Annotated in this window: 46 protein-coding genes (1 of these 46 running past the window's edge); 31 read left to right on the top strand and 15 right to left on the bottom strand. The window is 60.3% G+C overall.

What is annotated here, in order from left to right; translation table 11 throughout:
* The 4 genes from FY528_RS17865 to FY528_RS17850 form a co-directional block, all read left to right on the top strand.
* Positions 1-655, top strand: the 3' portion of a protein-coding gene (locus tag FY528_RS17865; RefSeq protein WP_149072391.1) for a cation:proton antiporter. It extends 623 nt beyond the left edge of the window; the window shows 655 of its 1278 coding nt (coding positions 624-1278); the start codon falls outside the window, past its left edge; the stop codon is at positions 653-655.
* A 155-nt stretch (positions 656-810) separates the two neighbouring features.
* A complete protein-coding gene (locus FY528_RS17860) occupies positions 811-2277 on the top strand; it encodes a M48 family metalloprotease (protein WP_149072390.1) in 1467 nt (488 codons plus the stop codon).
* Between the two features lie 103 nt (positions 2278-2380).
* Complete coding sequence (locus FY528_RS17855) at positions 2381-3811, top strand: M48 family metalloprotease (protein ID WP_149072389.1); 1431 nt, start codon at positions 2381-2383, stop codon at positions 3809-3811.
* A 179-nt stretch (positions 3812-3990) separates the two neighbouring features.
* A complete protein-coding gene (locus tag FY528_RS17850) occupies positions 3991-4389 on the top strand; it encodes a GxxExxY protein (RefSeq protein WP_149072388.1) in 399 nt (132 codons plus the stop codon).
* A 119-nt stretch (positions 4390-4508) separates the two neighbouring features.
* Here FY528_RS17850 and ychF read toward each other — a convergent pair whose 3' ends face one another.
* Positions 4509-5609 (bottom strand): redox-regulated ATPase YchF, encoded by a 1101-nt coding sequence (gene ychF / locus FY528_RS17845; protein ID WP_149072387.1) that lies wholly within the window; start codon positions 5607-5609, stop codon positions 4509-4511.
* A gap of 229 nt (positions 5610-5838) precedes the next feature.
* The gene (locus tag FY528_RS17840; protein ID WP_232066367.1) at positions 5839-6201 is read right to left on the bottom strand and encodes a DUF3276 family protein; all 363 of its coding nucleotides are present in this window, start codon (positions 6199-6201) and stop codon (positions 5839-5841) included.
* Positions 6202-6476: 275 nt separating this feature from the next.
* Here FY528_RS17840 and FY528_RS17835 point away from each other — a divergent pair, with 275 nt between their 5' ends.
* A complete protein-coding gene (locus FY528_RS17835; protein WP_149072386.1) occupies positions 6477-7391 on the top strand; it encodes a DUF58 domain-containing protein in 915 nt (304 codons plus the stop codon).
* 11 nt (positions 7392-7402) lie between these two features.
* On the top strand, positions 7403-7630 hold the full coding sequence (locus tag FY528_RS17830; protein ID WP_149072385.1) for a hypothetical protein: 228 nt from the start codon (positions 7403-7405) through the stop codon (positions 7628-7630).
* Positions 7631-7641: 11 nt separating this feature from the next.
* Here FY528_RS17830 and FY528_RS17825 read toward each other — a convergent pair whose 3' ends face one another.
* The gene (locus tag FY528_RS17825) at positions 7642-8259 is read right to left on the bottom strand and encodes a DNA-3-methyladenine glycosylase family protein (RefSeq protein ID WP_149072384.1); all 618 of its coding nucleotides are present in this window, start codon (positions 8257-8259) and stop codon (positions 7642-7644) included.
* Between the two features lie 107 nt (positions 8260-8366).
* Between FY528_RS17825 and nhaA the strand changes: the two genes are divergently transcribed.
* On the top strand, positions 8367-9506 hold the full coding sequence (gene nhaA / locus FY528_RS17820) for a Na+/H+ antiporter NhaA (RefSeq protein ID WP_149072383.1): 1140 nt from the start codon (positions 8367-8369) through the stop codon (positions 9504-9506).
* A gap of 84 nt (positions 9507-9590) precedes the next feature.
* Here the strand turns inward: nhaA and FY528_RS17815 are convergent, their stop codons facing one another.
* Positions 9591-10622 carry a threonine aldolase family protein gene (locus FY528_RS17815; protein ID WP_149072382.1) on the bottom strand — a complete coding sequence of 344 codons (1032 nt, stop codon included), beginning with the start codon at positions 10620-10622 and terminating at the stop codon, positions 9591-9593.
* Between the two features lie 83 nt (positions 10623-10705).
* Here FY528_RS17815 and FY528_RS17810 point away from each other — a divergent pair, with 83 nt between their 5' ends.
* Entirely contained in the window at positions 10706-11041 is a 336-nt protein-coding gene (locus FY528_RS17810) for a hypothetical protein (RefSeq protein WP_149072381.1), read from the top strand.
* An 83-nt stretch (positions 11042-11124) separates the two neighbouring features.
* Here FY528_RS17810 and FY528_RS17805 read toward each other — a convergent pair whose 3' ends face one another.
* Positions 11125-11634 (bottom strand): metallophosphoesterase family protein, encoded by a 510-nt coding sequence (locus FY528_RS17805; protein ID WP_149072380.1) that lies wholly within the window; start codon positions 11632-11634, stop codon positions 11125-11127.
* 165 nt (positions 11635-11799) lie between these two features.
* Between FY528_RS17805 and FY528_RS17800 the strand changes: the two genes are divergently transcribed.
* The gene (locus FY528_RS17800) at positions 11800-12507 is read left to right on the top strand and encodes an NUDIX hydrolase (protein ID WP_149072379.1); all 708 of its coding nucleotides are present in this window, start codon (positions 11800-11802) and stop codon (positions 12505-12507) included.
* Between the two features lie 25 nt (positions 12508-12532).
* Positions 12533-13042, top strand: coding sequence for a hypothetical protein (locus FY528_RS17795; RefSeq protein ID WP_149072378.1), 510 nt, complete (start codon positions 12533-12535; stop codon positions 13040-13042).
* 71 nt (positions 13043-13113) lie between these two features.
* Here the strand turns inward: FY528_RS17795 and coaD are convergent, their stop codons facing one another.
* The 4 genes from coaD to FY528_RS17775 all read right to left on the bottom strand — a co-directional run bounded on the left by coaD (position 13114) and on the right by FY528_RS17775 (position 15802).
* Complete coding sequence (gene coaD, locus FY528_RS17790; protein WP_149072377.1) at positions 13114-13581, bottom strand: pantetheine-phosphate adenylyltransferase; 468 nt, start codon at positions 13579-13581, stop codon at positions 13114-13116.
* A gap of 74 nt (positions 13582-13655) precedes the next feature.
* Entirely contained in the window at positions 13656-14537 is an 882-nt protein-coding gene (locus FY528_RS17785) for a DUF3822 family protein (protein ID WP_187632181.1), read from the bottom strand.
* Between the two features lie 123 nt (positions 14538-14660).
* Positions 14661-15182, bottom strand: a complete 522-nt coding sequence (locus FY528_RS17780) for an NUDIX domain-containing protein (protein ID WP_149072375.1) — start codon at positions 15180-15182, stop codon at positions 14661-14663.
* 26 nt (positions 15183-15208) lie between these two features.
* Complete coding sequence (locus FY528_RS17775) at positions 15209-15802, bottom strand: DUF4126 domain-containing protein (RefSeq protein WP_149072374.1); 594 nt, start codon at positions 15800-15802, stop codon at positions 15209-15211.
* 76 nt (positions 15803-15878) lie between these two features.
* Between FY528_RS17775 and FY528_RS17770 the strand changes: the two genes are divergently transcribed.
* The 4 genes from FY528_RS17770 (at position 15879) to FY528_RS17755 (ending at position 19613) form a co-directional block, all read left to right on the top strand.
* A complete protein-coding gene (locus tag FY528_RS17770; protein WP_149072373.1) occupies positions 15879-16322 on the top strand; it encodes a PaaI family thioesterase in 444 nt (147 codons plus the stop codon).
* A 112-nt stretch (positions 16323-16434) separates the two neighbouring features.
* On the top strand, positions 16435-17847 hold the full coding sequence (locus FY528_RS17765; RefSeq protein WP_149072372.1) for an ATP-dependent DNA helicase: 1413 nt from the start codon (positions 16435-16437) through the stop codon (positions 17845-17847).
* 139 nt (positions 17848-17986) lie between these two features.
* A complete protein-coding gene (locus FY528_RS17760) occupies positions 17987-18520 on the top strand; it encodes a DUF1573 domain-containing protein (protein WP_149072371.1) in 534 nt (177 codons plus the stop codon).
* 388 nt (positions 18521-18908) lie between these two features.
* Entirely contained in the window at positions 18909-19613 is a 705-nt protein-coding gene (locus FY528_RS17755) for a hypothetical protein (protein WP_149072370.1), read from the top strand.
* 280 nt (positions 19614-19893) lie between these two features.
* Here FY528_RS17755 and FY528_RS17750 read toward each other — a convergent pair whose 3' ends face one another.
* Both FY528_RS17750 and FY528_RS17745 read right to left on the bottom strand, forming a co-directional pair.
* Complete coding sequence (locus FY528_RS17750; protein WP_149072369.1) at positions 19894-20172, bottom strand: hypothetical protein; 279 nt, start codon at positions 20170-20172, stop codon at positions 19894-19896.
* A gap of 198 nt (positions 20173-20370) precedes the next feature.
* Positions 20371-20775 (bottom strand): hypothetical protein, encoded by a 405-nt coding sequence (locus FY528_RS17745; protein ID WP_149072368.1) that lies wholly within the window; start codon positions 20773-20775, stop codon positions 20371-20373.
* A gap of 164 nt (positions 20776-20939) precedes the next feature.
* Between FY528_RS17745 and FY528_RS17740 the strand changes: the two genes are divergently transcribed.
* The 3 genes from FY528_RS17740 (at position 20940) to FY528_RS17730 (ending at position 24797) form a co-directional block, all read left to right on the top strand.
* Complete coding sequence (locus tag FY528_RS17740; protein WP_149072367.1) at positions 20940-23483, top strand: type IA DNA topoisomerase; 2544 nt, start codon at positions 20940-20942, stop codon at positions 23481-23483.
* Positions 23484-23623: 140 nt separating this feature from the next.
* On the top strand, positions 23624-24559 hold the full coding sequence (locus FY528_RS17735) for a hypothetical protein (RefSeq protein WP_149072366.1): 936 nt from the start codon (positions 23624-23626) through the stop codon (positions 24557-24559).
* Between the two features lie 7 nt (positions 24560-24566).
* A complete protein-coding gene (locus FY528_RS17730) occupies positions 24567-24797 on the top strand; it encodes a DUF2905 domain-containing protein (protein WP_149072365.1) in 231 nt (76 codons plus the stop codon).
* Here the strand turns inward: FY528_RS17730 and FY528_RS17725 are convergent.
* A complete protein-coding gene (locus FY528_RS17725; protein ID WP_149072364.1) occupies positions 24756-26261 on the bottom strand; it encodes an SDR family oxidoreductase in 1506 nt (501 codons plus the stop codon). The genes FY528_RS17730 and FY528_RS17725 overlap by 42 nt on opposite strands.
* 506 nt (positions 26262-26767) lie before the next feature.
* Between FY528_RS17725 and FY528_RS17720 the strand changes: the two genes are divergently transcribed.
* The 11 genes from FY528_RS17720 to FY528_RS17670 all read left to right on the top strand — a co-directional run bounded on the left by FY528_RS17720 (position 26768) and on the right by FY528_RS17670 (position 47430).
* Entirely contained in the window at positions 26768-29953 is a 3186-nt protein-coding gene (locus tag FY528_RS17720; protein ID WP_149072363.1) for a SusC/RagA family TonB-linked outer membrane protein, read from the top strand.
* Positions 29954-30010: 57 nt separating this feature from the next.
* Entirely contained in the window at positions 30011-31537 is a 1527-nt protein-coding gene (locus tag FY528_RS17715; RefSeq protein WP_149072362.1) for a RagB/SusD family nutrient uptake outer membrane protein, read from the top strand.
* A gap of 47 nt (positions 31538-31584) precedes the next feature.
* Positions 31585-32673 (top strand): glycoside hydrolase family 43 protein, encoded by a 1089-nt coding sequence (locus FY528_RS17710; RefSeq protein ID WP_222931836.1) that lies wholly within the window; start codon positions 31585-31587, stop codon positions 32671-32673.
* A 45-nt stretch (positions 32674-32718) separates the two neighbouring features.
* On the top strand, positions 32719-34407 hold the full coding sequence (locus FY528_RS17705; protein WP_149072361.1) for a family 43 glycosylhydrolase: 1689 nt from the start codon (positions 32719-32721) through the stop codon (positions 34405-34407).
* 327 nt (positions 34408-34734) lie between these two features.
* Positions 34735-35934 (top strand): aldose epimerase family protein, encoded by a 1200-nt coding sequence (locus tag FY528_RS17700; RefSeq protein ID WP_149072360.1) that lies wholly within the window; start codon positions 34735-34737, stop codon positions 35932-35934.
* 121 nt (positions 35935-36055) lie between these two features.
* Positions 36056-37789: a ribulokinase gene (locus FY528_RS17695; RefSeq protein ID WP_149072359.1), complete on the top strand. Its 1734-nt coding sequence runs from the start codon at positions 36056-36058 to the stop codon at positions 37787-37789.
* Positions 37786-38487, top strand: coding sequence for an L-ribulose-5-phosphate 4-epimerase (locus FY528_RS17690; protein WP_149072358.1), 702 nt, complete (start codon positions 37786-37788; stop codon positions 38485-38487). Before FY528_RS17695 ends, FY528_RS17690 begins: the two co-directional genes overlap by 4 nt.
* 137 nt (positions 38488-38624) lie before the next feature.
* Positions 38625-40115, top strand: coding sequence for an L-arabinose isomerase (gene araA / locus FY528_RS17685; protein ID WP_149072357.1), 1491 nt, complete (start codon positions 38625-38627; stop codon positions 40113-40115).
* Positions 40116-40244: 129 nt separating this feature from the next.
* Positions 40245-41945, top strand: coding sequence for a sodium:solute symporter family transporter (locus FY528_RS17680; protein ID WP_149072356.1), 1701 nt, complete (start codon positions 40245-40247; stop codon positions 41943-41945).
* A 12-nt stretch (positions 41946-41957) separates the two neighbouring features.
* Positions 41958-44009, top strand: a complete 2052-nt coding sequence (locus FY528_RS17675) for an alpha-L-arabinofuranosidase family protein (protein ID WP_149072355.1) — start codon at positions 41958-41960, stop codon at positions 44007-44009.
* Between the two features lie 610 nt (positions 44010-44619).
* Positions 44620-47430, top strand: a complete 2811-nt coding sequence (locus tag FY528_RS17670; protein ID WP_187632180.1) for a T9SS type B sorting domain-containing protein — start codon at positions 44620-44622, stop codon at positions 47428-47430.
* Positions 47431-48345: 915 nt separating this feature from the next.
* Here FY528_RS17670 and FY528_RS17665 read toward each other — a convergent pair.
* Positions 48346-49191 (bottom strand): RICIN domain-containing protein, encoded by an 846-nt coding sequence (locus tag FY528_RS17665; RefSeq protein WP_149072353.1) that lies wholly within the window; start codon positions 49189-49191, stop codon positions 48346-48348.
* Positions 49192-49692: 501 nt separating this feature from the next.
* Between FY528_RS17665 and FY528_RS21445 the strand changes: the two genes are divergently transcribed.
* From FY528_RS21445 to FY528_RS17650, 3 genes are all read left to right on the top strand, one after another.
* Positions 49693-51540, top strand: coding sequence for an NPCBM/NEW2 domain-containing protein (locus FY528_RS21445; RefSeq protein ID WP_149072352.1), 1848 nt, complete (start codon positions 49693-49695; stop codon positions 51538-51540).
* A gap of 230 nt (positions 51541-51770) precedes the next feature.
* Entirely contained in the window at positions 51771-52763 is a 993-nt protein-coding gene (locus FY528_RS17655) for a glycoside hydrolase family 43 protein (protein ID WP_149072351.1), read from the top strand.
* 218 nt (positions 52764-52981) lie between these two features.
* Entirely contained in the window at positions 52982-55357 is a 2376-nt protein-coding gene (locus FY528_RS17650; RefSeq protein WP_149072350.1) for a glycoside hydrolase family 127 protein, read from the top strand.
* A gap of 161 nt (positions 55358-55518) precedes the next feature.
* Here the strand turns inward: FY528_RS17650 and FY528_RS17645 are convergent, their stop codons facing one another.
* A complete protein-coding gene (locus tag FY528_RS17645; RefSeq protein ID WP_149072412.1) occupies positions 55519-56523 on the bottom strand; it encodes a glycoside hydrolase family 43 protein in 1005 nt (334 codons plus the stop codon).
* Between the two features lie 61 nt (positions 56524-56584).
* The coding region (gene tal / locus FY528_RS17640; protein WP_149072349.1) for a transaldolase at positions 56585-57671 on the bottom strand (1087 nt) is incomplete at its 5' end.

The following is a 57671-nucleotide window of genomic DNA, read 5'->3' as shown; positions in this document are numbered from 1 at the left end:
GGGCTGGCTGGCGGGTAAGGTGCTTTCATTCCTGATTTTTGACTTGCCCCACCGCATCCGTATTAATCCTGAAGCCTACGGGTTTGTGGCCCTGGCCGTCACGCTCACGGCCTACGGCATCACGGAGCTGGCGCACGGCTACGGCTTCCTAGCCGTGTTCATTGCGGCGGTTACGCTGCGGGCGCATGAGCGCAGCCACGAGTACCACACCGAAATGCACGAGTTCACGGACCAGCTGGAGCGCCTGCTCATTGTGGTGATTCTGCTATTGTTTGGGGGCGCGCTGGTGCGGGGGCTGCTGGAGCCGCTCACGTGGCGCGGGGTAGGGCTGGGGCTGTTTCTGCTGTTTCTGCTACGGCCCATGGGCGGCATGCTCACGCTCTGGCGCAGCCGCCTGAGCTGGCCCGAGCAGTTGGTCATTTCGTTTTTCGGCATTCGCGGCATCGGCTCGTTTTTCTACCTGGCCTACGCTCTCAACAAGCAGGCATTTCCCGATAGCCGGGAGTTGTGGGCCATTACGGGCTTCACGGTGCTTACCTCCATTATCCTGCACGGGGTGTTGGCCACGCCCGTGATGAACTGGCTGGACCGCTGGCACGGCCGCCCCACCACCCTGGAACTGGACGAGCGGGCCGAGGCTGAAATTTCCCGCTGAGCCCCGACATTTGAGCTGGTGTAACCTCCGCGCCGGTGCTGCGTTGCTGGCAGTATCCGTAACAATACCTGCCGCCTGCAGCGGCTACGGACTCTTCCTCTTCCCACCTGGCGCGGGTGGTCATCGGCTTTCCTGCGCTTTACTCTCTCCGTTCTATGAAGTCCCGTATTCTCTTTCTCAGCGGCAGCCTGGCCGCCGCGCTACTGTTCAACTCCTGCGCGACCAACCCCGTTACCGGCAAAAAAGAAGTCATGCTGGTGTCGGAAGGGCAGGAGCTGGCCATGGGCCAGCAGTCGGACCCGGCCGTAACGGCCCAGTTTGGCCTCTACCCCGACCAGAAGTTGCAGAACTTCATCAATGAAAAGGGCAAGCAGATGGGCGCCATCTCGCACCGCCCCGAGCTGGCCTACAACTTCCGCATCGTCGATTCGCCCGTTATCAATGCCTTTGCCGTGCCCGGAGGCTACGTATACTTCACGCGCGGCATCATGGCCCACTTCAACAACGAGGCCCAGTTTGCGGGCGTGTTGGGCCACGAAATCGGCCACGTCACGGCCCGCCACTCGGCCAAGCAGCAAACCAATGCCATCATCGGGCAAGTAGGGCTGGTGGGCGCCATGATTGCCTCGCCCAAGCTGGCGCAGTTTGGCGACCAAGCCATGCAGGGCATGCAGCTGCTGTTTCTGAAATTCGGGCGCGACGACGAAAGCCAGTCCGACGAGCTGGGCGTGCAGTACTCCAGTAAAATCGGGTACGACGCGGCCCAGATGGCCGACTTCTTCCAGACCCTGCAGCGCGAGCAGGAAGCCAGCGGCGCCGACCCTATTCCCGACTTCCTCTCCACCCACCCCAACCCCGCCGACCGCTATAACCGCGTGCACCAGCTGGCCGACCAGTGGAAAGCCAGCAACGGTAACCCCACCAACCTGAAGATCAACCGGGACCAGTACCTGCGTATGATTGACGGCATTGTGTACGGCGAGGACCCCAAGCAGGGCTTCGTGGAAAACAACGTGTTTTACCACCCTGAGCTGAAGTTTCGCTTTCCGGTGCCAGCCGGCTGGAAGCACCAGAACACGCCCCAGCAGTTTCAAATGGCCGACCCCGGCGGCAAGGCCCTGCAAATGCTGATGCTGGCGCCCGGCAACTCCCTGGAAGAGGCCGCCCAGGCTCTGGCCAAGCAGTTCAGCCTCCAGCCCACCGACTCGAAGAAAACCACCATCAACAACTTCCCGGCCCTGGCCTTCGTGGCCGACCAGGTGCAGCAGGACCAGCAAACCGGCCAGCAAGTAGCGGGCGTGCGCGCCCTCACGTACCTGATTCAGGACGGAAAAACCATTTTCGCACTGATTGGCGTTTCGGCGCCGACTGACTTTGATGGGTTTGCGCCGCAGTTTACCAGCGTGGCCCAGGGATTCCAGCGCCTCACCGACTCCGAGAAGCTGAACCGCCAGCCTGAGCGGGTGCGCATCAAAAAGCTGACGCTGCGCAGCAACCTCGAAACCGCCCTGCGCCGCTATAACGTGCCCGAAAAGCGCCTCAACGAAATGGCTATTCTGAACGGTATGCAGCTGAACGACCAGGTAGATGCCGGCTCCCTCATCAAGGTAGTGGAAAAATAAGCTGACCGGTTTGGCACGATGCCTGCCTACTATGGCCTGCGCCTGGGTGTGCAGCGCTCGTGCCCGGCCTTGGTTTTGTCTTCCCGTACTTCATTCTCTCCCGATGAAAATTTCCCTGTCCCGTCCCGTTCGCGCCGCCGCCCTCCTGGGGTTGCTGCTGCCGATGGGAAGTCTGGTGGGCCCCACCACGCCCGCCAGCGCCGTTGCCCCCGTGCAAGGTGCCCAGCCCGATCCGCAGGTAGTGGCCCAGTTCGGTCTGCTCGATAACTCGGCCCTGCAGCAGTTTATGGATCAGAAAGGCGGTGCCATGGGCCGCATTTCCGACCGCCCCAACGATGTAAAAGGCTTCACGGTGCTTGACTCGCCCATTATCAACGCCTTTGCCACGCCCGATGGCCACGTGTACTTCACGCGCGGCATCCTGGCTTACTTCAATGATGAAGCCCAGTTCTCGGGCGTGCTTGGCCACGAGATTGGCCACATTACGGCCCGCCACGGTCAGAAGCAGCAAACCCGCTCCACCATTGCCAACGGGGCCCTGATCCTGGGGTCTCTGCTTTCCAAGCGCGTAGCCCAGCTAGCCCAGCCGGCCTCGCAGGTAGTGGGCCTGGGCTTGCTGAAGTACGGCCGCGACGACGAAAGTGAATCGGACCAGCTGGGAGTGAAGTACTCTACCAAAATTGGGTACGACGCCTCGCGCATGGCCGACTTCTTCCAGACGCTGCAGCGCACGGAGCAGGCGAGTGGGGCGGCCAGCGTTCCTACCTTCCTCTCGTCGCACCCCAACTCGGCCAACCGCTACACTACGGTGAAAAAGCTGGCCGCCAACGCCAAGCAGGATGCTGGCGGCCGGGCCCTGGCCGTAAACCGCAACTCCTACCTGCAGCGCCTCAACGGCCTTGTGTATGGCGACGACCCGCGCCAGGGCTATGTGCAAAGCGGCTACTTCTATCACCCCGATCTGAAGATTCAATTTCCAGTGCCTACCGGCTGGAAGTCTCAGAACTCACCCCAGCAGTTTCAGATGGCCGAGCCCAGCGGTAAGGCTGTACAGATTCTGACGGCGGCCCCCGGCAACTCCCTGGAAGAAGCGGCCCAGTCACTGGCCAAGCAGTTGAACCTACAGTCGCCAAAGGCTTCGCGCACCACGCTCAACGGCTTCCAGGCCCTGGCCATCCAGGGCAACCAGGTGGGGGAGCAGGGCGTAACAGCCGCCACGCTGAGCTACATCATTCAGGACGGCAAAACCCTGTATGCTCTCATCGGTATGTGCGGCCCGCAGACGCTGGGCACTTACGGCCCCACGTTTCAGCGAGTGGCTCAGGGCTTCAAGCGCCTCACCGACGCAGCTAAAATCAACAAAGCCCCGGAACGCATTCGCCTGCGCACCGCCAAAGCCGGTCAAACGCTGGCCTCGGCCCTGGCCGCCAACGGTATTCCCTCGAAGCGTTATGAGGAACTGGCCATCCTAAACGGGATGCAGACCTCCACCAAGCTCACTGCCGGACAGCTGTATAAAGTGGTGGGTAAGTAAACCACGGATTCGTGCGGATTTATCGGATTTCGCGGATTTTGTAGACGGCGCATTGCACCCACCTATAACACAAAAAAGACCAGCCCATAGGCTGGTCTTTTTTGTGCGTCGTTTCGGTGGTTTTATTAGATTTAGCTTATAGGCAACGCACCTTGCAACCCATTTTATAAATGCTTGTTATGTTGTTGGACAACCGTTACAATGAATTGACGCATGCTATTATTGGGTGTTCTATGGCCGTGCATCGTATGCTGGGTAGTGGGTTTCAGGAGGCAGTGTACCAGCGAAGCCTAGCAATAGAAATGGAGCAAGCCAAGCTGCTTTTTGCGCGTGAGGTAGAAGTACCTATTTACTACAAGGGTATTGACGTAGGCTCGAGCCGGATAGATTTTCTGGTGCAAAACACCGTGCTGGTCGAGTTGAAAGCGCTGCACGAGCTAAACCAGAACCATTTTGCACAAACTATCAACTACTTGGAAGCCTTTCAACTGGAAGTAGGTCTGCTCATCAATTTTGGAGAGCCAAGCCTACGCTATAAACGATTTCTCAAAAACCAGCCCCGCTCACTTTCCTTGTAATTGTTCTGGTCCCAACAAAAAAGACCAGCCCATAGGCTGGTCTTTTTTGTGTTATAGGTGGGTGCAATGCGCCGTCTACAAAATCCGCGAAATCCGATAAATCCGCGCGAATCCGTGGTTCAGACGTTAAACCGGAAGTGCATAATGTCGCCGTCCTGCACCACGTAGTCTTTGCCTTCCACGGCCATTTTGCCGGCTTCCTTGATTTTTACTTCGGTTTTGTATTCCTGGTAATCGGCCAGCTTGATAACCTCGGCGCGGATAAAGCCTTTCTCGAAGTCGGAGTGGATGACGCCGGCAGCGGCGGGAGCTTTGTCGCCGCGGTGAATGGTCCAGGCGCGCACTTCCTGCACGCCGGCCGTGAAGTAGGTAATCAGGTTCAGCAGCTCGTAGGAGGCGCGAATCAGCTTGTTTAGGCCCGACTCCGTGAGGCCGTACTCGGCCAGGAACATTTCCTTTTCCTCGGGGTCTTCCATGTCGGCAATCTGCTCCTCAATGGCCGCCGATACCAGCACCACTTGGGCGTTTTCGGCCTTTACATGCTCCCGCAGGGCCGCTACGTGCTTGTTGCCGTCGGTGGCAATGCTGGCCTCGTCCACGTTGGCCACGTAAATCACGGGCTTGATGGTGAGCAGCTGCAGGTCGGCCACAGCTTCCAGCTCGGTGTCGTCGGCCGGCACGGCGCGTGCGTTCTGCCCGGCTTCCAGGGCCGCCTTGAAGCGCTGGAGCACGGCTACTTCCTTTTTGGCCGCGGCGTCGCCGGCTTTAGCGGAGCGCTCCGACTTCACCAGCTTTTTATCAATGCTTTCCAGGTCTTTCAGCTGCAGCTCGGTGTCGATGACATCCTTGTCGAACACTGGGTCGACGCCGCCGGCCACGTGCACGATGTTAGGGTCCTCAAAGCAGCGCACCACGTGAATAATGGCGTCTACCTCGCGGATGTTGGCCAGGAACTTGTTGCCCAGACCTTCGCCCTTGGAAGCCCCTTTTACCAGACCGGCAATGTCCACAAACTCGATGATGGTGGGCAGCACGCGCTTGGGGTTCACCAGCTTTTCCAGAATCTGTAACCGCTCATCGGGCACGGTAATCACGCCCACGTTGGGCTCGATGGTGCAGAACGGATAGTTGGCCGACTCGGCCTTGGCGTTGGAAAGAGCGTTGAACAGCGTGGATTTGCCCACGTTCGGCAAGCCGACGATACCGCAGCGGAGACCCATATGACGGTGAAATAGTGAGTTAGTGAGATGGTGAGCTGCACCGCCGGTGCAATTCGTGCCGCAAAGGTAGGGCGTTTTGGGCGGGTTTGCAGCTTGCCGGTTCCGTTGACTTACCGTCCCGGGGCCAGCCGCTAACGCAACGACGCGCCACTGCCTTCGGGAAAGCAGGGCGCGCCGGGGTAGTCGGGGAGAAGGTGTGTAGAGCTTGTTTCGCTAGGCGTGGGGCTGGTTAGTAGGTGTCGTCGGCGCGGTTGGGGTTGTAGCCAGCGTCGCCCGGGCGGCTGTCGTAGCCGTCGTAGGCAGGGCGGGGGCGGTCCAGCTCGGCTACTTCCTCTTCCGTCAGCAGCTCTTCGCGCACATAGTCCACCGCATCCTGCAGGGCATCCACGAATTTGGCGAAGTCTTCTTTGTACAAGAAGATTTTGTGTTTTTCGTAGGAGAATGTGTCGTCATCGCGCAGGCGACGCTTGCTTTCGGTGATGGTGAGGTAGAAATCCTGCCCGCGCGTTGCCTTCACGTCAAAGAAGTAAGTGCGCTTACCAGCCTTGACGCGTTGGGAGTAGATTTCTTCCTGATCGTGACGGTCTTCCACAGTTAAATGAGTAGAGTTGAGGTATTCCAAGATGACTAAATTGTTGCCCAAAATAAGGACTTCCCCCATGATATAAAAATAGGGAAGCCTGGGTTTCGGCCATTACACCCGAAAACTCGCTAAAAGGGAAATTGCACACTGTAAAGACGCCCGGATCGGAGTGCAGCTTTTTGCGGATATTGAGAATCTTTTTACGCCCGGCATTTCGTGCCGTGGTTTCAGCAAGGAGGCCCGCCCCAGACGGCGCGCAACCCGTTTACCTGCTTCTACCCTATATGGCAAAACCACTGGACCTGGCGGCCGTGCGCTCCTTCGAGAACCTGGAATTCCTGGCCCGTCAGCTGGTAGAGGGGTTTATTACGGGCCTGCACCAGTCGCCCTACCACGGGTTTTCGGTGGAGTTTTCCGAGCACCGGCTTTACAACCCCGGCGAAAGCACCCGGCACCTCGACTGGAAAGTGCTGGCCCGCACCGATAAGCTGTTTGTGAAGCGCTACGAGGAGGAAACCAACCTGCGCTGCCACCTCCTGTTGGACGTAAGCCCCAGCATGTACTACCCCGTGCCCGACTTCGACAAGCTGCGCTTCAGCATCCTGAGTGCGGCGGCCCTGTGCACCCTCCTGCAAAAGCAGCGCGATGCCGTGGGCCTCGTCACGTTTGCCGACCAAGTGGAGCTGCAAACGCCGGTGCGCTCCACCAGCACCCACCGCCACACCCTGCTGCTCACCCTGCAGCAACTGCTGCAGCGCCCCGTGGTGCGCCGCCCCACCGACGTGGCCCACGTAATTCACCAGATAGCCCAGCAAATCCCGAAACGCTCGTTGGTGATACTGTTCAGCGACATGCTGGGCCGGGCCCCCGAGGAGCAAACCGCCGCGCTGGCGGCCTTGCAGCACCTGCGCCACCAGCAGCACGAGGTGCTCCTGTTTCACGTAATGGACCGGGCCACGGAGTCGGACTTCACCTTCCAGGAGCGGCCCTACTTGTTTGAGGACGTAGAAACCGGCCAGACGCTCAAGCTCCAGCCCAACCAGGTGCGCGAGCAGTACCGCGCCGCTATGCAGCGCTACGAGCACGAGTTGGCCCTCCGCTGCGGGCAGTACAAAATTGACTTCGTGCCGGTTGATATCCGGGAGCCATTCGACAAGGTGCTCTATGCCTACTTGGTCAAGCGCAATAAAGGCCGGTAAATCTGCATTGTATGGACTTTTTTAGTTTTCTGGGCTACCTGTTTGCTCTAGTGATTCCCAGCGTGATAACCGTGTATGTAGCCCGCATGTACGGCCGCTCCGGGTGGCGCTGGCTGCTGATTTCCCTGGTGCTGCCCTTCCTGTCGGTGTTTCTGATTATGCTGCTCGTGAGCCGGGAAAGCCTGCGGCGGGAGCAGGAAGAAGACGAGCGGCAGCGGGCAGAGCGCGCCCGGCGCTAAATCAGCTTTGCCTAGGTTGGGGCGTTGTCCAACGACTGCCACAGGTATTTACTGGCCAGGGTACGGTGCGGCCGCCAGGCTTCGGCAATTTCCGTCATGCGGCGGAGCAGGGCCCGGCCGGTTTCTTCCAGTTTATAGTGGCGGCGCATGGCATTCTGAATGCCCAGGTCGCCTTCCGGAAAGACATCGGGCTGGTCCAGGGCAAACATCTGCAGCATTTGAGCCGTCCAGCGCCCAACGCCTTTTATTTGGGTGAGATGCAGCGTGAAGGCCTCCGCATCCAGCTGCGAGAGGTGAGCGTGGTCGAGCTGGCCCCGCTGGGCATAGTCGGCAATGGCGCGCAGGTAGCCGGCCTTCTGGCGGGAGATGCCCGCCGCCCGCAGGTCCTCATCCGACAAAGCCAGGACGGCTGCCGGCTCCGGGTAGCCATCGGGTGGGAAAAGGGCCTGCACCTTGCGCCAGATGGCCGCCGCCGCTTTCGTGGATATCTGCTGCGAGACAATGGCCTTCAACAAAGCCAGATACAAATCCTCGTGGGCACTGGGCTGAATAGGCCGCCCCTGGCGGATAATGGTAGCCAGAATGGGGTCGGCTTGCGCAAGGTGCGCGAGGGCGGCAGTAGATGTCATACGCGGGAAAAATGGCGGGCAGGAGGCCAGCAGCAAGGTAAGTACCCGCCGCTAGATATAAGTGCCATTCGGCCGCGGTATGGTCAGTCCGTGTACCTTTACTGCCGATGCCCTTACGTAGAATTATTACGCCTATTCGGGAATTGTCGGAGAGCGGGAAGCTTTCGGGGCTGCTGCTGCTGCTGGCTACCGTGGTTTCCCTGGTCCTTAGCAACTCGCCCTGGGGGGCGCGCTACCTACATTTCTGGCATACAGAGGTAGGGGCGGGGCCGCTCGTCAAAAGCCTGGCCCACTGGGTGGATGATGGGCTGATGGTCGTCTTCTTTTTTCTGGTAGGGCTGGAAATCAAGCGGGAGGTGCTATACGGCGAGCTAACCGACGTGCGCCACGCCTTGCTGCCGGTGCTGGCAGCTGTTGGCGGAGTGGCCGTGCCGGCGGGCATCTACCTGCTGTGCACGGCCGGCACACCCGCTGCGCACGGCTGGGCTATTCCCACGGCCACCGACATTGCTTTTTCGCTGGGAATTCTGTCGTTGCTCGGCGACAAAGTGCCCCCCGGCCTGCGCGTCTTTCTCACCGCCCTGGCCATCATCGACGATTTGCTGGCTGTGCTCATCATTGCCGTGTTTTATACAGACGAGCTGCATATGGGCTATCTGCTGGCAGCTGGCGGCATCCTGGCGGCGTTGGTGGTGGCCAACCGCCTGCGGGTGAAGTGGCTGCCGCTGTATTTTCTGCTGGGGCTGGGCTTGTGGTTTGTGGTGTTGCAGTCGGGCATACACGCTACCATTGCGGGGGTGGTGCTGGCCCTCACCATACCTACTACTGCCATCGAGCAGATTGAGCACGCCTTGCAAAAGCCGGTGAGCTACCTCATTTTACCCGTTTTTGCTTTGGCCAACACCGCTATTGTGTTGTCTGGCGAGGCCGTAAGTGGGCTGCTCTCACCCCTGGGGATGGGGGTGGGGCTGGGGCTGCTGCTGGGCAAGCCAGTGGGTATCTTTTCGGCTACATGGCTGGCTGTAAAAGCCGGGGTGGCCGAACTGCCCGCCAATGTCACCTGGCTGAAGCTCCTGGGCCTCGCCTTCACGGCGGGCATTGGCTTCACCATGGCCATTTTTATTGCCAATCTATCCTTCTCAGATCCGGCCCTTATCGATGTGGCCAAGCTGGCCGTCATTGCCGGCTCCGTGCTGGCGGCCTTGCTTGGCATTCTGGTGCTTCGGCTGGGACACTCCCGGGAGTAAAGCAGCGGCCAGACTTTTTATAGTTCTGCCCAGTTGGTCAGCAACTAGGCAGAACTATAAAACCGGTAAACTACTGCGGGCTACTTACTGGGCAAGGGCGTGCAGGGCGGTCAGTGTTTTCTCCAGCATCGAGTCGTCAATGTCTAGGTGGGTAACGAAGCGAATCATTTGCGGGCCGAAGGAAGAAGCCAGGATGCCTTGCTCCTGCAGGCGGGCCAGGAAGGTTTCGGCGGGCATCGTGTCCTGCAGGCGGAAGATGACGAGGTTGGTTTCTACGAGCAAAACCTCCGCCACATAGGCTTGAGCCTCCAGTGCCTCGGCCAACTGCCGGGCCCGGCGGTGGTCGTCGGCCAGCCGCTCCACGTTATTTTCGAGGGCATAGAGGCCGGCCGCTGCCAGGAAGCCGGCCTGGCGCATGCCCCCGCCCATCACCTTGCGGATACGCTTGCATTTCTGAATAAACGCCCGGCTGCCCAGCAACACCGAGCCCACCGGGGCGCCCAAGCCCTTGCTCAGGCACACGGAAATAGTATCGAAGTAGCGGCCATATTCCAGGGCCGACTGTCCCGTAGCTACCAGGGCATTGAAAATGCGGGCTCCGTCGAGGTGCAGCGGAATCTGGTAGCGGCGCGCCACCTCCGCAATGGAGGCAATTTCTTCCAGCGAGTAGCAGCTACCGCCGCCGCGGTTGTGGGTGTTTTCGAGGGAAATGAGGCTGGTTGTCGGGTAGTGCACATTCACGGGCCGGATGGCGGCTTCTACCTGCGCCGCCGTTACGCGGCCCCGGTTGCCGGGCAGCAATGCCACCGAAGCGCCGGAGTGAAAGGCAATGCCGCCTACTTCCCAAAGGTAAATGTGCGACGTCTGCTCACAGATGACCTCCGACAGAGGCTCGGTGTGGGCTTTGATGGCAATTTGGTTGGTCATGGTGCCGGAGGGGCAGAACAGCCCGGCTTCCAGCCCAAAGCGGGCGGCAGTGGCTTCTTCCAGGGCCCGCACGGTGGGGTCTTCCTCGTACACATCGTCGCCTACGCGGGCCTGGAACATGGCGTCCAGCATAGCCGGGGTAGGACGGGTAACGGTGTCGGAACGGAAATCAATGAGGGATACGGTCATGGAGTTAGCAATCAGGTTTCAGGATTCAAAAATAAGACTTACTTTTGCCCCTCCTTTACTAAATTGACTAAACCGACCCGGATATGAGCGTCACCCGACTGAAGCGGAAGCACCGCAAGAACATTGCGCGCGCCAATAACAAGCAGCGCATCATCAAGCAATTGCTCCTCACCCCCGTTCTGAAGAACGTGGACATTGAAGAGCTGAAAGCCAGCTTCAACGGCGGTGCTGCCCCCGCCCAATCCGAAACCAAGGCTGAGAAGGCTGCTGCCCGCTCCAAAAAGCAGGCCGATGCCAATGCCGAAGCCAGCGTAGCCAAAGACAACGCCGCTGCTTTCGACGATGCCGAAGCAGTAACCAAGCCCGTGAACGAAGACGGCCAGGAAGGTGAGCACCCCAAGCCGGAAATTGCTCTCTAACTAGCCTGCCACCCGCGTCGGTTGGCTCCCATACAGTACGAAAGCGCCTCTACCAGTTGGTAGAGGCGCTTTTTTGCGTTTGGCTACTCCCCGCTGGTGGTTCGTGGGCCCAGCTCTATCACCTGGAGCTGCTGCACCTTGCCGCCCGTTACCTGAAACTTCAGCAGGGTGCGCACTTTGTGAAAGCCATGCCGCCCCGCCGCTCCAGGGTTCAGGTGCAGAAGTTGGTATTTAGGGTCAGGCATCACCTTCAGGATATGCGAATGACCGGAAATAAAAAGCCCCGGGCGACGCTCCTGCACAAGCTGGCGTCCGGCGGGGCTGTAGTGGCCGGGGTAGCCGCCAATGTGCGTCATCAGCACGCGGAGACCTTCCAGGGTAAAGTCCTGCACCAGGGGCTGGGTGAGGCGCACGTCCCGGCCGTCAATGTTGCCATATACGCCCCGCACGGGAGCCAGGGCTTCCAGTTGCGTAATAACTTCGGCAGTGCCAAAGTCACCGGCGTGCCAGATTTCGTGGCACCCAATCAGGTGATGGAGAATACGTTCGTCCAGGTAGCCGTGGGTATCGGAGAGAAGGCCAATCTGTTGCATGCTGCAAGGTACAACTGAACGGTAGGCTGGTGGCAACGTTACCGGGTACTTCTCGTATCTTGCCCGGTCTGCTGGGTATTTCCGTTTGCCGATATTTATGCACTGCTTTGCAAAGGACCCCGGCGCTAAAACTGAATTTCTTGCCTTCTTTCCTCTCATCCCGCGATGAACGTTTTCATCAACGACATTCCGCTGATCATTAAAAAGACCAGCGACAAGGTGTATAAGCACCGCTACGACCTGATTCTGAACGCCGAGGATGAATTCATCTCCAAGGACCTGGTCGGCGACGTGCTCGTGCGCGACGCCACCCCGGCGTTTATCGACCGTCTGCTGCGGCTGATGGAAGTGAAGAAGCTCAAAAAGCTGACCTCGCTGACTTTGCTGGCCCGCAAGAAAAAGTCGCTGATTCTGCACCTGAAAGACCAGTTCCGGATTGCCAAGGCCGCCGGAGGACTTGTGGTGAAGGATGGGCTGATTTTAATGATTTACCGCTTAGGCAAGTGGGATTTGCCCAAAGGCAAGCTCAAAAAGGACGAAGACCCCATGCAGGGCGCTTTGCGCGAAGTAGAGGAGGAAACCAACGTGCAGCTCGCGCTAGGCGAAGAGCTGCCCAGCACCTGGCACTCCTACGCCTACAACGGCAACAAGATCCTCAAGAAAACCAACTGGTACATCATGCAGTGCCTCGACGACTCGCTGATGAAGCCCCAGGCCGAGGAGTACATCGAAGAGGTGCGGTGGATGTCGCCCCAGGAGGCGCTGGCCGTGCTGCCCGATACTTATGCTTCCATTGCCTTGGTGGTTCGCCACTATTTAAGCGAGGTAGCCGGCAACTCTACGGAACCCGCCGTACCGGAACCCGTTAAATAGGGGGTTCTCACTTTTTCCCTGCGTTATGCTCGCTTCATCTACTTCTTCTTCGCGCCGACTGCTGGTCCCGGTTTTTGCCGGCTTACTGGGTCTGGCTGGCTGCATGAATTCCCAGAATGCCTCGGAGACGGAGCGGCCGGCGGCCGAGCGCGGTACGGCTGTCACGCCGGGTAAGCTCGACGTAGCCAGCCTGCTGAAGCGTAACATTGACCAGCTCCGCCGCCAGCTGGGCCAGCCGCAGGAAGCCAGCGACGAGCTGGTGGGTGCAGACCCAAACGCCGATCAAATGAAATCTACCAACGGGGAAGGCTGGATTAATACCTTTCAAACCGAAGGCAACACGCTGGTGGTCACCTTCAACGCCCGCAACCGCCGCGTGAGTGACATTGTGCTGGTGGGTAGCAACGAGGATGACCTGATGCTGCGCGGCGGCCTGATGATGACCAGCCCCGACTACATTGTTATGCCGATTTCGGATGGGGGGCCGGAAAGCAATAAAGTAAAAGGCATACGGGTAATACCTCGTCGCAAATAGCAGGTAATCTGCGGCCAACACGCAACCGGGCGGCTCTTGCTAGGGCCGCCCGGTTGCGTGTTGGCGCTACCTCATTGCTGGGCGGGGGCCGGTAGCTGGAAGGGTACGAAATCGTCGATGTTACCGCCAAAGCGGTGGATTTCGCGGATGATAGTGCTGCTAATGGCGGCCAGGGTAGGAGAGGTGATAAGGAACACGGTTTCCAGGGCCGGATTTACATGGCGGTTGGCCTGCGCAATGGTATTCTCATATTCAAAATCGGTGGTGTTGCGCAAGCCCCGTAGCAAGTAGCGGGCCCCAACCTCCCGGGCGAAGTCGGCGGTGAGGCCTTTGTAGGACTGCACCGACACGCGCGGCTCATCCGCAAATACCTGTTCAATGAGCGTTACCATTTGCTCCACGGGCAGGTAGCGCGTTTTGCTGCTGTTGTTGCCGATGGCAATGATAATCTGGTCGAACAAGTCAGCGCCCCGCCGTACCACGTCAAGATGACCATTGGTGAAGGGGTCGAAAGAGCCGGGAAACAGGGCAATGCGCATACGGTTACTATGTGAAGGAACGAATGAATGAGTGCGTGAATAAGTCAGGCAGCATTAGTGACTCGTGCACCCAATCATCCACAGAGGTGTAGGCTGAACAAATCGAAATAACGGTACTCGAACACGTCGTTGAGGCGGTAGCTGTAGCCCAGGTCGTAGGGGCGGTTGCCGAAGCGAATGTTGCGAACGTACTTGCGCAGGATGGTGAACAGAGCCGAGTCGTGCAGCAAGTCGCCCCACACAATCACCGGATCCTGGTCGGGGTTGAGTTGCAACTCCTGCATCACCAGGATGATGTAGTAGATGAGGTCCTCCGGGGTGGCAAACGTGAACACGTTGCAGAACTCCGGCTTCTTGTCGCGAATAACGATAAGGGTAACCTGGTGCGCGCTGATGCTCACGTAGAGCCGGCGCGGGGCACCCCGGTCACTCTGGTGTACCAAGCCTTCGAGCAGGGCACTGGTATGATGGAGCAGCTTACCCGTTGGATACATTTGGGCAAACCACTCGGCTACCTGACGGTCGGCCGCGAATACGTTCACCATATCCCGGGCCGGGTGGGGATAATAGCGCACCACCTCCTGCAGGGCATCGGGGGTATGATGCAGCTGCAGGTAAGTAGCCTCGTCGCCCTCCCGAAACAAGGGCGCGGGCAGGAGAGTGAAGTGCCGGTTCTGCACGGCCAGGCGCACCTGGTTCCACCCGGCCTGCCCTACCAGATCATGTTGCCCGGCCAGCCCCTGCAACTGCTCGGCCAGCGGCCTGTCTGGCTGGGGCGCGTAATCTTCGAGAAGCACAAACTTGTTGCGCCGCACATCGGCGACGCCCACGCGCAGGCCCGCGGCGCCCACCGAAAGGTAGAGGTTATAGGCAGCTAACTGGTCCGGGTCCAGCGTCTCATCACGCAGGCGCGGCAGGGCGGCGTGGGCGGAGGCGGTGTACAGAGAATCGGGCACGGGCAAAAGGTGAGGCGGAAAGAAAAGGGGCCCCTAAAGGTACAAACCCCTCGGAGTTCTAGCCGCCAGCAGACACACCCAAGCAGCACATCTTTATTCAGCCAGTGAAAAACTGCCGGGCTCTTAGCGCCGATGTGCTTTATCGAAGATTACCTGGGGGATGAACACGTCGTCGGGGCTGAGGATGTGGCGCAGCAGGGGATGCAGTTGCTGCGGGTCGAAGGCGCCCAGCTGGCGCGGGGTGAAGTAGGCCAGCTTGGTGAGCAGCTGGGCGTCGCGGGCGTGCTCGGGGTCGAGGCCCAGCTTGGCTTCGGCGGTATCATCAGCCGGGGTAACTTCAAAGAACAACTCCAGGGCCTGTAGCTCCCCGCGGCGGAACTCGTGCACGTGCAGAAAGCGTCCCACCGTCACCTCTAAGCCCGTTTCTTCCCGAAACTCCCGCCGCAGCGCCTCGTGGATGGACTCCCCAAACTGCCAGCCCCCCCCGGGCGGCGACCAGAACGGAATACCATCGGGCAGCAAGCCCCGATGCGCAGCCAGCAGTACGGCATTTTGGCGCAGCAGCAGGCCGCCCACCCGCACACGCACCTGGCCGGCGTAGGGTTGCAGCAAGGCCGCCGCGAAGTCAGGGGAAAGATCAGCCATAGGTGGTTTGGGAAAGAAGGCAGAAATCAGGGTTGGGCGGGGCAGCGGGGAGCCAGCAGGCGGCGCCCCCGGCGCAACAGCCGCACCGCAAGGTACACTACGAAGCCGAGGGCGGCCACGGCTACCAGCACCGGCAGCAGCAGGCCCAGCACCGAGCCTACCACGGCCAGCAGGTTTTCGGCGGTGGCCAGCACGGGGTTGCCCAGGCCGCCGGTGGTGACGGTAGAGCCCGCCCGCAGCAGGGAAGTGCCCGTCTGGATGAGGCCCGCCGTGCCCCCACCTACTAAAATACCCAGCCCCCAGCGCAGCATAGGGTCCAGCTCGGGCAAGGCCGAGGTCATGAGCAAGGTGCCGGCAATGAAGGAAGCCGGGGTAGTGAGGGTATCCAGGAAATTATCTACGACGGGTACGTAGTAAGCCAGCATTTCGGCCACTGTGGCCGTAGCCAGTACGCCAAACGCCGCCCAGGTGCCCAACCACGCGAAGCCCGGCGACGGTGCCAGGAAGCCCGTGAGGTAAGCCAGGTTGGCGGCCAGCAGCGGGACAAACACCCGGAAGCCGCTGCACGCGGCCAGGGCCAGCCCGAGGGCGCCGGAGAGAATGTAAAGCTTGGGTTCCATAGCAGTAGGGCGGTAGTCGGGTTTAAGGTACGCAACTCTGCGGTTCAGGACTATTTGGGCGGTACCTTTGCCCTCCATGACACCTCCCGAACCTTCCCAGGCAACCACGGCCGACGCGCTGGAAACCCGCATCCGTCGTCGGCTGAAGCGCCAGCATTTCATGCACCACATCGGCGCCAACCTCACGCGCATTGAGCTAGGCCGGGTGGAGGCAGAGGTAGTGATGGAGCAGCACCACCAGCAGCACGGCGGCTTTGCGCACGGGGGCCTGGTGGCTACGCTGGCCGATCTGGTAGCAGGCTTTGCCGCCGTTACCCTGGCTCCGGAAAACCAGAGTCTGGTAACGGCCGAGTTGAAAACCACTTACATGCGCCCCGGCGTGGGTGAAAAGCTCCGCGCCGTGGGGTGGGTCCTCAAGCCTGGTCGCCGCCTGTACTTCTGCGAGGCCGAAGTGTGGGCCGATGAGAAGCTGATTGCCAAAGCCTCGGCTACTATGGCCGTGGTGGAAGCACAAGGGTAGGTTTCACCGGAAGCAACTACCGACCGACGCTGGAAGCAGTGCCGCTGCCGCCACAACATCAGGCAAGCTAGGGACCTGAAACGGGCTTAGCTTTGTTACTGGAATCCTCCTTATGCTCTCACTCCGCCTTCCTTCCGTCCGCGACTTTTTCCCCTACGAGCCCACGCCCGACCAGGCCCAGCTGTTTCAGCAGCTCGACGCCTTTCTGCGCGACGAGCTGCCGGGGCGCAAAGCCTTTGTGCTGCGCGGCTACGCGGGTACGGGCAAAACCACCGTGGTTAGCGCCCTGGTGCAGTGGCTGCACCACCGCCAGCGCAAGTATACCCTCATGGCGCCCACTGGCCGCGCCGCCAAGGTGATGAGTACCTACTCGGGCGTGCCGGCCAGCACCATTCACAAGAAAATCTACCGGCAAACCAGCGGCACGCCCTCCGAGCGGCTGTCGTTTCAGCGGCAGGTAAACCGCACGGCCGACATGCTCTACATCGTGGATGAGGCCTCCATGATTTCCGACGAAAAGGCCTTCGGCGAAAACGGCTTGCTGGATGATCTGATGGGCTACGTGTTTGAGAAGCAAACCAACCGCCTGCTGCTCATCGGCGACACGGCCCAGCTGCCGCCCGTGGGCCAGCTGCTCAGCCCCGCCCTCGACCCCGAGCTGCTGGCTCACCGCTTCCGGGCCCACGTGCAGTCGGTGGAGCTGCGCCAGGTGATGCGTCAGGCCGAGTCCTCGGGCATTCTGATGAACGCCACAGTGCTGCGCGAAGAGCTACGCGAGGAGCAGCCCAAAATCACCTTCTTCACCAAAGGCTACCCCGACATTTTCTCCATGGGCGGCGACAAGCTGGAAGACGGGCTGCGCTGGGCCTACAAAAACTTCGGGCACGAGAATACCACCATCATCTGCCGCTCCAACAAGAACGCCAACCAGTACAACCAGTTTATCCGGCGCATTCTCTTCGATGCCGAGGACGAAATTGAGTCGGGCGACTACCTGATGGTGGTGCGCAACAACTACTTCTGGCTGCCCAAGGACTCGGAAATCGGGTTTCTGGCCAACGGCGACTTTGTGCAGGTCGTCAAGATCATCCGGCGCACCGAGGAGTTCGGCTTCCGCTTTGCCGATGCCCGTGTCCGCCTCGTCGACTACCCCGACGAGCCCGACCTAGAAGTAAAGCTCCTGCTCGACACCCTGTACACCGAAAGCCCCGCCCTGCCCGCCGACCGCAGCAAGGCCCTCTACGACGCCGTGAGCGAGGATTACGCCGATATTGCCCTGAAGAAAGACCGCTCGGCCGCGTTGCGCAAAGACCCGTTCCTGAATGCCCTGCAGGTGAAGTTTGCCTACGCCCTCACCTGCCACAAGGCCCAGGGCGGGCAGTGGCAGGCCGTCTTCGTCGACCATGGCTTCCTGAAGGATGAGATGGTGAACTCCGAGTTTGCGCGCTGGCTTTACACGGCCATCACGCGGGCGGCAGAGCGGTTGTTCCTGCTGAACTTCAACCAAAAGTTGCTGGCCGAGTAGCACGTAGCTGCAACCTATCCAGCGAATTGTGGGTTTCTCACCAAACGCTCATGTCGGTATTCTTAAACTGGCAGGATAATTGGCGCGGGCCGCAAAACGCTTACTTTTGAATAATACCTACCTTCTCAACTTCCCAGTCATGAAAAAAGTCCTTGTTCTGGCCCTGTCGCTGATGCTGGGCGGTGCCGCCGCCCAGGCCCAATCTACTCCCGCTGCCGCCACGCAGGCCGCCGGCCCGCAGATTCAGTTTGCCGAAATGAAGTACGACTTCGGCGTGATTAAGCCCGGCGACGTGGTCGACCACACCTTCACGTTCAAAAACATCGGCACGGCGCCGCTGGTCATTTCCAACATCCAGGCTAGCTGCGGCTGCACCACCCCCGAGTGGACGCGGGAGCCCGTGATGCCCGGCAAGACCGGCACTATCACCGCCAAATTCAACTCGGCCGGCAAAATGGGCATGCAGAACAAGGTCCTGACCATTGACTCCAACTCGGCCTCCGGTCAGGTGATGGTATCCTTGGTAGGCGAAATCCGGGAAGGCGGCGCTACTACGGCTGCCGCCGCCAATCCCGCCAAAACTGAGGTAACCGCCCCCGCCGACGCCAACGTGAAGCAGAAAACCAAAATGGGCGACGCCAAAATCAAGGCCAAGCACAAGAAGAACTCGTAGGTCGGTTTTGACCTCCAATAAAGAAGGCGCCTCGTGGATACGGGGCGCCTTTTTTGTGTTCTGTTCGCACGTTATTTGGGCGCCTTGGTAAAGCAATCAGCGGGGTGGTACTAGCCAGCAGAAGCCCACCCGGCTGCGCCTGATGGGCCACCACCTCCCAGGCTACGCTCAATGCCATATGCTTCGCGCCACCTTGGAAAGAGTCACTACTACGGGCGCCCGCAACGAGAAAAGCCACCCCCTACACCCCCAGGTTCAGAACTATGGCTGCGTGCACATAGTCGGGGAGCCGGGCGGGTAGTATTTTATTATGAGAATACGGCTATATTTCTTTCCCGGCTCCAACGCCCGGACCCCGGTTATTTATTCACTCCTTTATGCCTGCCCAATGGCCAAATACCAATCCCGATTCGATAATTTCTTTCTCAACCTGCGGCTGAACCGCGCCGAGTTTGGCGACATGGCGGCCTTCACGCTGGCCGCCCTGCGCAAAGCCCCCGAGGCCGCCACCACCTTCAAAGACCTTATCACGGCCCTTGAGGCCGCCCTCACCGCTTACCAAGCCGCCCACAGCGGGCAGCTTTCCGGGGCTGGCAAGGAAGCCACCCTAACGGTGGCTCAGGCCCTTACCGATTTCAAGGGCTACGTGAAGCGCGTGGAGCGTAAGTACGTGAACCCCGCCTACGACGAAGGATCGGCCGACCTGGAAGCCATTTTCCCCCGGGGCCGCAGCGGCCTCACCGGCAGCAGCCAGGCCACCGTGCTCGAGGCCTTTACCGCGTTTCTGAATGCCCTGGCGGCCCGCGCCGCCGTGTTTCCGGTAGCCTTGCGCGAGGAGGGCGCCGCCCTGCACAAGGCCCTCAAAGGCGCCCTCCAGCGCGCCGACGGTGCCCAGAAGGACACCAAGACCGGCCGCACTGACCTCCACGACGGTCGCGAGGCCACCTGCCGCCAGCTGTTCCGCGCCTACGCCCTGCTGCTGCTCACCTACTATGAAAACCCCAGGCGCGCCGCCGCCTTTTTCGATTTAAGCCGGGCGTTGATTTCAAAGTCGGGAGGCAAGCCGCCTAAGGAGTTGCTACCACCTCAGTAGCGGGGAAAGCCACTCTGTAGCAAAGAGGCCGTGGTACGCGCGTACCACGGCCTCTTTGCTGCTGAAACGGCCGCCGTACGCGCGTACCATTAGCATTTTGCTGCTGAAACGGGCATGGTACGCGCGTACAGCGGGCATCTTGGTCCTGAAATAGGCTTGGTACGCGCGTACTATGGCATTTTGGGGCCTGGACGGTCATAGTACGCGCGTACCAAGCCCTCCTGGCTGCCGAAATGCCAATGGTACGCGCGTACAGGCCGAAATAACTTACCTAATGGCTTTAGTCGAAGGGGGCGTAGGCTGCAATGCGCCAGTGGCCGGGCGACTTAAGCACCAGGCTCAGCTTGTAATCGACGGTGAAGCAGAGGTCGGCTGTGCGGACGTAGCCGAGCGGGCGGTTGCGCATATCGGAGACGCGCACCCAACTCGCGCAGCTGGAATTAGGCTTGTTCGGACAATACAGCTCTGCCCAGTTTCTACCCGCATCCTGTTCCTCATCCACGTTCACCACGCTGTAGGGTAAATGCGCCCGCACTGCTGATGCGGCCGAGGCTTGCACGTGTACTTCCGTGGCGGGCTTCAGGCATACGGCCGCGGTATACCAGTCAGCGCCATTTGCGCAACTGATGCGCTCAGTGGCTTGGGCGTAAGGCAGGCGGAACTCGCGACCTTCGTCGCCCTGCGTGAATACACCGCCTAGCGCCAGAATCCGCCGAAGCTTGGGCCAGATGGGCGAAGCCGTGCCCCGGTGCAGCTCTCAGGTACGAGCAAAATCGCGGGACCCGTATTCGCCCCCTCCGTAGCTCGAAACGGTATTGGTGTCGACTAAGGCCAGTAGCCCCTGCGCATCCCGCGCCTCAACAATGCGGTTGAGGTTTGCCAGATAGATCCGGAGGGAAGAATCCTGCCGGCTTTCATCGGCGGGCAAAAGCTGGCAGGCACGCAGTCCCGCCGAATCGATAGGCTGCGTGAGGTCGTACGGCTTTTTGACGGTTTTCTCATCAGCCTCGGCGGCTACTGGCGCTGGTGGTGCTGCCGAGGGCGTTGTCGCCAGTGTATCGGAGGAGCTTGGGGCGGCAGTCGAATTTTCTGGGGTCCGGGCACCATCCTGGCTGCAAGCGGTACCAATAAGCAAAACAGCGAATAGCCAGCGAAACGACATAGTCATACAAGTAGGGGCCACTAAGCTAGACGTTTTGTTTAGCAATACATCGGAGTAGCTTGGTGACGTTGGGGCAGTCCAAACGACCTTTTCGCGGCGTATCTTTGTTGATTCCCTGCCGGCCTGGTGCCGGTGCTATCATCCACGAGAGAGAACCCCGAGAGTTGAAAGTCTGCATTGCCGAAAAGCCCAGCGTAGCCCGCGAAATTGCCCACGTGCTGGGCGCCAGCCGCAAAATGGATGGCTACTTCGAGGGCAACGGTTACCAGGTTACCTGGACGTTTGGGCACTTCTGCCAGCTGCGCGAGCCCGAAGACTACCGCCCCGAGTGGAAGCGTTGGAGCATCCACGACCTGCCCATGCTGCCCGAGAACTTCGGCATTAAGCTTATGCGCCGCGACGACGGGGTGGTGCGCCAGTTCAACGTCATCAAGAACCTGCTGGCCTCGGCCGAGGAAGTTATCAACTGCGGCGACGCCGGGCAGGAAGGGGAGGTCATCCAGCGCTGGGTACTGCTGGAGGCCAAGTACCGCAAGCCCATCAAGCGCCTCTGGATATCGTCGCTCACCGAGGAAGCCATCCGCCAGGGCTTTGCCAACCTGCGCGACGGGGCCGAGTTCGAGAAGCTCTACCAGGCCGGCAAAAGCCGCGCCGTGGGCGACTGGCTCCTGGGGCTGAACGCCACGCGCCTGTTCACGCTCAAGTACGCGCCCGGGCAGCGCCAGGTGCTCAGCATCGGGCGGGTGCAAACGCCCACGCTGGCCTTGCTGGTGGACCGCTACCACGAAATCCAGAACTTCCGGCCCGAGCCTTACTGGGTGCTGCGCACCGAGTACCGGGGCACGATGTTCAGCCACGTAGCGCCCGTAAAGAAAGGCAAGGACGATGATGAGCCCGACGAAAAGGCCCGCCTGAAAGCCCGCGGCTACTTTGTAACCCAGGAGGAAGCCGATGCCGCCATGGCCGCCGTGAAGGACGTGCCCCTGATGGTAACCAACGTCGAAATCAAGAAGGCCCTGGAAAGCCCGCCTGCCCTGTTTGACCTGACCTCCCTGCAGGTGCAGTGCAACAACCAGCTGGGTCTCTCGGCCGAAGACACGCTCAAAACCGTGCAGGGCCTCTACGAAAAGAAAGTGGTGAGCTACCCCCGCGTGGATACCACCTTTCTGCCCGACGACCAGTACCCCAAAATTGCGGGCATCATGCGCGGACTGGGGGCCTACGCGGGCCTCACCGCCCCGCTGCTGGCCGCCAAAATCAAGAAGAGTCCCAAGGTCTTCAACAACAACAAAGTCACCGACCACCACGCCATCATTCCCACCGGGGCCAGCGCGGGTGGCCTGGGCCACCACGAGCAAAGTGTGTACGACATCATCGTGCGCCGCTTCTTGGCCGCTTTCTACCCCGACTGCGAAGTCTCCAACACGACAGTAACCGCCGACGCGGCCGGCCGCACCTTCCGGGTGCGGGGCCGCCAGATCCTCAATCCCGGCTGGCGCATCGTCTACGGCGACCCGGAAAAGCAGCAGGCGCCCTCGGCCCCCAAAGCCGCCGGCGAGGGCGACGATGACGTGGTAAACACCGTGCTGCCCAGCTTCGAGAAAGGCGAAAGTGGCCCCCACAAGCCCCGCCTGGACTCCAAGATGACCCAGCCCCCGCGCGAGTATTCCGAGGCCATGCTTCTGCGCGGCATGGAAACCGCCGGCCGCAACGTAGACGACGAGGAGCTGCGCCAGGCCATGAAGGAAAACGGCATCGGCCGCCCTTCTACGCGGGCAGCCATCATCGAAACCCTGTTCAAGCGCGGCTACATCCGCCGCGACAAAAAGAAGGTGGTGCCCACTGCCACCGGCGTGGAGCTGATTGGCCTGATCCGCAACCCCACGCTCAAATCGGCGGAGCTGACGGGGCAGTGGGAGCGGAAGCTGCGCCAGATTGAAGGCGGCCAGCTGGAGCCCGAGCAGTTTCTGAACGAGCTGAAGGGGCTGGTGCGCGAAATGGTGCAGGAAGTAAAGCAAGACGGCTCCGGCCGCGGCATCAGCATCCACAAGCCCGAGCTGGCCGACCTCACCGGCCAGAAAGCCGCTGTGGGCGCCAAGGCCAGTGCGCCCAAGGCCGCGCCTACGCCCGCCGTTCCGGGGGCGCTGGGGCCGTGCCCGGCTTGCGGAGGCGGCCACGTGCTGCGCGGCAAAACGGCCCTGGGCTGCTCGCGCTGGAAGGAAGGCTGCCAGTTTCGCCTGCCTCCGGAGTTCGAGGGCAAAAAGCTCACCGACAAGCAAGTAGGCGACCTGCTCAAAAAAGGCCGCACGCCCGTGATGAAGGGTTTCCTGAACGATGCGGGCGAGAAGTTCGACGCGGCTATCCGCCTCACGCCCCAGCGCACCCTGGAGCTGGTGCGCGCCGCCGAGAGCAAGCCCACCACGCCCACCGACCCCGGCCAGATACCGTGCCCGGTGTGCCGTCTGGGCCAGATGCTAAAGGGCAAAGGTGCCTGGGGCTGCTCCCGCTTCCGCGAAGACTGCCAGTTCCGCGTGCCCTTCGAGTGGGGTGGCAAAACCCTCACTGACGCCCAGATGAACCAGCTCCTGCGCAAAGGCAAAACCGGCGTCATCCGCGGCTTCGTGTCCAGCAAAACCGGCAACCGCTACGAAGCCGTGCTGCAAGTAACCCCCGAAGGCCGCATCGAGCCGATTTTCGGGCAGAGCTAACCCCGTCTGTCATGCTGAGCGGAGCGAAGGACCTTAGCATGTTAGGATAGATTCTAACATGCTAAGGTCCTTCGCTCCGCTCAGCATGACAGTAAACGTACTTTTTATAGATTCCAGAGGAGCAATAGTTAGTCAAAACAATGAAAGTTAATAGTATCCTGTTCTTACTGTTCGTGTGGGTTCCGTCAGCATTGGCTCAGCCAGCGGGTCAATTAGGTGCGCTAAATACAGACGCTGCTGTTCAGCAGATGGTCCGATCGTTGGATGACTATTACAAGAATTTCGTTGTGGATTCCCGGCTTCGTTTTGCCGACAAGCGCGTACAGCAGCTGTACAAGCGCGAGAAAGTGAAGGCATGGGAGAAGGCAGATATTGACGGGAATGGTTTGATAGACATGCTCATTACTGGTACACATTATGATGAGAAAAGTAAAGTCATCTGCGTGTTGAATATGGGCGACAGTCTGGTCCTGGAAGATTTCGGCCGACAGTTTTACCGTTATTGTCCGGTAGCGCGCATTGTCTATCAAGGAGTCCAACCGCTGATTGCGTATGCGGATTACGGTAGGCCCTTCCTGATCACGGAACCGTTAGAGAAAGATGGCCGCCAAGAATTCCTGCTGTCATACCGTTTTGGGGGATTGATAGAATATAATCCTGCTCCAACAAGCGCCCGAGTTGATAGTCTTCTGTATACCTCTCACTTCGCCTATCATGAGGTTGAGGAAATATCAATACGTATTGGACCTCAGGACAGCGTTATCTATAAATCTTGCGAGTATCCAGTGCTGGATGAGGCAAAAAAGAAGTGTGAGGACTTGGCTACTAAGCTCACCAGTCGTGCACAACAACAAGTGGGCGAACTTTTGAATTACCTGCAACCAGACAAGCTGAACCGTACCTATCGGATCGGCCACAATCACGTGCCATACATTGTGCTGCACGTGGTGTACGCAGATGGTCGTCAGGTGCAAGTGGACGATAAGGGGGGAATAGGCTCGTTTGGCTTGACTCGCTTATACACATTGCTGCATTCTCTTCGCAAGACTCAGAGTTGGATACCAACTAAAAAATGATAATTCCATGTCTCCCCAACTCGGAAAAACCCTTATTTTCCTTGGCCTCGCCATTGTGCTGCTGGGCGCGTTTCTATGGCTGGGTGGGGGCCGACTGCTGGGCTGGTTTGGCCACCTGCCTGGTGATATTCGGGTGGAGCGGCCGGGGGTTCGATTCTACGCGCCTATAGTGTCTATGCTGCTGGTGAGCCTGCTGCTAAGTGCTGTGCTCTGGCTGTGGCGGCGGTGGGGTGGGTAAGGCGCGGGCCGTCGGGCCGTCGTACTCGACGATATTCTCCACCATTCCCCGAAAAATGACGGCGTGGAAAGGCACCAGGGAGTACCAGTAGAGGCGACCTGCCAGACCCCGGGGCCGGAATACGGCCAGCTGCTCCAGGGTGTGGGTGCCGTCGTCGTTGGGCAAAATCTGGAACTGCAGCCAGGCCTCGCCGGGTAATTTCATTTCGGCATAGAGCAGCAGGCGGCGGGCGGCACGGTCGGCTACCAGCACGCGCCAGAAGTCGAGTGGGTCGCCGGCGCGCAGGTCGGTGGGGGAGCGGCGGCCCCGGCGCAGGCCCACGCCGCCCACTAGCTTATCCAGGAGCCCGCGTACCCGCCACAGCCAGTCTACCTTATACCAGCCCCGCTGCCCGCCAATCTGCCACACATTGCGACGCACAGCCTCCGGGTCGCGCCGGAAGCGCAGGCGCCGGCAGTCCTGCAGAATACCATGCCTGGGCAGCTGAATGTGGTCCATGTAGGCCGGAGGCATCACCCCGCTGCTCAGGGCATCGCTCCAGCTGCTTACCACCTCGTTCTGCTCGATGCGCTGGTAGGCCAGCTCTACGGCGGCGCGGTAGGGCATGCAGGCGTGGGGCACTACGGCCTCAATGCTGCGGGCCGGGTCCACGATGGTGTCGTTGCGGAGGCTTTCTACCAGGCTTTGGGCCAGCGAAAAGGTGGTGCTGGTCACCAGATACAGCCACCAGGAGGAAAGGCGGGGCGTGAGTACGGGCACCGTAAAAATATAGCGCCGGTAGCCCCGGATACGGGCCAGCTCCAGCAGCATCTGCCGGTACGTCAGCACATCCGGCCCGCCCACGTCAAAGGAGCGGCCCTGGCAGGCGGGGTTGTCGAGCACGGCCAGCAGGTAGTGCATCACGTCGCGGATGCCCAGGGGCTGACAGCGCGAGTTCAGCCAGCGCGGCGTCACCATCACCGGTAGTTTCTCCACCAGGTCCCGGATGATTTCAAACGAGGCCGACCCTGACCCGATGATGATGCTGGCGCGCAGGACCGTGAGCGGGGCGCGGGCCTGCTTGCGCAGCACCTTTTCCACAGCCTTGCGGGAACGAAGGTGCACACTCAGGGCGCGGTCGTTGGCAATGCCAGAAAGATAGACCACCTGCCGGGCCGTGGTGCGGTTGAGGTACTGCGCGAAGTTGTGGGCCGATTCCTGCTCCAGCCGGAAAAAGTCTTTGTCGTGCCCGCTCATGGAGTGCACCAGGTAGTAAGCCGCCTCCACGTCAAGCGGCAGATCAACCAGAGAATCGGGCCGTAGCAGGTCGCCCTGTACTACGCGCACCTGTTGGCGCACCGCCTCGGGCATGGTCACGCGGCGCGCATCGCGCACAAGGCACGTGACCTGATGACCGGCCTGTACCAGCAGAGGAAGCAAACGCTGGCCAATGTAGCCATTGGCACCAGTAAGCAGAATGTTCATGGCCAGGCGGTAAGTGGTGGGACTATACTAACTTCCCGTTACGGGTTTAGTTCGGTAAGAGGTCATAGGAGTGTCCCATTCCTCTGTTGGCCGAACGTTAGGCTGGAAGACCAAGTAGGCTGTATAGCCTTGAACGGCTTAAGGAGCTACACTTAGTCGGCCTTTTTGACCAGAGCAGGAGGCACGCAAAACCACTTGCCGCAAAGGATTTCGGCGTAATATTTACATTATCGTTTATGTAGATGAAGACGGTTTTAAAATTTATCGTCATAAAACGGAAGTGCGCTGTTGGTTATCTGTGACAAATTTGTTAACCTTGCCGTGTTTCCCAGCCAACAATAGTTCTGCTAACCTGTTGCAGAAGCGGAAACAAGGTCCATTGCCCACAACCAGGGCGAGGGCCGCATGAACCCCTCTTTTTTTTGCCTTCTTACACAAACGATTGTGAAAGTATCAAAAACACAATCGTTTGTGTTGTCAATAAAAATTCCCACATTTCTTCCCTTATGAAAAAGCCCATACCCCTTGCGCGCCGGCTAACGCTACCGGCACTCCTGTTCTGTGCTCCCCTGGCGCTGCTGAGCGCAACGGCTCAGGCAGCCCACCGGCCGGACACCAGTAGCCTCGGGCTGCGGCTGGCCGACTTAACGGTGAGCGGCCGGGTGACGCAGGAGAACGGTGACCCGCTACCAGGCGTGACGGTGCTGGTAAAAGGGACAACCAACGGTACGTCGACCAACTCCGATGGGTCATTTGTCATTTCCGCGCCATCCGGCAGCACCCTCCTGTTTACGTACATTGGGTATGTGCGCAAGGAAGTAGTGGTACCAGCAGGCAGCACGGGGACAGTAACTGACCTAAACGTGACGCTGGTAGAAGACGTGAATGCCCTGAGTGAAGTAGTCGTGGTGGGCTACCTCACGCAGGACCGTCAGAACGTGTCCAGCGCCGTGAGCAGCCTGGATGTAAAAGAGGCTACCAAGTCGCCGGTAGCTACGGCCAGCCAAGCCCTGCAGGGCCGCATTGCCGGCGTGCAGGTGCAAGGTTCCGGTGGTCCTGGCGACGCCCCCGTTATCACCATTCGGGGCATTGGTACCCTTGGCAACGCGGCCAGCGGCCCACTCTATGTAATTGACGGACTCTGGACGGAAAACATCCGTGACCTGAACCCTAACGATATTGCCACTCTTACGGTCCTGAAGGATGCTTCCTCCACGGCCGTTTATGGGTCGCGCGGAGCCAACGGGGTTATTCTGATTACCACCAAGAAAGGCAAAGCCGGAGCACCCTCCATCAGCTTTAATAGCTACCGTGGGGTAGACAACGTGTACAAGCGCTACAACCTGACCAACGCCAGTGAGTGGGCCGACCGCGCCGTGGTGGCCTACGCCAACGCCGGCCTCGACCCCCTCAACAACGGCCAGAACAGCTTGGCCGGGGCCGTGAAAGGACCGGGTGGAGCTTTCAACCCGAACATTGATACCGACTGGCAGGATGAGTTTTTCCAGACCGGTACTTTGGAAGATTACAACCTCACATTCTCGGGCGGCAGCACGGGCGACAAAGCCACAACCAACTTCCTGATTTCCGGGGAGTACTTCCACCAGGAAGGCATTGTGAAGGGCCCCGACTTCAAGCGCTACAGCCTGCGCCTAAACTCGGGCCTGAGCCGGGGCCGCTTTAAGCTCCAGCAGAATGCCCAGTTCACCCACCTGGATGTAACCCTCCTCAACGGGTTTCCCTTTATTGATGTGCTCACCATCATTCCGAGCATTCCGGTGTACGACGCGGCCAACGAAGGTGGCTACGGCACGGGTTCCCCCATCCTGAATACGTTTGCCACCAACCCTATTGGCGCCCAGGAGCTGCTGCGCCGTACCCAGGCCGATAACCGCCTGGCCGGCAACATCAGCGCGGATTTTAGCCTTTTCGACTTCCTGACCTATCGGCTGAACCTCGCTCTCGACGGCCACACCTACAGCAACGCCGATGCCCAGAAGGCCGGCATCATTCGCCAGAACACCCGCATCCCCACGGCTTCCCTATCGGAGTTCCTGGGCTATGACTTGTTCATGATGGCGGAAAACACGCTGAACTTTAACAAGAGCTTCGGCGACCACAACGTGAACGTGCTGGGCGGCTACTCCCAGCAGGCCTACCGCCAGCACAACGTAAGTGCCCAGACCCAGGGCTTCACCACCGTGCCTCAGTACTACTTCGAGTTAAGCGCGGGACAGGAAAAGGGCGTGATTTCGGGCATTTCTACCGAGAATGCCCGCCGCTCCTTCTTCACCCAGGCTACCTACGACTACAAAAACCGCTACCTGGTTTCGGCCAGCTTCCGCCGCGACGGCTCCTCGAAATTTGCGCTCCAGAACCGCTGGGGTAACTTCGGGGCCGGCTCCCTGGGCTGGCGCGTCAGCGAGGAAAATTTCTTTGAGGGTCTGCGCCCCGTGATTAGCAACCTGAAGCTGCGCGCCAGCTACGGCGTGAATGGCAACGACGGTCTGTTTGGCTCCTACGGCGGCAACTACCTGACCACGCCCATTGTGGGGCAGAACGTGAACTACGTGATTGGCACCGACCAGCGCATCGTCAACGGCTCGGCCCAGCTGGCGCTGGCCAGCCCCGACCTGCAGTGGGAGGAGCGCTACACCAAGGACGCCGGCCTGGACCTTAGCCTGCTCGACGGCCGCCTCAACTTCTCGGCCGATTACTACATTGCCGAAACCCGCAAGGCCCTGGCGCCGGTGCAGGTGCCCACCTACCTGGGGCACTTCGGCGACGTGCTCTACCAGAACGCGGGCAACCTGGAAAACCGCGGCTTCGAGCTGGAAGTAGGCTATCAGCAAACTAAGTCGGACTTCACCTACGGCGCCAATTTTACGTTTACCACTATCAAAAACCGCATTACGGCGGTGCCGGTGCAAGGCCAGACCTTCGGGGGCGGCGAGGGCGTGACGCGCTCCGAGTTGGGCACGTCGTTGGGTGAGTTCTTCCTGATTCCCTTCGATGGCATCTTCCAGTCGCAGGAAGAAGTGAATAACTACAAAAACTCGGCGGGCAAGGTGATTCAACCCTACGCCTCGGCCGGCGACGTGCGCTATAAGGACGTGAACGACGACGGTAAAATCGACAACTCCGACCGCATCTTCGCCGGGCAGTCGATTCCGAAGCTGCAGATGGGCCTGAACCTGAATGCCGGCTACAAAGGCTTTGACCTATCGGTGTTCCTGCAGGCGGTAACGGGCAACAAGATTTATAACGTAGCCCGCCGGGCCCTGGAAAGCTACAACGGCCCCAACAACTACAATGCCGACGTAACGCCCTGGACGGCCGAAAATCCCTCCACCACCACGCCTCGTCTGCTGCAGGGCGGCGGCGCCGGCGCCCTGGGCGAGGCTGCTGCTTCCAATGCCATGTTCAACACCACCCGCTGGCTGGAAGATGGGTCTTACTTGCGCGTGAAAAACGTGCAGCTGGGTTACACTGTTCCCAAACTGCTCACTAGCCGGGTACCCAGCCTGGGAAGCGTGCGGGTGTACGTAACGGCCCGCAACCTGTTCACCTTCACCAAGTACACGGGATTCGATCCAGAAATCACCGGAACCGGCTTCTTCAGCCGGGGCGTCGACGACAGCGCTTACCCCAACGTGCGCAGCTTCACCGGCGGCCTGCAGGTGAACTTCTAATCTGACCCGGAACGTGCTGCTGAGCGCTTCCCCCACCTTACCGCTTTTGCTTCCGATATGAAACTCCATAAAGTAGCCACCCTTGTGCTGGCCGGCAGCCTGTTCCTGACGACGGGCTGCGAGAAAGACCTCCTGGATAAAACCAACCCCAATGCGCCCTCAACTTCTCAGTTCTGGAAAACCCAGGACGATGCCGTAAAAGGGGTATTTGCCTGCTACTCGGGTTTGCAGCAGTTTGCCTGCTACTACCGCAGCTGGCACTTCATGGCCCACCGCTCCGATGAGTCGTACAGCCAGAGCCCCTTCGTGGAGCTGGCCAACTTCACGCGCTTCATCACCCCCGACAACAACTTCTTCATCTCCTCCTTTGCCTGGAATGACTACTACCGCACGATTTACCGCACCAACCAGGTGCTGAACAACGTGCCCGGTATCAGCATGGACGAGACATTGAAAAAGCGGCTGCTGGCCGAAGCACGCTTTGTGCGCGCCCTCTCGTACTACGACCTGGTGTACTTCTTCGGCAACGTGCCCCTGATTGTGGACGAGCCCGTGGTGACCACCCGGGCCGTGCAGGCCACGCCCGCCCAGACGGAAGCCCAGATTATTGCTGACCTGCAGGCCGCCATTCCCGACCTGCCTGTGACCTACGGGGCCGCCGACAAAGGCCGCGTGCCCAAAGGTGGGGCCCAGGCCCTGCTGGCCAAGGTGTACATGCACCAGCGTAAGTACACCGAAGCATCGGCCCTGTTTACGGAAATTATCAACAGCGGCCAGTTTGCCCTCGTTTCCAACTACCTCGACAACTTCACCGATACCAATGAGAACAACAGCGAGTCGTTGTTTGAGGTGCAGTTTACCGGTGCCGTGCTGGAAGTAGGGCAGGGGCAGGACAACGCTTCCGCTTCCGAAAGCCACGACCGGCCCAACTTCTTCGGCCCTCCCGGTCCTACGTTTGCCGACGTGCAGCCCCGGCGCTGGCTGCTGGAGGCCTACACCGATTCCACGGTGTCGTTTGCCCCGGGCAGCACCACCAAGCACCTGATTGACCCGCGCCGGGACATTAGCATCATTCACGCCGGCAACCCCGACCGGTTCTACGGCAAGACGTTTGGCGAGTGGAACTGGAACCCCAACCAGCAGTACTGGCGCAAGTACCTCAACGACCGTACCCGCACCAACGAGAACTTCACCTCCGGCATCAACCACCGCGTAATTCGCTACGCCGATGTACTGCTGATGCAGGCCGAAGCCCTCACTGAGCTTAACCAGCTGGCCGCCGCACTGCCACTGGTAAACCAGGTGCGCCGGCGCGTCGACCTGGCCCCCCTCACGGGCAGCTACACCCAGGCCCAGCTGCGCCAGCTGATTCGTAGTGAGCGGGCCAAGGAACTGGCCGGCGAAGGCACGCGCTGGTTTGACATCCTGCGCTGGGGCCTGATGGACGACCAGGCCGGCATCGAGGAGCTGAAGTCCCGCGACGTGGATTTCGTCAACTTCCGCCTCGGCATTTCCAAGCTGCTGCCCATTCCGCAGCGCGACATCGACATTGACCCGGGCGTAAAGCAAAACCCGGGCTACTAACGCTGCTACGGCCGGCGGCCCCGCGTGGGGTCGCCGGCTTCCTGCTTATGGCTTTTCTAACTTCTTCCTGGCTGATGGGTACCGGGAGCTGGTGGCGCGGGGCGCCCCTGGCTGTACTGGCCCTGGTGCTGAGCTGCGGCGGCCCCGACCCCGCGCCGCCTGCGCCCGCGCCCCCCGCCCCGGCCAACACCTTCACCAATCCGCTGCTGCCCGTGGGCGCCGACCCCTGGGTAGCCCAGCGCGACGGCTACTATTACTACATGCACACGGCCTATAACGACCTGCGCATCTGGAAAACGGCGAAGATGAGCGACCTGGCGTATGCTGCCAGCACCATTGCCTGGCGGCCTCCCGCCTCGGGACCGGCCTCCGGCAACCTGTGGGCACCCGAGCTATATTTCTTTGACGGGAAGTGGTACATCTACTACTCCGCTGGCCCCGAGGGCAGCGACCTGGGCCGCCAGCGCACCTGGGTGCTGGAAAACGCCAGTCCCGATCCTACCCAGGGTACTTGGACGAATAAAGGCCGGATTTTCAATCCCACGGAAGACTTCTGGGCTATTGATGGCACCGTGCTGGAGCAGAACGGCAACCGGTACTTCATCTGGTCGGGCCACAATGGGCAGGACGGGGTGCAGCGCCTCTACATTTCGAAGATGAGCAACCCCTGGACACTGGAGGGGCCGCGGGTAGAGCTTTCCCACCCCGAGTACAGCTGGGAAACCGTGGGGCCACCTTACGTAAACGAAGGTCCCGAAATCCTCAAGCACGCCGACAAAACCTTTCTGGTGTACTCGGCCAGCTTCTGCGGCACCGATGACTATTCCCTGGGCCTGCTCACCACCTCGGCCACGGCGGATCCTATGCTGCCGGCCTCCTGGCACAAATCCGACAAGCCAGTGTTTTCCAAGAACGCAGGCAGCCGCGCCTATGCCCCGGGCCACAACGGCTTTTTCGTATCGAAAGACGGGACGGAAAACTGGCTGGTGTATCACGCTAATGCCAATCCAGGCGAAGGATGCTTTGATGAGCGCAGCCCCCGGATGCAAAAGTTTACCTGGAATGCCGATGGTACGCCTAATTTCGGCAGCCCCGTTCCCATCAACACGCCCCTGGTTAAACCCAGCGGCGAGTAGGCCCCGCCTCCGGGGTAATTTCTTCTGATTATTTTCCTTAAGCGTATGCGTACTTTTCATTGGATACCCGGCTGGTGCCGGTTGGCCTTCCTGCTATTATTGCTGGTTGGCGTGCGGCCTGTCTTGGCGCTGCAGGGCCTCACCGGCGTACACGACCCTTCCACCATCATCAAGGAAGGCAACACGTACTGGACCTTCGCTACGGGCGATGGTATCTACAGCCTCTATTCCACCGATCTGGTGAACTGGCAGCCGGGGCCCCGAGCGGTGTTCCCCAACAAAGCTTACCCAGGGTGGATCAACGGCAAAGTGCCCGGTTTTCAAGGGACCTTCTGGGCGCCGGATTGCATTTACATGAACGGCAAGTACTATTTGTACTACTCCTGCTCCACGTTCGGCTCTAGCGTGTCGGCCATTGGCCTGGTTACTAACGTGACGCTCGACCCGACCAGCCCCAACTACAAATGGGTTGATCAGGGCGAGGTAATTTCGACCAACGCGGGCAGCAACGTGAATGCCATTGACCCCGCATTGTTTAAAGACAGCGACGGGAAAGTGTGGTTTAGCTACGGCTCCTACTGGAGCGGGCTGCGCGTGCTGGAGTTGGACCCCTCCACCGGCAAACCCATCAACGGCTCCTCCACCACGCAGTTTTCGGTGGTAAACGGCGACCCCGAAGCCGCCTTCCTGACCAAGCACGGCAACTATTACTATATATTCTTCAACCGGGGAGCCTGCTGCCGGGGAGTAAGTAGCACGTATGTCATTCTGGTGGGCCGCTCTACGTCGCCTACCGGCCCGTTTCTGGATCAGAACGGCGTTAACCTCAATCAGAATGGCGGCACTACGGTGCTGGCTTCGTCGGGGCGCTACGTGGGGCCGGGCCACGCGGGGCTGCTGGAGGAAAACGGCGTAACGTATTTCTCCCACCATTACTATGATTCTTACGACAATGGGGCGCCTAAGCTGGGGCTGGCCCAGCTCACTTGGAGTGCCACTGGCTGGCCCAGCGTGAGTCGCAACTGGGTGACCCCGGGCCGCTATTCCATCAAGAACCAATCCAGCGCATTGGTATGGAATACCCTGAACTGCTCCGGGGAAGCCGGGAAGGCTGTGGAGCAAAATGTGGCCTCCGGCCTGAACTGCCAACTTTGGGACCTAACGGCTCTGGGCAACGGCGACTATAAAATCACCAGTGCCCAGGGGGGGCTGACGGCCGGGGTGGCTAACTGTGCCGAAGAAGCCGGGGCCCTTCTACAATTAGACGCGTATAAAACACAGGGGTGCCAGCAGTTTCACCTGGACCGGGCGGCCGACGGAACGTTTGTGTGGTCGGCTCTGAACGGCAACCGCGTGATTGGCGTGCCGGGGGGCGCTTCTACTGCCGGCACCCAGCTGGCCCTGGCCAACTACACCGGAGCGGCCGCGCAGCGGTGGGTGGTAGCCACCCCGGATGTAAGTACCGCCTCCAAAGCCGGTCAGAAACTACCGGGCGTGAGCATCTTCCCGGTGCCGGCGGCCCGCACGGGCTTTACTCTGGAGCTAGGAGAGCTGTGCGCCTCTACGGCCGTGACAGTAGAACTATTCAATCTGCAAGGGCAGGCTGTAGTGCGGCAAACGCTGGAGCGCCCGCAGGCCCGGCAGCAGGTGGCTACGTCCCTGGCGCCCGGCTTGTATCTGGTGCGGGTGCGGCAGGGAGTGCGCCAGTTTTCGCAAACCCTGGTGGTGCACTAAGACTTCCGTAGTAAAGTAGGGCAGGAGAGGGGGAGCGGAGCCGCTCTGGGGCTGCAAATCCAAGCGGCGGGTGAGCAAGTGGCCAGGGGAATTTCCTCTGGCCACTTGCATAACTATGCATTTTGAAAACCGGAAAAGAGCAGCAGAGGAAGAAAAAAAGCGGATAAAAAAAACACAAACGATTGTGTAAACCAATTATAATTTATACTTTGGTTGCCAGATTCAGCCCCCAGCCCGGCGCTTGCCGGCCCAACCAGAAAAGGGGATGACTTCCCGGTTGCCCAGCCGACCTCCCACGCATCTAACTCCCACCTGACTGTTCCCGTAATGGTACGTTCTTCCTCTTTTGGGCTGCTGGTAGGCGGCTTGGCTACGCTGCTGGCCGCTACCGCCTGTGAGCAGCAAAAGCCGGCTGGCTCAGCTGCCGAAACCACCGCTACCTCCTCCGATTCCACCCAAACCGCTGCTGCCGCTGTGCCTGCTTCCGCTTCTTTTGGCAAAACCACCGACGGCACCGAGGTGCAGCTCTTCACGCTTACCAATGCCCACGGCCTGAAGGCGACCATTACCAACTTTGGTGGTACGCTCACCAGTCTGCTGGTGCCTGACAAAGATGGCAAGCTCGGCGACGTGGTGCTGGGGTTCGACGACGTAAGCGGCTACCAGAGCCCGGCTTTCCGCAAGTCGAATCCCTACTTCGGGGCCCTGATCGGGCGCTACGGCAACCGCATCAAAGCCGGAAAATTCACCCTCGACGGCAAGGAATACACGCTGGCCAAAAACAACGGGGCCAACACCCTGCACGGGGGCAACAAGGGCTTCGACCAGGTAATCTGGCAGGCCGAGCCCGGTTCTTCGGCCGAGGGCCAAACGCTCAAGCTCACCTACCTGAGCAAGGACGGCGAGGAGGGCTACCCCGGCAATCTACAGGTGACGGTCGTGTACACGCTCACCAATGACGACGCGCTGAAAATCGACTACTCGGCCACCACCGACAAGGCCACACCCGTCAACCTCACCAACCACGCCTACTTCAACCTCAACCACGGCGCTGGTAAGGATATTCTGGGCCACGAGGTGACCCTGCCCGCCGACCGCTACACCGTAGTAGACGCCGGCCTGATTCCGACCGGGGAGTTGCGCCCGGTGAAAGGCACGCCCTTCGACTTTACCACGCCCCACGCCATTGGGGAGCGAATTGCCCAGGTGCCCGGCGGCTATGACCACAACTGGGTGCTCAACCAAACCAGCGGCCTGCACGCCGCAGCTACGGTGTATGAGCCCGCCACCGGCCGCACCATGACGGTAACCACCACCGAGCCCGGCATCCAGTTCTACACCGGCAACTTCCTTGATGGCACGCTCACCGGCAAGGGGGGCACTGTGTACGGCAAGCACGCGGGCTTCTGCCTGGAAACCCAGCACTTCCCCGATTCGCCCAACCAGCCCAAGTTCCCGAACACCATACTCAAGCCCGGCGACACGCTCAAGTCCTCCACCAGCTACCAGTTTGGCATTCGGAAATAGGGGGAAATGAGTTTAACACCTCATCTGCGCCAGAAACACTGGTGCTGCACTTGGTAGGTCAACCTCGCCTTTTCATTAGCACACTAGCACATTCCCGCACATTAGCACATTCATTTCTCCCGTGGAAAACTCTCAAACTGCCACGCCGGGCGCCGACGCCTACGTAATTGGCGTCGACTATGGCACTGATTCCGTGCGGGCGCTGCTGGTCAATGCCCGCACCGGCGCCGAGGTGGCGCAGGCCGTGCACTACTACGCCCGCTGGAAAAAGCTGCAGTACTGCAACCCCGCCCGCAACCAGTTCCGCCAGCACCCGCTCGACTACATCGAAGGGCTGGAAGCCAGCATCCGCCGCGTAGCCCAGCACGTGCCCGCCGAGCAGATTGTGGGCATAGCCGTGGATACCACCGGCTCCACGCCCGGCGCGGTGGACGAGCACGGCGTTTCCCTGGCTCTCAAGCCCGGCTTCGAGGACAACCCCAACGCCATGTTCGTGCTCTGGAAAGACCACACGGCCCTGGATGAAGCCGCCGAAATCAACCACAAAGCCCGCACCTGGGGCGGCGAGGACTACACCAAATTTGAGGGCGGCATTTACTCCTCCGAGTGGTTTTGGGCCAAGATCATGCACGTGACGCGCGAAGACGCCGCCGTAGCCCAGGCCGCGCACTCCTGGATGGAACATTGCGACTGGGTAACGCTGCTTCTCACTGGCCAGGACCTGGCTACGTTTAAGCGCAGCCGCTGCGCCGCCGGCCACAAAGCCATGTGGCACGAGAGCTGGGGCGGCCTGCCCTCCGCGCAGTTTCTGAACTACCTCGAACCTTCTTTGGGTGAATTGCGCAATCGATTGTTCGAAGAAACCTATACGGCCGACGAAATTGCCGGTCATCTTTCGGAGGAATGGGCGGCCCGTTTGGGCCTGACAACCAACACGGTAGTAGCTGTGGGTTCCTTCGATGCCCACGCCGGTGCGGTGGCGGGCGAAATCGAAGCCTATTCCATGGTGAAGGTGATGGGCACCAGCACCTGCGACATTGTGGTGGCTCCAACCGCCGAAGTCGGCAGCAAGCTGGTGCAGGGCATCTGTGGGCAGGTGGATGGCTCCGTAATTCCCGGCATGCTGGGCCTGGAAGCCGGGCAGTCGGCCTTTGGTGATTTGCTGGCCTGGTTCCGGCAGCTGGTGGAGTGGCCCCTGCAGGCCTTGCTACCGCAGTCGGGCACGCTCACCACCGAGCAGCAGGAGGCCCTGCGCGAAGAGCTGAGCGACAAGCTGCTGGTGGAGCTGACCAAGGCCGCCGCCACGGTAGACCCCGCTGAGTCGCAGGTGCTGGCGCTGGACTGGGTGAACGGCCGCCGCACGCCCGACGCCAACCAGGCCCTGAAAGGCGCTTTGGTGAACCTAACCATGGGTACTTCGGCTCCGCAGATTTTCCGGGCGCTGGTAGAGGCCATCTGCTACGGCTCCAAGATGATTGTGGAGCGCTTCGAGCAGGAAGGCATTCCCATCAAGCAGGTTATCGGCATCGGGGGCGTGGCGAAGAAGTCGCAGTTCGTGATGCAGACCCTGGCCGACGTGCTCAACCGTCCCATCAAGATTGCCAAGTCGGAGCAGGCGCCGGCCCTGGGCTCGGCCATGTACGCGGCCGTGGCCGCCGGCATCCACGCCGATGTACTGACGGCGCAGAAAACTATGGGCAGCGGCTTTGCCGAAACCTATGAGCCTAACCCCGCCCGCGTGGCCGACTACCAGGCCCGCTACGAGCAGTACCAGGCCTTAGGCCAGTTCGTGGAAAGCCAGACCAAGCGCGAAGCTTCCGTGGTTGAACCTTCTTTAGCCGAGCAAACCGCATGAGCCAGTACCAGGACCTGAAACAGGCGTGCTACGAAGCCAACATGCAGCTGCCCAAACTCGGGCTGGTGCTGTTCACCTTCGGCAACGCCAGCGTGGTAGACCGCGACAAGGGCGTATTTGCCATCAAGCCCAGCGGCGTACCCTACGATACGCTGCGGCCCGAGGACATCGTGATTGTGGACTTCGACGCCAACACCGTGGAAGGCTCCGGCCGGCCCTCGTCGGATACCAAAACCCACGCGGTGCTGTTCCGGCACTGGCCCGAAATTGGGGGCATTGTGCACACGCACTCCACCTACGCTACCGCCTGGGCCCAGGCTCAACTGGATATTCCCATCCTGGGCACTACCCACGCCGACCACCTCACGGCCGACGTGCCCTGCGCCCCGCCCATGGATGATGCCATGATTGCCGGCAACTACGAGCACCAGACCGGCTGGCAGATCATCAACGAGTTTGAAAAGCGCGGCCTCTCGCCCAGGGAAGTGGAGATGGTACTGCTCAGCAACCACGCGCCCTTTACCTGGGGCAAAACGGTGGAAAAAGCGGTGTACAACAGCGCCGTGCTGGAAGAAGTAGCCCGCATGGCCTACCTCAGCTGCACCCTCCGCCCCGATGTGCCCCGCCTCAAGCAAGCCCTCATCCAAAAGCACTACGAGCGCAAGCACGGCGCCAACTCCTACTACGGCCAGCGCTAAACGCTCAATGAACGTGTCATGCTGAGCTTGTCGAAGCATCTCTACCGCTTCGTTTTCACGATTGAGTTAGTCAGAGGTAGAGATGCTTCGACTCCGCTCAGCAGGACCAAACATTCCCACGATACTTCATCCCGACCATGATTGACCTTTCCCACTACGAAGCCTGGTTTATCACCGGCAGCCAGCACCTCTACGGCCCCGAAACTCTGGAGCAGGTGGCCCAGCATTCCCAGCAGATTGCCGAAGCCCTAGGCTCGGCCCTGCCCATCAAGATTGTGTACAAGCCGGTACTAACTGGCCCGGATGGCATTACCAAGCTGGTGCAGGAAGCTAATACCACCCCGGGCTGCGTGGGCCTGATTGCCTGGATGCACACCTTCTCGCCGGCCAAAATGTGGATCAACGGCCTGAAGATTCTGCAGAAGCCGCTGGCTCACCTGCACACCCAGTTCAACCGCGACATTCCGTGGGCCGACATCGACATGGACTTCATGAACACCAACCAATCGGCGCACGGCGACCGGGAGTTTGGCTTCATTGGAGCCCGCCTGAAGGTGAAGCGCAAAGTGGTGGTAGGCCACTGGCAGAGCGCCGACGTGCAGGAGCGCCTTAGCATCTGGGCCCGCGCCGCCTGCGCCTGGGCCGACTGGCAGGGCGCCCGCATCGTGCGCTTCGGCGACAACATGCGCTACGTGGCCGTGACTGAGGGCGACAAAGTAGAAGCCGAGCTGAAATTTGGCTACTCGGTGAACACCTACGGCATCGGCGACCTGGTAGCGGTGATTAACGCCGCCACCGACGAGCAGGTAAACGAGCTGCTGGCTACTTATGAGCAGGAATACGAGTTGGGCGACTCCCTCAAAGAAGGCGGCGACCAGCGCGAAAGTCTGCGCGAGGCAGCCCGCATTGAAGTGGGCATGCGCAAGTTCCTGCAGGATACCGGTGCCATCGGCTTCACGGATACTTTCGAGGATTTGCACGGCATGGCTCAGTTGCCCGGCATTGCCACCCAGCGCCTGATGGCGGAGGGCTACGGCTTCGGCGGGGAGGGCGACTGGAAAACCTCGGCCTTGGTGCGGGCTATGAAGGTGATGGGCGCGGGCCTGCCCGGCGGCAATTCCTTCATGGAAGACTACACCTACCACTTCCAGCCCGGCAACGAGCTGGTGCTGGGCTCCCATATGCTCGAAATCTGCCCCAGCATTGCCGAAGGCAAAGCCAAGGTAGAAGTGCATCCGCTGGGCATTGGCGGCAAGGCCGACCCGGCCCGCCTGGTGTTCAACTGCCCCGCCGGCCCGGCCCTAAATGCTACCATCGTGGACCTGGGTCACCGGTTCCGGCTGGTGGTGAATGAGGTGGAAGCCGTAGCGCCCGAGCAGGATCTGCCCAAGCTGCCCGTGGCCCGCGTGCTCTGGAAAGTGAAGCCCGACCTGAGCACCGGCGCGGCGGCCTGGATTCTGGCGGGCGGCGCCCACCACACCGGCTACAGCCAGAACCTGACGGCCGAGTACCTCGAAGACTTTGCCGAAATGGCGGGCATCGAGTACGTCATCATCGACGACGAAACCAAGCTGCGCACCTTCAAAAACGAGCTGCGCTACAACGACGTGGCCTTCAGCCAGCGGTAGGGGCAGCAGCAGTAATTGCGGGGCCGGGCTGCGGGCCGGCTCTGCAATTACTGGCGGCAGCATAGCCCGCAGCAAACGTGTGCGGCCTATCTTCCGGCTCTCAACCTCTATCCTTTTTCACCTCTCCTCATGAGCAATAACCTTACGACGCTAGACCTGCTCGTCTTCTTCGTGTACCTGATCGGGGTTTCGGCCTACGGGTTCTACATCTACAAGAGCAAGCAGAAGGCCGAGCAAAGCACCAAAGACTACTTCCTGGCCGAAGGCTCCCTGACGTGGTGGGCCATTGGCGCCTCCATGATTGCCTCCAACATCTCGGCCGAGCAGTTCATCGGCATGTCGGGCTCCGGCTTCAAAGTAGGGGTGGCGGTAGCGGCCTACGAGTGGGTAGCGGCCGTGGTGCTCATCATCGTGGCCGTGTTCTTTATGCCGGTGTACCTGAAGAACAAGATCTTCACGATGCCGCAGTTTCTGGAGCAGCGCTACAACTCCACGCTCAGCTTGATCATGAGCATTTTCTGGCTGTTCCTGTACGTGCTGGTTAACCTCACCTCCATTCTGTACCTGGGCGCCCTGGCGCTTAGCAACCTCATTGGCGGCGACTCTTTCCACACCATCATCATCCTGCTGGCCATTTTCTCCCTGCTCATTTCCATTGGCGGCATGAAGGTGGTCGGCTACACCGACGTGGTGCAGGTGGTAGTGCTGGTGGTAGGTGGCCTCGTCACGACTTACATTGCTCTGAGTTTGGTAAGCACCAAGTTCGGCCTCGGCGGCGGCGCTTTCTCGGGCTTCACGGCCCTTATGGAAAAGGCCCCCGACCACTTCCACATGATTTTCCCCAAGCCCACCGATGCCACCCCGCAGCCGGAGGTAGATAAGTACTTGGCCCTGCCCGGCATTGCTATGTACCTGGCCGGCCAGTGGATTGTGAACCTCAACTACTGGGGCTGCAACCAGTACATTACCCAGCGCGCCCTGGGTGCCGACCTGCACACGGCCCGCACCGGCATCCTGTTCGCTGGTATTCTCAAGCTGATGATGCCCGTGATTGTGATGCTGCCCGGCATTGCCGCCTACGTGCTCTACAAGAACGGTAGCCTGCAGGCCGAAATGGCCTCCACCGGTTCCTTCAACTCCGACAATGCCTACTCCGCCATTCTTTCCTTCCTGCCCAACGGCCTGAAAGGCTTGTCGATGGCCGCCCTCACGGCCGCCATTGTGGCTTCGCTGGCCGGTAAGGTAAACTCCATTTCCACCATCTTCACCCTCGACATCTACAAGCGCTACTTGGCCCCAGAGGCTTCGGAGAAAAAGCAGGTGTGGGTAGGCCGCCTCACCATTCTGGCGGCGGTAGTTCTGAGCGTGGCCTTCACCTGGAAGGACTTGCTGGGCATCGGCGGCGAAGGCGGGTTCCAGTTCATTCAGAAGTACACGGGCTTTATCTCGCCCGGTATTCTGGCGGTGTTCCTGCTGGGCATGTTCTGGAAGCGCACCACGGCTACGGCCGGCATCGTGGGCATCCTGGCGGGCTTTGCGCTGTCGGTGTTCTTTAACGAGTACGCTCCCGCCGTGCTGGGCCGCGAAACCCTGCTGTACACGGCCTTCCCCAATGGTAAGGGCGAGTTTGAAATTCCCTTCCTCATCTGCATGGGCCTATCCTTCGCCATCACCATGGTGCTGATGATTGGTACCAGCCTCGCTGGCCCGGCTATCAATGCCAAGGCCATTGACCTCAACCCTGGTATGTTCCGCGTGAGCCGGCAGACGATGACACTCATTGTCATTACCATGCTGATGCTCATGGCGCTCTACGTCAAATTCTGGTAACTCCTTCTTCTAATGCTTCCACTTCCCACCTTTCGCGTACGCTTGTTGGCCGCTGGCCTCACGGGGCTGAGCTGGCTGCCCGCCGCTGCCCAAACCGCTGCTCCCACCACCATCACGGTGCAGGTAAACAAGCCCGGCGGGGCCGTGTCGAAAAACATGTATGGCCTGTTTTTCGAGGACATCAACTTCGCCGCCGACGGTGGGCTGTACCCCGAGCTCGTCAAAAACAAGTCGTTTGAAACCGATGAGCACTTGGTAGGGTGGAAGGCCCTGCGCGGGGGCGCCGGCCTCGAAACCTACGCCGTACTCACCCAGCAGCCCATTAGCGCTACCAACCGCCACTTTGTGCGGCTGAACGCCCGCGTGGCCGGGCCCGATGCGGGCATGGTGAACGAAGGCTTCCGCGGCATGGGTGTGAAGCAGAATGCCGAGTACACGTTCTCGCTCTACGCCCGCAAAGGCCCCGGCAGCGTGAACAGCCTGACGGTGACGCTGGAAAGCGAGAAAGGCCAGCCCCTGGCCCAGGCCCAGGTTTCGGGCCTGACGAGTGAGTGGAAGAAGTATTCCTTGCCCATTAAGCCCTCGGCCACCGACGCCAAAGCCCACCTGAAGATTACGCTGGACGGCGCCGGCACCGTGGACGTGGACGTGGTTTCCCTGTTTCCGAAAGACACCTGGAATAACCGCCCCAACGGCCTGCGCCCCGACCTGGTGCAGCTGCTGAAAGACATGCAGCCCGGTTTTCTGCGCTTTCCCGGCGGCTGCATTGTGGAGGGCCGCACCCTGGCCGAGCGGTACCAGTGGAAGAAAACCATTGGCGACGTGGCTTCCCGGGAGCCACTCATCAACCGCTGGAACATGGAGTTCAAGCACCGCTCCACGCCCGACTACTACCAATCCTTCGGCCTGGGCTTCTTCGAGTATTTTCAGCTCTCGGAAGACATTGGGGCCGAGCCCCTGCCCATCCTGAACGTGGGCATGGCCTGTCAGTTCAACTCGGCTGAGCTGGCCCCAATGAGCAGCACCGCCGGCGGCCCCAACGCCGGCAACGACCCCAACACCGGCGACCCGACCCTGGATACGTTCATTCAGGATGCCATTGATCTGATTGAGTTTGCCAATGGCCCAGCCAGCAGTCCCTGGGGCGCTAAGCGCGTAGCCATGGGCCACCCAGCCCCATTTAACCTCAAGATGATTGGCATCGGCAACGAGCAGTGGGGCCCCCAGTACCTGGAGCGCTATGAGCCGTTTGCCAAGGCCGTGAAGGCCAAGTACCCCAACATCCAGATCGTGAGCAGCGCCGGCCCGAGCCCCGACGGGGAGCTGTTCGACAAGGCTAGCAAGCGCCTGGGCGAGCTGAACGCCGAGTACGTGGATGAGCACTACTACGCCAAGCCCGAGTGGTTCCGGGAGCACGCCGACCGTTACGACAAGTACTCCCGCAAAGGCCCCAAGATTTTTGCCGGCGAGTACGCGGCGCAAAGCGTGGCTATCGGCTCGCCCGACAACAAAAACAGCTGGGACTGCGCCCTCTCCGAAGCTGCCTTCATGACGGGCCTGGAGCGCAACGCCGACGTGGTAGGCATGGCTTCCTATGCGCCCATGCTGGCCCACGTAGATGCTTGGCAGTGGACGCCCAACATGATCTGGTTCGACAACCTGAACTCCTACGGCACCACCAACTACTACGTACAGAAGCTGTACGCCCTGAACAAAGGCACTACTATTCTGCCCGTGCAGCTGCCCGGCAATGCCAAAAACGGCCAGGATAACCTATTCGTGAGTGCCGTGGCCGACAACGGCACCGGCGAAGTGGTGGTGAAGCTGGTGAACTACTCACCCGAAGCTCGCACGGTGAAAGTAAATTTGGCCGGGGCCAAAAAGCTGGGCAAAACCGGCAAAGCCACTGTCCTGGCCAGCCCCGACCTGCAGGCCCAAAATACCCTGGAGCAGCCTACAAATGTGGCCCCCAAAGAGTCGGAGTTCAAGGTGTCATCGGCTATCTTTGATTACACGCTGGCACCCAACTCGTTCACGGTGCTGCGGGTAGCGGGGAAAAAGTAAATCTGCGCTACCGGTTGGTAGCCAACTACGTACTGGTGGGAAAAAGAGTGAGTGCTGACCGTTGGGCAGCAAAACCAGAGGTAAGGGGCTGGTTTTGCAAGCTGTGCGCGGTCAGATACTCACTCTTTTATTTTGCCCTGCTGTGATAGTCTAGTCTTGGCTGCTTGCTCTTCATACGGCCTGCCGGAAACTGGTTTGCTTTGGTCAGCCTGATGGTAAGTAAAAGGGCCTGAGTAAGGCTAAGGCTGTATAGTCACAGAGTGAGCAGGGTGGGGTCTTAGGTGAAGATAGTAGGGTTCTTGTGCCACTGAGCACAGACAAATTCATGTGCCTGGCGCTGCCGTGGGGTAGTTACCCCCTAACGTTGTGCGAAATTTCAGACCGGTAAATACACCACAACATACTGAGACTATACAACTAGCATTGTAGAAAGCGAAGTTCTCTGTAAAGCTCAAGGCTCTGGTGACAGGAATGCGGTATTATTGAATATTCTTATCGTAGACCTGAGCTATGATATCTTCTTTTTCTGAATATGACAATAAGACTATTCCATCACTTGAAGAAGCGTAAAGTATTATATTATCTACTTCTTTTACTGTTTTCCACGCACGTGGCTCAAGCCACGCACATCGTAGGCGGAGAAATGGACCTGCGCCATACCGTTTTTAACTACTATGAGCTCACGCTCAACCTGTACTTTGACGACATCAACGGCAGCCCCGATGCGTATGATTATGGGCTGACAGCGGCAATCTATGCCAAACGGACCAATAAGATTGTCCAACGTGTCATTCTACCTCGTACTCAGGACACCTTTGTCGCCTACACCAATCCAGCCTGCGAAGCCTCCTCGCTGCGTACGCGCCACCTTGTCTATAATGCCCAAGTAGAGCTAACGGAAACATACTACGCAGACCCCGCCGGGTATTACGTGGTGGTGGAGCGCTGCTGCCGCAATGGGACCATCAACAACATTGAGGAACCCGGCAACGCTGGCCAGACCTTTTACCTGGAGTTTCCGGCTATTGTGCGCGACGGGGAGCCGTTCTATAACTCCTCGCCCCACGTGTTTCCGCCCCTGAGCGACTACGCCTGCAAAGGAGAGTTGTTCTACTATGACTTTGCTGGCACCGACCCCGACGGCGACTCCCTGGTTTACGAAATGGCCACGCCCCTTAATGGCCATGCTACCTATGACGACCCCATTCCGCAACTACCGGGCCCGGCGCCGTACTCCCTCATTCGCTGGCTGCCCGGCTTCAGCACTGAGCAGCAGATTCCCGGCAACCCGGCCCTGAACATCGACCGGCAGACGGGCCGCCTGCAGGTGCGCCCCTCCCAGCTCGGCCTGTTCGTTTTTAGCATTCGCTGCTCGGAGTACCGCGACGGAGTGAAAATCGGGGAAGTGCGCCGCGACTTTCAGCTCAAAGTCATCAGCTGCCCCGATAACCAGAAACCAAACCTGACAGCGCGCCTGCCCGGCCAAACCCGCGCCTACCAACCCGGCCGCGACACGCTACGTTTGGCGTTGGACCAGGACCGCTGCGTGCCCCTGCGCTTCACCGACCCCGACGCGGCCTCCCGTCTCACGCTCTCGCTGCACCCGGTCAACTTTACCGGAGGTCTACCGACCCTGACCTTGAAGCAAGGCACCGTGCGCACGACCGGCCAGCCCGATACCTTAGCCTCCCAGCTGTGCTTTGCCGAGTGCATCGACACGCAGGGGAAAGTCTACCTGCTGGATGTGGTGGTGGCCGACAACGGCTGCAGTCTGCCCAAGCGTGACACCGTCCGGATTGCCTTTATCGGCACGGGCCCGCCCAACGCTCCCCCCACGCTAACGACCACGGCTAAACAACCGCTGAAGGTGCGCGCCGGCACCTGGGTTACCTTTGACCTGCTAGCCACTGACCCTGACGGGGATGCTGTGACGCTCACCATGCGGGGCAAGGACTTTGGTGCTGACTGGCGTAAAGCTGAGCTAACCCAGACGCCGGGGAAGGGGCAAATAAAGGGTACCTTCCGCTGGCAGGTGCCCTGTCCTGAACGCTACTATAAAAAATACGCGTTTATCTTCGAGGCCACCACTACCTACTGCGACCGGCCGGAAACAGCCCGCGTCGAGGTGGTTATCGACATCGATGACAGCAATGTACCGCCGAAGGTGATGACTACGGCGCCCACCACCCGTCCGTTGGTGGTGCATCCGGGTCAACTGCTCTCATTTCAGGTAGTGGGCACGGATGCCGACCAGGATACGGTCGATTTGTGGGCAAACGTCAGGGGGTATCCTGCCAGCTCCTCCGCTGAATTGCTCTGGGAGCGGAAAGCAGGTCGAAGTGAAGGCACGTATAACTGGCAAGCCCCCTGCATCGAGCAAGATAGCGTCTTGTACCATGTGGGTTTTTACGCCAGCTCGCTCTTCTGCAACTACGCTCCCTATGATACAGTTAGCGTACCGGTGCTGGTCATCCGAAACAATGCGCCCCCGGTGCTGACGTCTACGGCGGGCCCGGCGCCATTGCGGGTTCGGCCCGGTCAGCTGCTTTCCTTCGATCTGCTGGCCGTTGACCCGGACAGCAACGCCGTTACGCTCACCTGGGCCGGTCAGGGCTTTTCGCCCGCCGACGTGGGGGCGCAGCTCACGCAGCAAGCCCATGGCGCGCAGCAGCAGGGCCGCTTTCGCTGGCAGGTGCCCTGCCCGGTGGCCGGCAAGTCCCGCTACGAATTCGAGTTCACGGCCACCGACGTGCCGTGCGGGGAGGTGAAAACGGCACATCTGCGTGTGCCTGTGCAGATTGAGGATACCAACAGTCCGCCCACCCTCTCTTCCTCCCTGTTTGCGGCAGCTCCGGCCCCTTTGCTGCTCCGGCAGCTGCCCGGCACCACGCTGGAAGCTACGCTCACGGGGCTGGACTTGGACCAGGACCCCCTCACACTCACCGCCCGCGGGGTAGGCTTCGACCTAGCCACAGCGGGTATGCACTTCACGGCCCAGAACGGAACCGGGCAAGCCGCGGGCACTTTCCGCTGGGACGCGCGCTGCACCGAGGAGTTCCCGGAAGGGTATGAGGTGGTCTTCGAGGTGCAGGAAGCCGGGTGTCAGCCGCAGCCGCGGCAGCAAACGGTACGCTTCGTGGTGGCGGACCCCGAACCGCAGGCGTTTGTGCCGCCCAACATCTTCACGCCCAACCACGATGGGCAGAATGAGGTGTTCACGCTGCCCATGCTGCCGGCCGATATCTGCGCCCAGCGCTTTGCCTCCATCAAAGTATTCAACCGCTGGGGCAAGCAGGTGTACGCCTCTACCGACCGAGGCTTCTCCTGGGACGGCGGAGGTTTGCCCGGTGGGGTGTATTTCTACCTGATTGACTTCGTCAATCGGCCCCAGTTCAAAGGATATGTGACCATTGCCTATTAACGCACACAGGCGTAGCCGTGGAAGCTGTACAGAATGGTGGCGGTGCTTGAGGGGCAGCGAAATACGCCCGATTTTTAATTATGCCGCATAAAAGGGATATCCAGACCTCGCATCGTGCCGGAGCTGCTTATCTTGCCGTATATGAAACCTCTACTACTGACCTTTCTGGTACCTATCGTTTTAGCGGGATGCACTTCCAAGGCCGATCCAACCCCCGACCCTTTCCTGGGGCAGTGGCAGGCCGACAGCGTAATTTTTGAGGAAGTGGATGCAAGCGGAAAGGTGTTGACCCCCAGTAAGAATAGCCCTCAATCGATGAAATTGAGGGTAACAGCTACCACTATGCAATTCAGCGCCGGCACGGGCAATAACTCAGTGACTGGAGCGCCCATCAGCTACACCCGAAAAGGAGAAGTACTTACGCTGAACACTACGGAAACACCGTGTTGCGGTCTGATCAAACGGACTTACGTGCGCTCGTTGACAGCGGACACGTTCACGTACGAAATCACGAACACAAGCCCCGACGGTAGCGTTTTCATTATTCGTCATCCTTACCACCGTTAGATGTGAACCGATAGTGGCATGAGATGCCGGCTATTTTCCCGCAGAGTAATCACTACCTGCAACTGTGAGGCAGTCACCCGTTCCAACGTTGGCACTTCGGCCGCTGTTAAGCAGATAGGAGTTGGTTTCATGCAACTAAGGTACTGTCTGGTTACTTTTGGCAGGTTACTTAGACAGTGGCAGTGTAGAGACGCCTGCCTGCTTCGTGCTATAAGGCGGCCAGTCGTTCAGCCCGCAGGCAGGCACCTCTCCATCGGCCAAAACGCAGGTGCGCTTACAACAAAAAAGGGCCGGTTCCCAGGAACCGGCCCTTTTATTTTCAGCTACCAGGCAGTAGCCAGTCAGTGGCTACTGCTGCACAATGCGGGTTTGCTGGATGTAGTTACCCTGGCTCACGCGCAGAATGTAGATACCGGCAGCCAGCGGCTGGCGGCTCAGGCTTACCGTGTTGTGGCCGGCCCGCAGAGTAGCTGGCTGGCGGAGCACTCTGTGGCCCAGTACATCCAGTAGCTCTACCTCGGCGGCTCCGCCCCGGGCCGTGGTCACTTTCACCGACAGGGCCTGGTGGCGGCCGAGGGGATTGGGGTATACCTCGGCGTTCAACTCGGCGGGGTTGGTTTTCCGGTTAGCCGTGGGGCTGGCAATCAGCGTGAACTGCCAGCGCTGGGCTTCAGCGAAGTCGGTGTCGTCCCAGAGGTTGACCCGGGCGCCCGGAACGTCACTGGCAAAGCCCACTTCCAACACCTGCGGCTTGGCGGCGTCTTTAGTTGCCTTCAGCATCAGCTCAAACAGGTCGTTGCCGGTGTTGGTAATCAGCCAGCGCTGGGCGTCGCTGTCGGAGGAAACGTTCTGCTCGATTTTGGTGCCGGCGGCCGTGGCCAATCCCACCGGCTGCACATACATGGTAGTGCCCATGTGGCGTATTTTGTAGGAGCCGTCGGTTTGCGCTTCCAGCACAAAGCGCTGGGCATCAAAGCCGTTGTCGACCCACTGCCCGATGCTGGCCCCGGCCTCTTTCGAGTCGAAGTCTACGTCGAGGCAGAGCGGCGATTTTGAGGTGGGGTCTACCTTGCCGAAGTGGGTGATTTTGTACGTGCCGCCGTCTACCAGCGTCTGGGCCTGGGCCAGCGTCCGGTGGCTTGCGCCCAGCAGGCTAAGCGTAGCCAGGGCACCAAGGAGTACAGATTTTTTCATGCGTTGAGGAGGTGAAAAAGTGAGAAGTGAGTTGTTAAGAAAAAAGTGAAGGCGACGGAAAAGAGCGACTCAAATACCTTTCACAAACGATTGTGGTAAGGCTGAAAAGGATGGGCTACTTGAGCCAGGTAACCAGGAAAGCGCGAAAAGGACGGCTGGGAAGGCTGCAAGCAGCAAAGCCGGACTGGGATAATCCGGCCGCCTACGTTTACCGCCACCAAGTCAGGAATGAGAGCCTAAAGTAAGAATTATATAAACACAATCGATTGTGAATCGAAAGAAAATTTATCAGCTTTGCTAACCATTCTTTCGGGAGGCAGCGCAAACGGGGAGGAGGGCAGACTGAGTGGCATACCTCTGATTTAGCCTCCGTCATGCTCATTATGTTTGGGGTGCTTCGCTGGGCCTGCCCATACGGCCCGGCTTTGGCAGGCTGAGGACCGAAGTTGCCGGATGAGTACACCGTTTTTACCACTTGCTAGCTAAGCCCTGGACCCGCCTATGCCCCAATTTCGGCACCTACTGACTACAGTGGCCGGCGCGCTGCTCATCACCGGCGCAATTCCCGCCGTGGCCCAGCGCGCCACCCCCAGTTTCCACCAGTGGGCCGCCACGCCGCCTATGGGCTGGAACAGCTGGGACTGCTACGGCCCCACCGTAACGGAAGCCGAGGTGAAGGCCAATGCCGACTACATGGCTCGCAACCTGAAAAGCAGCGGCTGGGAGTACGTGGTGGTAGATATCCGCTGGTACGTGGGCAACGACACCGCCCACGGCTATAACGAGAAAGACCCCGCCTGGAACATCGACCAGTATGGCCGCTTCGTGCCCGCGCCCAACCGCTTCCCGTCGGCAGCTGGCGGCCAGGGTTTCAAGCCCCTGGCCGATTATATGCACGCCAAGGGGCTGAAGTTCGGCATCCACATCATGCGGGGAGTGCCGGTGGTAGCGGTGCAGCGCAAGCTGCCCATCCTCGGCAGCAAAGCCACGGCCGCCGACATCTACACCAAAGAAGGGCAGGCCGGCTGGCTGCGGGATATGTACACGGTGGTGGCCGCCCGCCCCGGCGCGCAGGAGTACTATGACTCCCTGTTCAAGCTCTACGCCGGCTGGGGTGTCGATTTTGTGAAGGTAGACGACTTGTCTTCGCCCTATCACAAGGCGGAGGTGGAGATGATCCGGCGGGCCATTGATAAGTCGGGCCGCAAGATCGTGCTGAGTACTTCGCCGGGGGAAACGCCCATTGCCGAAGCCCGCCACGTGGCTGCTCACGCCAACATGTGGCGCACCGTGGGCGACTTCTGGGACTCCTGGGAGCAGCTGAAAGAGCACTTCGAGGTGTGCAACCGCTGGGCACCCTACATCGGGCCGGGCGCTTTTCCCGATGCCGATATGCTGCCGCTGGGCCGCCTGGGCATCCGGGCCGAGCGCGGCGACGACCGGATGACGCGCTTCAGCCGCGACGAGCAGTACACGCTGATGACTTTGTGGAGCATTTTCCGCTCCCCGCTCATGTTCGGCGGCGACCTGCCCAGCAACGACGCCTTTACCCTGCGCCTGCTCACCAACCCCGAAGTGCTAGCCGTGCACCGCAGCAGCACCCGCAACCGCCAGCTGTTCCGCCAGAACGACCTGATTGCCTGGACCGCCGACGACCCCAACACCGGCGACAAGTTCCTAGCTGTTTTCAATGCCCAAGACCAAGAACTGCTGCCCGAAACGGAGGCCGTGTGGGCCAGCGGCATGATTACGCGCCAGACGCCCGGCCACCGCCAGGAGTTAACGGCTGACCTTGGCGGGGCGCGCCAGCTCTACCTGAACGTGCGCGACGGGGGCGACGACATTGCCTGGGACCACGCCGACTGGCTGAACCTGACGCTTTCGGATGGGCAGAAAACCGTGGCGCTTTCCTCCCTGCCCTGGCAGAAGGCCACCGCCGGCTGGGGGCAGGTAGCGGCCAACAAAAGCGTTTCGGGCGGCGCACTGGTGGTAGGAGGGAAGACCTACGCCAGTGGCATTGGCACGCACGCCAACTCTATGATTACCTACGATCTGCCGGCCGGCTTCACCCGCCTCACCGGCGAAGTGGGCCTCGACCAGGCCGGGGCCGCGCAGAATACGGGTGGCACTGTGCGCTTTCTGGTGTTCACGAAAAACCCCTACCGGCCCATGCCGGCCGACTCCAGCCGCGTCGCCGTGGCCCTGGAGAGCCTGGGGCTGCAAGGCCCCTGCACCGTGCGCGACCTATGGACGGGCAAAAATCTCGGACCAGTAACAGGTGAATTCGCGCCTTACATCCGCCGCCACGGCGCGGGCTTCTACCGGATTTCGGCGGTGAAAAAGAACTAAGCGCGTGTTCAGGAATTTGAAAAGAACGTCATGCAGAGGCGGCGCCAAAGTATCTCGCTAGTGTGGTAGACCTCTTACTAATTACCATCCTAACGTCAGCACGCGAGATGCTTCGGCTTTGCCTCTGCATGACGGTTTCGGGGATTGAATTCTCGATACACCCAAACTCAGCACGCGCCCTGGCTCAAAAGCGGAAGCCCTTTTATCAAAAACGAACGATTTCTCTCCTCATGAAAAAATACGCTTTTCTGCCGCTGATTGCGGCGCTAGGGCTGCTGTCGGCCTGCGAGAAAGATAAGCCCGATGCCTTCGTGCCGCCGGTCGTGACGCCCGTTACCAACCGCAACCCCATCATCCGGGACAAGTACACGGCCGACCCGGCCGCGCTGGTGCACGATGGCAAAATGTACCTCTACACCGGCCACGACGAAACCCCGTTTCCGCAGGAAGGCTACCAGATGAAGGAGTGGCTGTGCTACTCCTCCCCGGATATGGTGACGTGGACCGAGCACCCCGTGCCGTTGCGCGTGACCGACTTCACCTGGGCCCGCGCCGATGCCTGGGCCTCGCAGGTGGTGGAGCGCAACGGCAAGTTCTACTGGTACGCCACCGTCGACCACCGCACAGTACCTGGCAAAGCCATTGGTGTGGCCGTGGCCGACAACCCGCTGGGGCCGTTTCGGGATGCTCGCGGCTCAGCCCTCATCACCAACGACATGACCACGAAGGTGAACAGCTTCTTCGATGACATCGACCCCACGGTTATTATCGACGACGCGGGGCAGGCCTATCTGTACTGGGGCAATACGGGCTGCTACTACGCCAAGCTCAAAGCCAACATGACGGAGCTGGACGGGCCCATCAACACCATTGTGCTGCCCAGCTACACCGAGGCGCCCTGGGTGCACAAGCGCGGCGACTGGTACTATCTCTCTTACGCCACCGAATTTCCGGAGAAGCTGGCCTATGCTATGAGCCGCAGCCCCGAAGGACCGTGGGAGTACAAGGGCATTCTGAACGAGCTGGCCGAGAACAGCAACACCAACCACCAGGCTATTCTCGACTTCAAGGGCAAGTCCTACTTCGTGTACCACAACGGCGCCAACGGCCCTGCCGGGGGCTCCTTCCGCCGGTCCGTGTGCGTGGATTACCTCTACTACAATGCCGACGGTACTATCCAGAAAGTCATTATGACCAAGGCGGGCGTGGCGCCGGCACCGTAGCCAGCGGGTTTTTGAGTTTCTCAACGGTCAGTAGCTAAGAAGTTGGCTTCCCAGGCATCTGTCATCCTGAGTGGAGCGAAGGACCTTATTACCCCAGAACACGTCGTTCAAACGTGATAAGGTCCTTCGCTCCACTCAGGATGACAGATGAATGATTACCGGTTTTTGACTTTTAATCCGCTTCGGCGGCACAACAACCTCTTTCCTCTGCTTTCTCCATGATAAACAAGCTTATTTCCTCCTTTCTGCTGACCAGCGCCGCGCTGCTACTGGCGGCCGGGCCGGTGGCGGCGCAGTCGTACGCGCCGGAGTGGCGTAATCCTAAAATCAAGGTGGAGCCGGTGGTGCCGGTGCGGGCCTATGCGTTTCCGCTGCGCGACGTGCGCCTGCTCGAAAGTCCGTTTAAGGCGGCGCAGGAGCGCGACGTGCGCTATCTGCTGGACCTGGAGCCCGACCGTCTGCTGGCCCGCTTCCGCCAGAACGCCGGGCTGCCGGCCAAGGGCAAGGAGTACGGGGGCTGGGAAAGCCAGGGCATTTCGGGCCACTCGCTGGGGCATTACCTGGCCGCCTGCGCGCTGGCGTACGCCTCCACGGGTGACGTGAAATTCAAGCAGCGTGTCGACTACATGGTGCAGGAGCTGGCGTTGTGCCAGGACAAGCGCCAGACCGGCTACGTGGGTGGCATCCCGAAGGAAGACCAGCTGTTTGCCGAAATCAAGCGGGGCGACATCCGCTCCAGCGGCTTCGACCTGAACGGCGGCTGGGTGCCCTGGTACACCGTGCATAAGGTGCTGGCCGGCCTGGTAGATGCGTACCTGTACACCGACAACGAGCAGGCCAAAACCGTGGCCATCAAGCTGGCCGACTGGGTAGATGATGAAGTGCGCAACCTCTCCGAAGCCCAGATGCAGCAGATGCTGGCCTGTGAGCACGGAGGCATGAACGACGCGCTGGCTAGCGTGTACGCCCTCACCGCCGACAAAAAGTACCTCACGCTTTCCTACCGCTTCAACCACCAGGCCATTCTCAGCCCCCTCGCTCAGCGCCGCGACGAGCTGACCGGCAAGCACGCCAACACCCAGATACCGAAGATTCTGGGAGCAGCCCAGCAGTACGAGCTGATGGGTAATACTGCCGAGAAAACGACGTCCGAGTTCTTCTGGGACGCCATTGTCCGGCACCGCTCCTACGCCAACGGCGGCAACAGCGACCATGAGCACCTGGGCGCGCCCGACAAGCTCGCTGACCGGCTGAACATGGAAACCACCGAAACCTGCAACACCTACAACATGCTTAAGCTGACCCGGCACCTGTTTGCCTGGCAGCCCACCGCCGCCCTCGCCGACTACTACGAGCGGGGCCTCTACAACCACATTCTGGCCTCCCAAAACCAGGAAACGGGCATGATGTGCTACTTCGTGCCGCTGGTGGCCGGGGGCAAGAAGGCCTACAACACCCCCACCGAGTCGTTTTGGTGCTGCACCGGCACGGGCATGGAAAACCACGTTAAGTACGGGGAAGGCATCTACTTCCGGGGCCAGGATGAAAGCCTCTACGTGAACCTGTACGTGCCCTCGGAGCTACAGTGGAAAGAGAAAAGCGTGACAATACGCCAAGATTCCCGCTTCCCGGCCGCCGACACCGTGCGCCTGACCGTGCAGACCCGCAAAGCCACCAGGTTCCCCCTAAAGCTGCGCCAGCCCGGCTGGGCCACGGGCGGCCTCAAGTTGCGTCTCAACGACAAAACAGTAGACGCTAAAGCCGGACCAGATGGCTACGTAACACTCAGCCGCAAGTGGCGCTCCGGCGACCAGGTGGAAATCGTGCTGCCCAAGAGCCTCTACACCGAAGCCTTGCCCGACAACCAGCAGCGCCTGGCTATGCTCTACGGCCCCTGGCTGCTGGCCGGTCAGCTCGGAAAGCAGGCCCCCAATGCGCAGAAAGGTGCCCCCGTGCTTGTCACGACCCAACCCACAATCAGCAGCTTTGTGCGGCCGGTTGACCAGCAGGCGGTGGCGTTTGAGGTTAGCCAGCTCAGTCAGCCCCAGCCCGTGCGGCTGGTGCCGTTCTATCAGGTGTATGACGAGCACTACAACGTGTACTGGGACCAGTTCACGCCTGCCCAGTGGGCTGCCCGCCAGGCCGAGTTTGAGGCCGAGCGGCTGCGCCAGCGGGAGCTGGCTGCCCGCACCACCGACGAGCTGCGCATCGGGGAAATGCAGCCGGAGCGCGACCATGAGCTCACCAGCCAGAACTCCGTGGCCGGCGACGCAAACGGCAACAAGTGGCGCCACGCCACCGACGGCGGCTTCTTCGCCTTCCGCCTGAAAACCGACCCCAAGGCCACCCACCAGCTTCTCATCAAATACTGGGGCAGCGACGCCTACAACCGCGCCTTCGACGTGCTGGTAGATGGCCAGAAAGTGGCCACGCAGGTGCTCGAAAACAACAAGCCCGGCCAGTACTTCGAGGAGGCCTACGCCTTGCCCGCCGCCCTCACCAAAGGCAAAACCAGCGTGGTGGTGAAGCTGCAGGCCCACCCCGGCAAAACCGCCGGCGGCGTCTACGGCTGCCGCATGGTCCGCGACAAGTAGGCCTTACCCTCAGCCCGTCATGCCGAGGCGTCACACATACTGGTGTTGTGAAAGTAACCGTCATGCTTCGGCTCCGCTCAGCATGACGGTCTGTTAAGCTGAAATACAAAAAAGCCCGCTAGAAATGGTTCCAGCGGGCTTTTTCTATAAAGCGGTGACGATTATTTAACTGGCTTCACGCCTTCCGAGGTCATGACCACCCGCTTCATCGTGCCATCCTTGTTGTAATACAGGTCGTCAATGCACACGGAGCGGCGGAAGGAGCCGCCATCGGTGTTGATGCCGCCGTTGTGGTAGATGAAGTAGGACTTGCCCTTGAAGTCGATGATGGCCTGGTGGTTAGTGTTGGAGTTGCCGGCCAGCTCATTTAGGATGCCCTTGTACTCCCACGGTCCTTCGATGCTGCGGCTCATGGCGTACACTATCTTCTCGGGAAAGCCCGAGGCGTAGGACAGGTAGTACCAGTCGCCGCGCTTGTGCACCCAGGGCGCCTCCGTAAAGTTCGGCAGCGTCACTTTCTGGATTGGGCCGTCCAGCTCCGTCATGTTGGGCTTGAGCTTAGCGTAGTAGCACTGGCTGTTGCCCCAGTACAAGTAGGCCTGCCCGTTTTTCTCGATGAACACCGTCGGGTCAATGTCGTCCCACCCGATCTTCACGTCCGTGGTCATGTCGTTCGTAATTAGGGCCGAGCCGCGGGCGTCCTTGAACGGCCCGAGCGGGTTGTCGGCCACGGCCACGCCAATGGCTTTGCCGGGAATGGAGTTGTGCTCCACGGCCGCGTACCAGTAGAACTTGCCATCACGCTCCACCACCTGCGAGGCCCAGGCATCGTCCCGCGCCCAGGCAAAGGCCTTCACGTTCAGCGGCGACGGATGCTCCTGCCAGCTCACCATGTCCTTCGACGAATACACCAGCCACTCGTGCATCACGTAGGCTTGCTGGGGGGCGGGGGCCTCGTCGTGGCCGGCGTAGAGGTACACCGTGCCGTTGTGGACCAGCGCGGCGGGGTCAGCCGTGTATTTCTGCTTGATGATGGGGTTGCCGCCGCTGGCGGGCGTAGCAGTGGCCGGGCTGGTTTGGGCTATGGCCGCGCAGCTAGGCAGCGTAAGGCCGAGCAGCCCCAAGAGCCCGAGGCGCAGCGGTTGCCGCAGTAGATTGGTAGACATCAGGTACTTCATCATAAATAGGGTGGGAGGCAGGAGGAAGCAGTGGGGTGATAAAACCGGACTAAACGGTTGGCGCGGCCGTGGCCGATTGCAGGGCCGCCTGGCGCTGCGCCTCTAAGGTGCTGAGCAGCTTAGCAAAGGGTTCGTTGAATTTCTGGGCGCCCTCGTCCTCGAGCTGCTGGCTCACCTGATTCAGGTCGATGCCCAGCTCGGCCAGCCGCTGGAGCACCTGCGCCGCCTGCTCGGTGCCTTCTTCCAGGCGGCTTTGCGGCTGCCCGCCCACGCGGTAGAGGTCCAGCGTTTCCACGGGAATGGTGTTCACCGTTTCAGGACCGATGAGGTGCTCTACGTATTTGAGGTTGTCGTACTTGGGGTTTTTGTTGCCCGTGCTGGCCCACAGCAGGCGCTGCACGGCCGCCCCCTGCGCCTGCAAAGCCTGCCAGCGCGACCCGCTGAAGATGCCTTTGTAAAGCTGGTAGGCCTGCTTGGCACTGGCCAGGGCCACCTCGCCCACCAAGGACTGGGCCAGCGCGCCCTGCTCGCCGCCCTGCTGGGCCAGTTGCTCGAGCTGCGGGTCCAGCAGCACATCGATGCGCGACAAGAAGAAGCTGGCCACCGAGTCGATGCGCGCGAGGGGCTGGCCCGCGGCAGCGCGGTCTTCCAGGCCCAGCAGGTAGGCCTCAGCCACGGCCTGATAGCGCTCCAGGCCGAAGATCAGCGTCACGTTCACGTTCACCCCGTGGGCAATGAGCTGGCGGATGGCGGGCAGGCCTTCGATGGTGGCGGGCACCTTGATCATCACGTTGGGCCGGGCCACGGCGTGCCAGAAGCGCAGGCCTTCGGCAACGGTGCCCTCGGTGTCGTGAATCAGCGTGGGGGAGACTTCCAGGCTCACGTAGCCGTCACCGCCGCTGTCGGGCTGATCGTAGAGCGGGCGCAGCAGGTCGCAGGCGTGCTGCACGTCCTGCACGGCGAGTTGTTCATAAATAGCCTCGGCCCCGAGCCCCTGCTGGGCCAGGGCCTGGATGGCCGCGTCGTAGTCAGCGCTGCCGCCGATGGCCTTCTCGAAGATGGCCGGGTTGGAAGTGACCCCGCGCAGGCCATCTTCCGTGAGCAGGCGCGCCAGCTCCCCGTTCACTAAAATGTTG

This window comes from Hymenobacter lutimineralis (assembly GCF_008271285.1).
GTDB classification, from domain to species: Bacteria; Bacteroidota; Bacteroidia; order Cytophagales; family Hymenobacteraceae; genus Hymenobacter; species Hymenobacter lutimineralis.
Note: the sequence above shows the minus strand (reverse complement) of the source record. Positions and strands in the feature narration are given on the sequence as shown.

Bases quoted from the DNA above. Each gene is read 5' to 3' on its own strand.
- ychF (WP_149072387.1), bottom strand. From the start codon at position 5,609: ATGGGTCTCCGCTGCGGTATCGTCGGCTTGCCGAACGTGGGCAAATCC.
- FY528_RS17680 (WP_149072356.1), top strand. From the start codon at position 40,245: ATGAGCAATAACCTTACGACGCTAGACCTGCTCGTCTTCTTCGTGTAC.
- FY528_RS17745 (WP_149072368.1), bottom strand. From the start codon at position 20,775: ATGTCGTTTCGCTGGCTATTCGCTGTTTTGCTTATTGGTACCGCTTGC.
- FY528_RS17710 (WP_222931836.1), top strand. From the start codon at position 31,585: ATGGCTTTTCTAACTTCTTCCTGGCTGATGGGTACCGGGAGCTGGTGG.
- FY528_RS21445 (WP_149072352.1), top strand. From the start codon at position 49,693: ATGCCCCAATTTCGGCACCTACTGACTACAGTGGCCGGCGCGCTGCTC.
- FY528_RS17720 (WP_149072363.1), top strand. From the start codon at position 26,768: ATGAAAAAGCCCATACCCCTTGCGCGCCGGCTAACGCTACCGGCACTC.
- FY528_RS17780 (WP_149072375.1), bottom strand. From the start codon at position 15,182: ATGGCTGATCTTTCCCCTGACTTCGCGGCGGCCTTGCTGCAACCCTAC.
- FY528_RS17655 (WP_149072351.1), top strand. From the start codon at position 51,771: ATGAAAAAATACGCTTTTCTGCCGCTGATTGCGGCGCTAGGGCTGCTG.
- coaD (WP_149072377.1), bottom strand. From the start codon at position 13,581: ATGCGCATTGCCCTGTTTCCCGGCTCTTTCGACCCCTTCACCAATGGT.
- FY528_RS17760 (WP_149072371.1), top strand. From the start codon at position 17,987: ATGAAAAAAGTCCTTGTTCTGGCCCTGTCGCTGATGCTGGGCGGTGCC.
- FY528_RS17725 (WP_149072364.1), bottom strand. From the start codon at position 26,261: ATGAACATTCTGCTTACTGGTGCCAATGGCTACATTGGCCAGCGTTTG.
- FY528_RS17815 (WP_149072382.1), bottom strand. From the start codon at position 10,622: ATGACCGTATCCCTCATTGATTTCCGTTCCGACACCGTTACCCGTCCT.
- FY528_RS17665 (WP_149072353.1), bottom strand. From the start codon at position 49,191: ATGAAAAAATCTGTACTCCTTGGTGCCCTGGCTACGCTTAGCCTGCTG.
- FY528_RS17830 (WP_149072385.1), top strand. From the start codon at position 7,403: ATGGACTTTTTTAGTTTTCTGGGCTACCTGTTTGCTCTAGTGATTCCC.
- araA (WP_149072357.1), top strand. From the start codon at position 38,625: ATGATTGACCTTTCCCACTACGAAGCCTGGTTTATCACCGGCAGCCAG.
- FY528_RS17690 (WP_149072358.1), top strand. From the start codon at position 37,786: ATGAGCCAGTACCAGGACCTGAAACAGGCGTGCTACGAAGCCAACATG.
- FY528_RS17835 (WP_149072386.1), top strand. From the start codon at position 6,477: ATGGCAAAACCACTGGACCTGGCGGCCGTGCGCTCCTTCGAGAACCTG.
- FY528_RS17770 (WP_149072373.1), top strand. From the start codon at position 15,879: ATGACACCTCCCGAACCTTCCCAGGCAACCACGGCCGACGCGCTGGAA.
- FY528_RS17730 (WP_149072365.1), top strand. From the start codon at position 24,567: ATGTCTCCCCAACTCGGAAAAACCCTTATTTTCCTTGGCCTCGCCATT.
- FY528_RS17855 (WP_149072389.1), top strand. From the start codon at position 2,381: ATGAAAATTTCCCTGTCCCGTCCCGTTCGCGCCGCCGCCCTCCTGGGG.
- nhaA (WP_149072383.1), top strand. From the start codon at position 8,367: ATGCCCTTACGTAGAATTATTACGCCTATTCGGGAATTGTCGGAGAGC.
- FY528_RS17860 (WP_149072390.1), top strand. From the start codon at position 811: ATGAAGTCCCGTATTCTCTTTCTCAGCGGCAGCCTGGCCGCCGCGCTA.
- FY528_RS17755 (WP_149072370.1), top strand. From the start codon at position 18,909: ATGGCCAAATACCAATCCCGATTCGATAATTTCTTTCTCAACCTGCGG.
- FY528_RS17700 (WP_149072360.1), top strand. From the start codon at position 34,735: ATGGTACGTTCTTCCTCTTTTGGGCTGCTGGTAGGCGGCTTGGCTACG.
- FY528_RS17735 (WP_149072366.1), top strand. From the start codon at position 23,624: ATGAAAGTTAATAGTATCCTGTTCTTACTGTTCGTGTGGGTTCCGTCA.
- FY528_RS17705 (WP_149072361.1), top strand. From the start codon at position 32,719: ATGCGTACTTTTCATTGGATACCCGGCTGGTGCCGGTTGGCCTTCCTG.
- FY528_RS17850 (WP_149072388.1), top strand. From the start codon at position 3,991: ATGTTGTTGGACAACCGTTACAATGAATTGACGCATGCTATTATTGGG.
- FY528_RS17800 (WP_149072379.1), top strand. From the start codon at position 11,800: ATGAACGTTTTCATCAACGACATTCCGCTGATCATTAAAAAGACCAGC.
- FY528_RS17765 (WP_149072372.1), top strand. From the start codon at position 16,435: ATGCTCTCACTCCGCCTTCCTTCCGTCCGCGACTTTTTCCCCTACGAG.
- FY528_RS17810 (WP_149072381.1), top strand. From the start codon at position 10,706: ATGAGCGTCACCCGACTGAAGCGGAAGCACCGCAAGAACATTGCGCGC.
- FY528_RS17795 (WP_149072378.1), top strand. From the start codon at position 12,533: ATGCTCGCTTCATCTACTTCTTCTTCGCGCCGACTGCTGGTCCCGGTT.
- FY528_RS17715 (WP_149072362.1), top strand. From the start codon at position 30,011: ATGAAACTCCATAAAGTAGCCACCCTTGTGCTGGCCGGCAGCCTGTTC.
- FY528_RS17650 (WP_149072350.1), top strand. From the start codon at position 52,982: ATGATAAACAAGCTTATTTCCTCCTTTCTGCTGACCAGCGCCGCGCTG.
- FY528_RS17805 (WP_149072380.1), bottom strand. From the start codon at position 11,634: ATGCAACAGATTGGCCTTCTCTCCGATACCCACGGCTACCTGGACGAA.
- FY528_RS17675 (WP_149072355.1), top strand. From the start codon at position 41,958: ATGCTTCCACTTCCCACCTTTCGCGTACGCTTGTTGGCCGCTGGCCTC.
- FY528_RS17825 (WP_149072384.1), bottom strand. From the start codon at position 8,259: ATGACATCTACTGCCGCCCTCGCGCACCTTGCGCAAGCCGACCCCATT.
- FY528_RS17645 (WP_149072412.1), bottom strand. From the start codon at position 56,523: ATGTCTACCAATCTACTGCGGCAACCGCTGCGCCTCGGGCTCTTGGGG.
- FY528_RS17775 (WP_149072374.1), bottom strand. From the start codon at position 15,802: ATGGAACCCAAGCTTTACATTCTCTCCGGCGCCCTCGGGCTGGCCCTG.